The 57,671-nt window shown below is 39.5% G+C and carries 51 protein-coding genes, 2 pseudogenes and 2 riboswitches (1 of these 55 running past the window's edge); of the genes and pseudogenes, 17 read left to right on the top strand and 36 right to left on the bottom strand.

Going from position 1 to position 57,671, the window contains the following annotated elements; all coding sequences use genetic code 11:
* Together QUF78_RS07870 and QUF78_RS07865 are read right to left on the bottom strand one after the other, a co-directional pair.
* Positions 1 to 1,049 carry the 5' portion of an ATP-binding protein gene (locus tag QUF78_RS07870; RefSeq protein WP_289327266.1) on the bottom strand. It extends 283 nt beyond the left edge of the window, so 1,049 of the gene's 1,332 nt are visible here — the first part of the coding sequence; it begins with the start codon at positions 1,047 to 1,049; the stop codon falls past the left edge of the window.
* 202 nt (positions 1,050 to 1,251) lie between these two features.
* Entirely contained in the window at positions 1,252 to 2,604 is a 1,353-nt protein-coding gene (locus tag QUF78_RS07865; RefSeq protein ID WP_289324236.1) for a TrkH family potassium uptake protein, read from the bottom strand.
* 240 nt (positions 2,605 to 2,844) lie between these two features.
* Here QUF78_RS07865 and QUF78_RS07860 point away from each other — a divergent pair, with 240 nt between their 5' ends.
* Positions 2,845 to 3,036, top strand: a complete 192-nt coding sequence (locus QUF78_RS07860; RefSeq protein ID WP_034314196.1) for an alpha/beta-type small acid-soluble spore protein — start codon at positions 2,845 to 2,847, stop codon at positions 3,034 to 3,036.
* A 56-nt stretch (positions 3,037 to 3,092) separates the two neighbouring features.
* Here QUF78_RS07860 and QUF78_RS07855 read toward each other — a convergent pair whose 3' ends face one another.
* The 4 genes from QUF78_RS07855 to QUF78_RS07840 all read right to left on the bottom strand — a co-directional run bounded on the left by QUF78_RS07855 (position 3,093) and on the right by QUF78_RS07840 (position 8,071).
* Positions 3,093 to 4,376: an anti-sigma factor domain-containing protein gene (locus tag QUF78_RS07855; RefSeq protein WP_289324235.1), complete on the bottom strand. Its 1,284-nt coding sequence runs from the start codon at positions 4,374 to 4,376 to the stop codon at positions 3,093 to 3,095.
* Complete coding sequence (gene sigI / locus QUF78_RS07850; protein WP_289324234.1) at positions 4,373 to 5,116, bottom strand: RNA polymerase sigma factor SigI; 744 nt, start codon at positions 5,114 to 5,116, stop codon at positions 4,373 to 4,375. Before sigI ends, QUF78_RS07855 begins: the two co-directional genes overlap by 4 nt.
* A gap of 353 nt (positions 5,117 to 5,469) precedes the next feature.
* On the bottom strand, positions 5,470 to 6,252 hold the full coding sequence (locus QUF78_RS07845; protein WP_289324233.1) for a TerC family protein: 783 nt from the start codon (positions 6,250 to 6,252) through the stop codon (positions 5,470 to 5,472).
* A gap of 259 nt (positions 6,253 to 6,511) precedes the next feature.
* Positions 6,512 to 8,071: an aldehyde dehydrogenase family protein gene (locus QUF78_RS07840; RefSeq protein ID WP_289324232.1), complete on the bottom strand. Its 1,560-nt coding sequence runs from the start codon at positions 8,069 to 8,071 to the stop codon at positions 6,512 to 6,514.
* Between the two features lie 911 nt (positions 8,072 to 8,982).
* On the opposite strand from QUF78_RS07840, the gene QUF78_RS07835 reads away from it, so the two are divergent.
* Complete coding sequence (locus QUF78_RS07835) at positions 8,983 to 10,176, top strand: FtsW/RodA/SpoVE family cell cycle protein (RefSeq protein WP_289324231.1); 1,194 nt, start codon at positions 8,983 to 8,985, stop codon at positions 10,174 to 10,176.
* A gap of 116 nt (positions 10,177 to 10,292) precedes the next feature.
* On the opposite strand, the gene nhaC is transcribed toward QUF78_RS07835, so the two are convergent.
* From nhaC to QUF78_RS07805, 6 genes are all read right to left on the bottom strand, one after another.
* Entirely contained in the window at positions 10,293 to 11,672 is a 1,380-nt protein-coding gene (gene nhaC / locus QUF78_RS07830) for a Na+/H+ antiporter NhaC (RefSeq protein WP_289324230.1), read from the bottom strand.
* Between the two features lie 793 nt (positions 11,673 to 12,465).
* Positions 12,466 to 13,413: an AEC family transporter gene (locus QUF78_RS07825; protein WP_289324229.1), complete on the bottom strand. Its 948-nt coding sequence runs from the start codon at positions 13,411 to 13,413 to the stop codon at positions 12,466 to 12,468.
* 121 nt (positions 13,414 to 13,534) lie between these two features.
* A complete protein-coding gene (locus QUF78_RS07820) occupies positions 13,535 to 15,229 on the bottom strand; it encodes an NAD-dependent malic enzyme (RefSeq protein WP_289324228.1) in 1,695 nt (564 codons plus the stop codon).
* Positions 15,230 to 15,526: 297 nt separating this feature from the next.
* Positions 15,527 to 16,234, bottom strand: a complete 708-nt coding sequence (locus tag QUF78_RS07815; protein ID WP_289324227.1) for a response regulator — start codon at positions 16,232 to 16,234, stop codon at positions 15,527 to 15,529.
* A 1-nt stretch (position 16,235) separates the two neighbouring features.
* Positions 16,236 to 17,831, bottom strand: coding sequence for a DcuS/MalK family sensor histidine kinase (dcuS, locus tag QUF78_RS07810; protein WP_289324226.1), 1,596 nt, complete (start codon positions 17,829 to 17,831; stop codon positions 16,236 to 16,238).
* Between the two features lie 1,201 nt (positions 17,832 to 19,032).
* Complete coding sequence (locus QUF78_RS07805; RefSeq protein ID WP_289324225.1) at positions 19,033 to 20,607, bottom strand: peptide chain release factor 3; 1,575 nt, start codon at positions 20,605 to 20,607, stop codon at positions 19,033 to 19,035.
* Positions 20,608 to 21,518: 911 nt separating this feature from the next.
* Between QUF78_RS07805 and QUF78_RS07800 the strand changes: the two genes are divergently transcribed.
* On the top strand, positions 21,519 to 21,722 hold the full coding sequence (locus tag QUF78_RS07800) for a cold-shock protein (RefSeq protein WP_289324224.1): 204 nt from the start codon (positions 21,519 to 21,521) through the stop codon (positions 21,720 to 21,722).
* Positions 21,723 to 21,822: 100 nt separating this feature from the next.
* Here QUF78_RS07800 and QUF78_RS07795 read toward each other — a convergent pair whose 3' ends face one another.
* The 3 genes from QUF78_RS07795 to QUF78_RS07785 are packed head-to-tail and all read right to left on the bottom strand — an operon-like array spanning position 21,823 to position 25,038.
* A complete protein-coding gene (locus QUF78_RS07795; RefSeq protein WP_289324223.1) occupies positions 21,823 to 23,784 on the bottom strand; it encodes a DUF6449 domain-containing protein in 1,962 nt (653 codons plus the stop codon).
* Positions 23,759 to 24,658 carry an ABC transporter ATP-binding protein gene (locus QUF78_RS07790; RefSeq protein ID WP_289324222.1) on the bottom strand — a complete coding sequence of 300 codons (900 nt, stop codon included), beginning with the start codon at positions 24,656 to 24,658 and terminating at the stop codon, positions 23,759 to 23,761. The genes QUF78_RS07795 and QUF78_RS07790 overlap by 26 nt, the downstream gene beginning before the upstream one ends.
* Positions 24,655 to 25,038, bottom strand: a complete 384-nt coding sequence (locus QUF78_RS07785; protein ID WP_289324221.1) for a GntR family transcriptional regulator — start codon at positions 25,036 to 25,038, stop codon at positions 24,655 to 24,657. The genes QUF78_RS07790 and QUF78_RS07785 overlap by 4 nt, the downstream gene beginning before the upstream one ends.
* A gap of 170 nt (positions 25,039 to 25,208) precedes the next feature.
* Between QUF78_RS07785 and QUF78_RS07780 the strand changes: the two genes are divergently transcribed.
* A complete protein-coding gene (locus QUF78_RS07780; RefSeq protein ID WP_289317352.1) occupies positions 25,209 to 25,625 on the top strand; it encodes an organic hydroperoxide resistance protein in 417 nt (138 codons plus the stop codon).
* A gap of 54 nt (positions 25,626 to 25,679) precedes the next feature.
* Here QUF78_RS07780 and QUF78_RS07775 read toward each other — a convergent pair whose 3' ends face one another.
* On the bottom strand, positions 25,680 to 26,996 hold the full coding sequence (locus QUF78_RS07775) for an MFS transporter (RefSeq protein WP_289324220.1): 1,317 nt from the start codon (positions 26,994 to 26,996) through the stop codon (positions 25,680 to 25,682).
* A gap of 224 nt (positions 26,997 to 27,220) precedes the next feature.
* Here QUF78_RS07775 and QUF78_RS07770 point away from each other — a divergent pair, with 224 nt between their 5' ends.
* From QUF78_RS07770 to yidC, 3 genes are all read left to right on the top strand, one after another.
* Entirely contained in the window at positions 27,221 to 28,042 is an 822-nt protein-coding gene (locus tag QUF78_RS07770; RefSeq protein ID WP_289324219.1) for a glycerophosphodiester phosphodiesterase, read from the top strand.
* A gap of 803 nt (positions 28,043 to 28,845) precedes the next feature.
* On the top strand, positions 28,846 to 29,133 hold the full coding sequence (locus QUF78_RS07765) for a hypothetical protein (protein WP_289324218.1): 288 nt from the start codon (positions 28,846 to 28,848) through the stop codon (positions 29,131 to 29,133).
* A gap of 27 nt (positions 29,134 to 29,160) precedes the next feature.
* Complete coding sequence (gene yidC / locus QUF78_RS07760; protein WP_289324217.1) at positions 29,161 to 29,946, top strand: membrane protein insertase YidC; 786 nt, start codon at positions 29,161 to 29,163, stop codon at positions 29,944 to 29,946.
* 266 nt (positions 29,947 to 30,212) lie between these two features.
* Here the strand turns inward: yidC and cphA are convergent, their stop codons facing one another.
* Complete coding sequence (gene cphA, locus QUF78_RS07755; protein ID WP_289324216.1) at positions 30,213 to 32,834, bottom strand: cyanophycin synthetase; 2,622 nt, start codon at positions 32,832 to 32,834, stop codon at positions 30,213 to 30,215.
* Positions 32,831 to 33,643 (bottom strand): cyanophycinase, encoded by an 813-nt coding sequence (locus QUF78_RS07750; RefSeq protein ID WP_289324215.1) that lies wholly within the window; start codon positions 33,641 to 33,643, stop codon positions 32,831 to 32,833. Before QUF78_RS07750 ends, cphA begins: the two co-directional genes overlap by 4 nt.
* A 183-nt stretch (positions 33,644 to 33,826) precedes the next feature.
* Between QUF78_RS07750 and QUF78_RS07745 the strand changes: the two genes are divergently transcribed.
* Positions 33,827 to 34,249 carry a pyridoxamine 5'-phosphate oxidase family protein gene (locus tag QUF78_RS07745; protein ID WP_289324214.1) on the top strand — a complete coding sequence of 141 codons (423 nt, stop codon included), beginning with the start codon at positions 33,827 to 33,829 and terminating at the stop codon, positions 34,247 to 34,249.
* Between the two features lie 183 nt (positions 34,250 to 34,432).
* Here the strand turns inward: QUF78_RS07745 and QUF78_RS07740 are convergent, their stop codons facing one another.
* From QUF78_RS07740 to QUF78_RS07705, 8 genes are all read right to left on the bottom strand, one after another.
* Positions 34,433 to 35,479 carry a M42 family metallopeptidase gene (locus QUF78_RS07740; protein WP_289324213.1) on the bottom strand — a complete coding sequence of 349 codons (1,047 nt, stop codon included), beginning with the start codon at positions 35,477 to 35,479 and terminating at the stop codon, positions 34,433 to 34,435.
* 83 nt (positions 35,480 to 35,562) lie between these two features.
* Positions 35,563 to 35,709: a hypothetical protein gene (locus QUF78_RS07735; protein WP_289324212.1), complete on the bottom strand. Its 147-nt coding sequence runs from the start codon at positions 35,707 to 35,709 to the stop codon at positions 35,563 to 35,565.
* 31 nt (positions 35,710 to 35,740) lie between these two features.
* Positions 35,741 to 35,929, bottom strand: coding sequence for a hypothetical protein (locus QUF78_RS07730; RefSeq protein ID WP_289324211.1), 189 nt, complete (start codon positions 35,927 to 35,929; stop codon positions 35,741 to 35,743).
* A gap of 112 nt (positions 35,930 to 36,041) precedes the next feature.
* Positions 36,042 to 37,805 (bottom strand): oligopeptide ABC transporter substrate-binding protein, encoded by a 1,764-nt coding sequence (opp4A, locus tag QUF78_RS07725; RefSeq protein ID WP_289324210.1) that lies wholly within the window; start codon positions 37,803 to 37,805, stop codon positions 36,042 to 36,044.
* Positions 37,806 to 37,824: 19 nt separating this feature from the next.
* On the bottom strand, positions 37,825 to 38,724 hold the full coding sequence (locus QUF78_RS07720; RefSeq protein ID WP_370016995.1) for an ABC transporter permease: 900 nt from the start codon (positions 38,722 to 38,724) through the stop codon (positions 37,825 to 37,827).
* A 22-nt stretch (positions 38,725 to 38,746) separates the two neighbouring features.
* Entirely contained in the window at positions 38,747 to 39,712 is a 966-nt protein-coding gene (gene opp4B, locus QUF78_RS07715; RefSeq protein WP_214743605.1) for an oligopeptide ABC transporter permease, read from the bottom strand.
* A 15-nt stretch (positions 39,713 to 39,727) separates the two neighbouring features.
* Positions 39,728 to 40,654 carry an ABC transporter ATP-binding protein gene (locus QUF78_RS07710; RefSeq protein ID WP_289324208.1) on the bottom strand — a complete coding sequence of 309 codons (927 nt, stop codon included), beginning with the start codon at positions 40,652 to 40,654 and terminating at the stop codon, positions 39,728 to 39,730.
* Positions 40,632 to 41,657 (bottom strand): ABC transporter ATP-binding protein, encoded by a 1,026-nt coding sequence (locus tag QUF78_RS07705; protein WP_289324207.1) that lies wholly within the window; start codon positions 41,655 to 41,657, stop codon positions 40,632 to 40,634. The genes QUF78_RS07710 and QUF78_RS07705 overlap by 23 nt, the downstream gene beginning before the upstream one ends.
* Before the next feature lie 494 nt (positions 41,658 to 42,151).
* Between QUF78_RS07705 and QUF78_RS07700 the strand changes: the two genes are divergently transcribed.
* A complete protein-coding gene (locus tag QUF78_RS07700; protein ID WP_289324206.1) occupies positions 42,152 to 42,787 on the top strand; it encodes a Bax inhibitor-1/YccA family protein in 636 nt (211 codons plus the stop codon).
* Between the two features lie 174 nt (positions 42,788 to 42,961).
* On the opposite strand, the pseudogene QUF78_RS07695 reads toward QUF78_RS07700, so the two are convergent.
* The 5 genes and pseudogenes from QUF78_RS07695 to QUF78_RS07675 all read right to left on the bottom strand — a co-directional run.
* A pseudogene (locus QUF78_RS07695) lies at positions 42,962 to 43,631 on the bottom strand (transposase); the annotation flags it as partial.
* Between the two features lie 526 nt (positions 43,632 to 44,157).
* Positions 44,158 to 44,700: an acyl-CoA thioesterase gene (locus tag QUF78_RS07690; RefSeq protein WP_289317369.1), complete on the bottom strand. Its 543-nt coding sequence runs from the start codon at positions 44,698 to 44,700 to the stop codon at positions 44,158 to 44,160.
* 130 nt (positions 44,701 to 44,830) lie between these two features.
* Entirely contained in the window at positions 44,831 to 45,370 is a 540-nt protein-coding gene (locus QUF78_RS07685) for a M15 family metallopeptidase (protein ID WP_370014291.1), read from the bottom strand.
* A 75-nt stretch (positions 45,371 to 45,445) separates the two neighbouring features.
* Positions 45,446 to 45,928, bottom strand: coding sequence for a DinB family protein (locus tag QUF78_RS07680; RefSeq protein WP_289324205.1), 483 nt, complete (start codon positions 45,926 to 45,928; stop codon positions 45,446 to 45,448).
* Between the two features lie 330 nt (positions 45,929 to 46,258).
* Positions 46,259 to 46,960 (bottom strand): DUF459 domain-containing protein, encoded by a 702-nt coding sequence (locus QUF78_RS07675; protein WP_289324204.1) that lies wholly within the window; start codon positions 46,958 to 46,960, stop codon positions 46,259 to 46,261.
* A 215-nt stretch (positions 46,961 to 47,175) separates the two neighbouring features.
* Here QUF78_RS07675 and QUF78_RS07670 point away from each other — a divergent pair, with 215 nt between their 5' ends.
* A complete protein-coding gene (locus tag QUF78_RS07670) occupies positions 47,176 to 47,682 on the top strand; it encodes a GNAT family N-acetyltransferase (RefSeq protein WP_289324203.1) in 507 nt (168 codons plus the stop codon).
* Positions 47,683 to 47,755: 73 nt separating this feature from the next.
* Here QUF78_RS07670 and QUF78_RS07665 read toward each other — a convergent pair whose 3' ends face one another.
* Entirely contained in the window at positions 47,756 to 47,950 is a 195-nt protein-coding gene (locus tag QUF78_RS07665) for an aspartyl-phosphate phosphatase Spo0E family protein (RefSeq protein ID WP_289324202.1), read from the bottom strand.
* Positions 47,951 to 48,210: 260 nt separating this feature from the next.
* Entirely contained in the window at positions 48,211 to 48,399 is a 189-nt protein-coding gene (locus tag QUF78_RS07660; protein ID WP_034314291.1) for a Fur-regulated basic protein FbpA, read from the bottom strand.
* A 177-nt stretch (positions 48,400 to 48,576) separates the two neighbouring features.
* A riboswitch (SAM riboswitch) is annotated at positions 48,577 to 48,681 on the bottom strand.
* Between the two features lie 159 nt (positions 48,682 to 48,840).
* A riboswitch (TPP riboswitch) is annotated at positions 48,841 to 48,945 on the top strand.
* A gap of 96 nt (positions 48,946 to 49,041) precedes the next feature.
* On the opposite strand from QUF78_RS07660, the gene tenA reads away from it, so the two are divergent.
* Genes tenA through thiE form a run of 5 tightly spaced genes read left to right on the top strand, consistent with a single transcriptional unit; the run spans position 49,042 to position 52,468 of the window.
* A complete protein-coding gene (gene tenA, locus QUF78_RS07655; RefSeq protein ID WP_289324201.1) occupies positions 49,042 to 49,731 on the top strand; it encodes a thiaminase II in 690 nt (229 codons plus the stop codon).
* Positions 49,732 to 49,746: 15 nt separating this feature from the next.
* Complete coding sequence (thiW, locus tag QUF78_RS07650) at positions 49,747 to 50,268, top strand: energy coupling factor transporter S component ThiW (RefSeq protein WP_289317375.1); 522 nt, start codon at positions 49,747 to 49,749, stop codon at positions 50,266 to 50,268.
* Positions 50,237 to 51,043, top strand: a complete 807-nt coding sequence (gene thiD / locus QUF78_RS07645; RefSeq protein ID WP_289324200.1) for a bifunctional hydroxymethylpyrimidine kinase/phosphomethylpyrimidine kinase — start codon at positions 50,237 to 50,239, stop codon at positions 51,041 to 51,043. Before thiW ends, thiD begins: the two co-directional genes overlap by 32 nt.
* On the top strand, positions 51,040 to 51,855 hold the full coding sequence (gene thiM / locus QUF78_RS07640; protein ID WP_289324199.1) for a hydroxyethylthiazole kinase: 816 nt from the start codon (positions 51,040 to 51,042) through the stop codon (positions 51,853 to 51,855). The genes thiD and thiM overlap by 4 nt, the downstream gene beginning before the upstream one ends.
* Positions 51,836 to 52,468: a thiamine phosphate synthase gene (gene thiE, locus QUF78_RS07635; protein WP_289324198.1), complete on the top strand. Its 633-nt coding sequence runs from the start codon at positions 51,836 to 51,838 to the stop codon at positions 52,466 to 52,468. Before thiM ends, thiE begins: the two co-directional genes overlap by 20 nt.
* Positions 52,469 to 52,506: 38 nt before the next feature.
* On the opposite strand, the gene QUF78_RS07630 is transcribed toward thiE, so the two are convergent.
* Entirely contained in the window at positions 52,507 to 53,712 is a 1,206-nt protein-coding gene (locus QUF78_RS07630) for an MFS transporter (protein WP_289324197.1), read from the bottom strand.
* A gap of 271 nt (positions 53,713 to 53,983) precedes the next feature.
* On the opposite strand from QUF78_RS07630, the gene QUF78_RS07625 reads away from it, so the two are divergent.
* Together QUF78_RS07625 and QUF78_RS07620 are read left to right on the top strand one after the other, a co-directional pair.
* Positions 53,984 to 55,471 carry an aldehyde dehydrogenase family protein gene (locus tag QUF78_RS07625; protein WP_289317380.1) on the top strand — a complete coding sequence of 496 codons (1,488 nt, stop codon included), beginning with the start codon at positions 53,984 to 53,986 and terminating at the stop codon, positions 55,469 to 55,471.
* 377 nt (positions 55,472 to 55,848) lie between these two features.
* Positions 55,849 to 57,081, top strand: a complete 1,233-nt coding sequence (locus QUF78_RS07620) for an aminopeptidase (RefSeq protein WP_289324196.1) — start codon at positions 55,849 to 55,851, stop codon at positions 57,079 to 57,081.
* A 93-nt stretch (positions 57,082 to 57,174) separates the two neighbouring features.
* On the opposite strand, the pseudogene QUF78_RS07615 reads toward QUF78_RS07620, so the two are convergent.
* Positions 57,175 to 57,367: pseudogene (locus QUF78_RS07615) on the bottom strand (tyrosine-type recombinase/integrase); the annotation flags it as partial.
* 60 nt (positions 57,368 to 57,427) lie between these two features.
* The gene (locus QUF78_RS07610) at positions 57,428 to 57,592 is read right to left on the bottom strand and encodes a hypothetical protein (protein ID WP_289324195.1); all 165 of its coding nucleotides are present in this window, start codon (positions 57,590 to 57,592) and stop codon (positions 57,428 to 57,430) included.
* Positions 57,593 to 57,671 lie beyond the last annotated feature (79 nt).

Below are 57,671 nucleotides of genomic sequence, written 5' to 3'. Positions count from 1 at the left end.
TTTTCATATATGCTCACAAAAATATTTCCGCCATCCGGCATCGATTCTATGGAATTTTTTATCATGTTTATTAGTACTTGCTTGATTTGGTTTTCATCAAAGTAAATGAAAATGGGTTCTGTATCATAATTTTTATGAATTTGAATATTGTTCAATACGGCGTTTGTCTCCAACAGGGTTATGACATGATTGCAGCTTTCCTTTAAATCCTTCTCTAGAAAAACCGCCTCGGCAGGTTTCGACAGCAGCAAGAGTTCATTCAGGACTTGCTCGATTCGATTTATTTCCGAAAAAATAATATCATAGTATTCCTGTTTATCGGCACCGCCATCTTTAATCAATTTTACAAAACCCATTATAGCTGTCATCGGATTCCTGACCTCATGTGCAATCCCTGCCGCCAGTTGGGCGGCCGTTGATAACTTGCTTGATGTGATCGCCAAATGTTCGTTTAGGCTCACGAGCTTCTCTTCCGCATGTTTACGTTCATTAATTTCAGAAATAATGCCTGCCGTCCCTATGAATTTCCCAGCATCATCGTAAATTAGTTTAACGAATGCTTCAACCCAACTTGTCCCTTTTTTCGCATTTAGTTTAATGTCCGCACGAAAATATTTATTTCCTCGATGAAAGGATTCCGCAAAGACCCTTAATACGTCTTGATAAGAAGTGTTATCCATATATTTAGAAAAGTGAAGCCCTAGAGACTCATTCACGGTTGCACCACTCATCGATTTCCATGCTGGGTTTAAATACAACCATTTTCCTTTATCATCCGTTTGGAAAATAACCTCATTGAAGCTATTGACCAATTCTTTAGAGTACTTGGAGAAAATGCGATAGCGTCCTTCGCTATCTTGCAATAAAGCAATCGTTTTCCGTTTATTATCATAGATAGCACCCAAACACCAAGCTATGGATAAAATGGTGATTAAATATATTGCTGCAAAGGCGGAAAACCTCCGTTCTTCATGACCCAGCCATCCTAAATAGGGCAATATCAATATAAAAAAAAGGACAGGGACAATAATCCTTCCAATATATTTCATCACATCTTCCACCTCCTTACCAAAATGATTTAAACTTCATCCGATCGAATTCCAGCAAGCAAGGGGGCAAATTAATCATATACTGTATATAACAATGGTAAAAACCCACTCATAGGTAAATTTCAACATTTTATTCATGATTCCTGCAAACAAGACAAAAAACCTTTCCTCGATGGAAAGGTCACTGTTCAACTTAATTCATTTATCCAATGATGACGCGTTCCTTTGGATAATGGAAATTTTCCGTAACTTCTTTATGGCCTATGATATACAGAAGGGATGTTATCCCGACACGGCCAATAAACATAATGATCATTATGACAATTTTACCGGTATTACTGAGTTCAGGCGTGATTCCCATCGAGAGGCCAACTGAACCAAAAGCCGAACATACTTCAAAAATGATTTGCATCAAAGTAAAATTCTCAGTAATCGATAAAATGAAGACCGCCATTATGCAAAGGAGCGATCCCATGATCATAACTGCAGTTGCCTTTCGAATATCATCGGGATGAATCTCCCGCTTGAACACTTTAATGGAACGCCTTCCCCTCATGAAATTCCATAAAAAGAGAATCATTATTGCCAGGGTTGTTGTCCGGATACCTCCTCCGACTGAGCTAGGGGATGCCCCAATAAACATCAATATGCTCATCAATAAAAGGGTCGGTTCCGAGAAATCGCTCACATTCATTGTTGCTAATCCGCCGCTTCGCGTATTAGAAGACATAAATAAAGAGTAAAAGAACGATTCATGCCAGCTTTTATCTTTAAATAAACCATTCATTTCCAACAGGTAAATCAGGATCGTTCCCCCAATGATAAGGGAAAAGAAAGTGACTGATGTCAGCTTCGTGAACAAAGAAAAATGAAACTTATAAGTACGGGCACGATTGGACAAAAACTCTTTCAGCTCAATCAAGACAGGAAACCCAATGGCTCCAAGGGTAAGCAGGATAATCGTGATGAACTGTACAAAATAATCGTCTTTAAATGGAATCATTGAAATACCGGTAATATCAAAACCAGCATTCGTGGTGGCACTTACGGCTAAAAATAAACCATTTAAAAAGGCTTCTTTCCAGTTTGGAAAATAATCCAGAAAGTAAATGCCTAAAACTAGAGCCCCAATCATTTCAATTACGACAAATATCTGAATGATTTGAATCAATAATTTAACAAGCCCCGAAAGATTCGATTGGTTTTGATCTGTCATGATCAATTGTCTTTCCTTCAAGCCGATTTTCTTACCCAAAATCAACCAGAAAAACGTACCAAGTGTCATTATGCCAATACCGCCAAATTGGAGAACAAACATTAGAATGAAATAGCCTACCTCATTATACACTTCGGGCAAACTAACAACTGTTAGGCCTGTTACACTTACTGCACTTACGGCTGTGAATAAAGCATCCATGAATTCAAATTCTACGCCTGGCTTAAGAGCAACCGGGAGACTCAACAGTACGGTCGAGATACTGACGGCCAAAAAATAATAACCGACGATAAGCTGAGCTGGTGTTAACTTTGATAATATTTTTTTGATAGCAAACATAAAGAGTTTCCTTTCTTACTCCTTTATGATTATGTATGTAGGTGGAACACATAACCATTAATAATCTAGTTTACCCTTTTTTCATTCTTTTTTCCATTCTCTTTTAAAACTGGCTTACTTTCAACAAAAAGGTAGGTTTACCAATAAGTTTGATGCCGCTCATATAAGTAAAACTCCTCATTCTACTTATACTATCATTACAGCGGCAAAAGCCGTTGAAAAAGTAAAGGGGAGATTCAAATGGCTAACAGCAGTAACAACCTTCTTGTTCCTGGAATCGAACAAGCATTAGAACAAATCAAATATGAAATTGCATCAGAGTTTGGTGTACAATTAGGTTCGGATACTTCAGCACGTGCCAATGGTTCAGTTGGCGGCGAAATTACGAAACGTCTTGTACAACAAGCACAATCTCAACTTAAAGGTCAATAATTCCTAACACAATTGAATATCCATGGCTAAGAGTCCAGCTGCGTGCTGGACTCTTTTTACTTATTGCGTTCATTCCCATGTCCATTATTACCCTTATCCCTTTTCGACTTATTCCAATCTTGCTTACCTTGTTTTACTTGTTTTACTTGTTTTACTTGTTTTACTTGCTTTACTTGCTTTACTTGCTTTACTTGCTCTACTTGCTTTACTTGCTTTACTTGCTTTACTTGCTTATTTTTTTTTTCATACTTTACTGGATCGTCATTATTCTTTTCTTTGACCAATGGAACTCTTTTCTTATCGAACTTTTTAACATACTTTTCATTTTTATGCTTGTCCTTTGATTGGTTGTTTTGATTGCGATCAGATTTTATTTTTGGCTCCCTGCTTCTTTCCTTGAAGCCATTTACCTCATTCCGTTTTCCATTTTCAGCTTTACTATCAGTTTGTTCCTTATTTTGGGCAGTTTGTGTTCCCAGGTTTTTCCGTTCAGTTGGTTTGACTTCGTTTGACGGCTTTTGTTTTATTGCATTTGCATTGTTCTCTATTTCCTTTTCGCCATCCGATTTGTTTTCTGTACTCAGCGTTTCGCTCTTCACTTTCGGAATATCAACCTTTTCCTCGACTTTTTTATCCGGTGCAGGTTCCCTCATATTGACCTTTACCTTTTCTTTATCTTCATTCAACTTCTTTTCAACATACTTACCTGTGGATATGCCTTGTTCCCTTGCTTGGTCACGATCGCTTTTTGTTGCCTGAATCACTTTCATCTTTGTTTTAGTAACATTATCCTGCTCAGCTATTTCTTTTATCTCTTCTTTTAAATTCCTATCCAGTTTTTTATTCTTATCCAATAATGTAGTGGAAACGACTATTTGTTTATTTCCTTTCAAATAACCGAGTTGCTTCGTGGTTTCAACGATTCGGACTGTAACAGTCTTAATATCCTTGCCTTTCCAATCCTTCAGCTGACCAATCACAAGCTTGCCGTCTTCATTTAAGCCAGTAAGTTTGAGAACTTCTAAATGATCGTCAAGCTCCAACTCAATGCTTGGATTCACATCTATTGTCATATATGCCGAAACAGACCCAGAGAAATAGGATGGAAGAATCGAAAATAGAATCAGGAAGGTGGAAGCAATGCTTAGCACGGCCTTTTTTTTGAAAGATGAATGAAAATTGGAAAAGGCTAAAGTGAACTTTTGTTTAGCAGGTGAAAAGGTGATTTCCTCACCCACTTCATATGCCCGTTCCTGCCTTTTGGCTTTTAGAAATTCACCCTCGGGGGTCAATAGGGTTACAAATCGCTTATTAACTGAAAGAATAACTCCTTTTTTCATCCATTGATAGCCCCTTTTATATAATCATTCAAGTACAAAAAATCTCCGTTTATTATGATTGCAACAGCAATGATGTACTTTCTGTTCCGTTCAATCGTTTTTCTGCTTACATCCACTTTTCCTTCGAGCTGCTTTACTGGCAGCCGCTTTTTTGCAAACAGGATTTCTTTCAGTTCGTCATCTTCCATTAACAATTTAGCGATCATGATGGCTCCCTTCCTTGCATCCGCATGTTTTGGAGAGTTTTCAACTAAATCCTCAAATGACAGACCAAAATCCTGTAGATGGCTTATATAAAGGTGAATTTCTTCTTTTCTTCTTTCCGATTCCTTTTGCTTCTCGTACTCATTGATGGAATTTTCATTATCGATATATATATGGCTTTGATCATTATCATCATTCAGAGTCAAATCCAATAATACTTCTTTTCGTTTCGACTGGCTTCTTAAATAATCAATAACCCTTCGTCTAACGAGGGTTTCGGCAAATGCCAATAAAGAACGGCCTTTTTCCGGGGAATATTTATCGATTGCCTCATTAAAAGCAATCATTCCAATACTAAATTCATCATCTGATTCGTATATGTAACGTCTGCAAACCGATGAGACGGTCTTCGCAATAAAAGGTTTGAACGACTCTATAGTATCATTACGAAGGCTTATATCGCCTTCTTGAATTTTCAATACGGTTTCTTCTAAAGAACGCTTTTTTTTGAATGCTGTAAACAACAAACCAAGCATTTGCTCACCTCGCTCCTGTTGAACATAAAATACGCATCAACATACTTATCTTAAGCGGAGGGAGTCTAAAAGACAGTACCAAAAGAACTATTTTTGCGATATAAATGAAATCACATAATATATCAACATGATAAAATACTTAGTTTTTTCTCGTTTATTACAGTGCAATTACAGTAAAATATCTTTTTACGGATTTTTTTGCAATCCAATGGGACAATTGTCATTTTTCTAACCGGAATTTAATATTCACATCTTTTAACATATCATTCGTAAACTTACCTGCTCTTTTGAGGGTCACTCCATAAATACATTAAAAAGCAAAAAAAATAGGCGTGACAAGCACGCCTGTTTTTTTAAGCTTCCTGTATTTTTTTCTCTTCTTTCGCTTTTTTTTCTTTTTTGCTTGAAATGATCCATGCACCTGCCGCAATTCCAATCAATACGGTCCAAAAAATCGATTTCCAAAGAGTTGATTCAGGGAAATGATGATCGATGACAGCCAGTGAAGGGTGCGCGAGTGTGTGTACCGCCAATTTCACTCCAACCCAACCCACAATCAAAAATGCTGCCGTTTCGAGTGAAGGACGCTGATGAAGCAACTTCACGAATGCATTTGCTGCAAATCGCATAATGATCAAACCAATCATACCGCCGAGGAACATGACAGCGAATTGCCCTCCGTCTATACCGCCGACTTTCATCCAGCCTGTTGCAGGAAGTGTAACAGCCAGTGCTACGGCAGCCAACATGGAATCGATTGCGAAAGCTATATCAGCCGCTTCAACCTTTACCACGGTCATCCAGAAGCCAGATTGCTTTTTAGGCTTTGTGATTTCCTTCTCACCTTTAACAGCGTATTTTTTGTAAATGTTCTGAAAAGCAATGAAAAGTAAATAAATCGCACCGATTGCTTGAATTTGCCACACGTCGATAAGAAAGGAAATAAGGAATAAACTTGCAAAGCGGAAAACAAAAGCTCCCATCAGACCATAAAACAAGGCTTTTCGCTGTTGTTCTTTTGGTAAATGCTTAACCATGACAGCCATGACAACTGCATTATCCGCAGCAAGTATCCCTTCCAATCCAACCAAGATAAGAAGGACCCAGCCGTATTCCAATAATATTGATGCTTCCATCCATTCAACCTCCAATAGTTTTTATTCCCTCCCTATCGGCAATGGCAAAATAAAAAGACCTCTGCCGTATAGGCAAAGGTCTTGCTGAACATGAAAACATGTCAACAAAGCCGATGAATGTTTCCATTCACGTAATGACGACTTTGTTTTAGGGCGAACCCTAACGCTACTCCCCTTTGAAAAGGAAAATCAGTTATTAAGTATATTGATAGTATACGCGCTCGTTATGAAAATAACAATCTTTTTTTATTATTGGATCTCATTTTCGTTTCCCTTTGGTTAATTTAATCAATTGCAAATATTCTTTGCCAAAACGAATCCAGTTCGGTCTTGCAGAAAAGTAGTTCTGAAACAGCGATAAAAAACTCGTGTATTTCCCCTCATATGGATACCATTGGATTTCTGAATTCTTTTTACCTTTATCGACCATGACCGCTTTTTCATGACAGAAAATCTTCAATCCATGCTCGCCATGATAGCGGCCAATGCCACTTTGTTTGGCACCGCCAAATGGTAAATGATGATTAGCAACAGTAATTAGCACATCATTGATCGTCACCGCTCCTGTTACTAACTGTGACGCAATCCGGCTTGCTTTTTCCCCGTCCATCGTCCAAACGCTCGAATTAAGTCCATATTCACTTTCATTTGCTAGGGCGATCACTTCCTCCTCCGTGTCGAAAGGCATAACGGGCAACACGGGTCCGAACGTTTCTTCTTTCATGATTTTCATGGAATGATCGACTTTGGACAGAATCGTCGGCGGAATGAAATGGGTCTGTCCCCTTTTCCACTCTTTCGGAGGTGTTCCTGTTTCAATTATCGCCCCCTTAGTCAGTGCGTCCTCCAGGTGTCCAGCCACAACATCAACCTGTGCCGGGAAAGTCATTGAACCGATATCATCCTTTAATTGCATTCCCTGCCTCATGGACTTCGTTTTTTCTTTAAGAAGCATTAGGAATTCCTTATAAACAGTACGTTCTACATAAACCCTTTCAACACTCATGCAAACCTGCCCGCTGTTCGTAAAAGCCCCCCAAAGAGCCCCGTTCACTGCCCGTTCCAGGTTAGCATCATGCAAAACGATCATCGGATCCTTCCCGCCAAGCTCCAGAGTCGTTGGGATCAGTTGTCTTGCTGCCACCTCACCAATCATTTTTCCGGTCCTTACAGACCCAGTAAAAAATATATAATCCGGTTTTCGCTCAGTCAACTCTGCACCCAATTCTTTTCCCCCATGGGCAAATTGTATCGTTCCCTCTGGGAAACCTGCTTCAAGAAACAGATTTTCGATGCAAACCCCAACTAATGGAGTTACTTCTGATGGCTTGGCGATGACTGTATTTCCCGCTGCTAGAGCATTAAGAATGGGGACCATCGATAGCTGAAGCGGATAATTCCATGGGGAAATGACGAGAATCGTTCCCCGGGGCATATAATGGACATATGATTTTTTACCAATTAATATGAGTGGAGTGGTTACCTTCTGTCCGGAAAGAGTTTTCACTGCATGTTTCTCGATATGCTTGATTGCATCAATGGTTGGCATGATGTCAGCAACCAGTGCTTCAATTTTCACTTTTCCCGTATCTTTTGAAATGACTTCCGCAATTTCATCCATTTTTTCAACCATCAATAAACGAAGACGTTTTAAATAGTGCAGCCTTTCCTTGATGGGAAGATTCGACCATGCTTTGAACGCATGTCTTGATTTCTTATATATATGAGGTATCGACGTCAATGGCGTTGGATCGATTTCCGCGATCTTCTCACCTGTTGCCGGAGAAAACACTTCCCACTTGTCATGTATTTTTTCCATAACTACTCCCCTCGCTTTTACCTTATTTTTATATGGTATTCATAATCATTTTTATACTTTGAATATTAACCGACCATAGCCGGAATCCCTTCCCTGAAATCAGGACATACCATTCCAGAAGTAAATCCTTTTTGGCTGCAGTCTTGTCAAAACGCCCATTTCAAGTGCAATAATCAAGGGTTTCTTTTTCCACTCCTAAATAGGCCCATAAAGACGTATAGATAAGAGCCCATTGCTTAGTACCATTGTATATGTCTTTTGGTCTTTTCTTATACAGATTCATCAACGAAAAGTTCATAAATTGCACTCGCCGTACAGAAGTGGAATCAGTTAAATGATAGGTTTTCCCTGCACCCTCTTTATATAATGCCAGACACACAGTAGCCTGTATAATATTATTGATCGGAACCAGGTTCACTACCGTTTCTCTCTCCGATGGGATATATGGAAAATAGGGAGGAAGCTTAGGCTATCAATAAAATCAAGGATGAAATGGGGACCATCGAATTTAATCGTTTCCCCTGTTTGGTTCTTAACAATCCCGAGATTATTTCGATAGAATCTCTTCTGCTTTAAAAAGTAGTTATGCTCATGAAATCCATCCCTCTCACCATTGAATAGTAATCTTCTCCACATATCAGCACCGCAAAAATGGAATATATAGTAAAAAGTTTTCTTTATTAAAAGGAGTATTCACGTTTGCTATCGAAGGTAATGTATAGGAATCCGAATTCGGCTATAAGCAAAAAAGAAATCCGGCAGACAAGTTTATCAGGTTTTAGTGTTTAATGTTGGGTAATGGAGGATAAATTCATATTATCGAATAAAAATTATTATCTATATAACCGATTTTCCGTTACTATATAAGAAGGCGATTTTTTCGCGCATACATATTTGAGGTGAGCGCACAAGTGAAAAGAATAATTAAAGCATACGACTTCCCTATTTTCATCGCTGTCGTATTACTCTGTTTGTTTGGTTTAGTCATGATTTACAGTTCGAGTATGATTACTGCTGTTGCTCGATACGGCCAGCCCATGGATTTCTTCTTTGAGAAACAAAAAACGGCCTTTCTCATTTCATTCCTGGCAATGATTGTCACGATGATTCTTCCTTATAAGATGTACAAAAACAAAATGTTCTTGATGTCTATGATGTTTGGAATGGCCGGTATCCTTTTGCTGCTATTTATCTTCGGCCACACAGCAGGAAATGCCACAAGTTGGTTCAAGGTAGGGTCTAAATCGATCCAACCTGCGGAATTTTCCAAATTAGCCATGATCATTTATCTTGCAGCCATTTACGGAAAAAGGCAGGATCGTATCAATAGTATTGATAAAGCCGTCATCCCCCCGATTTTCTTTCTGGTATTCATCTGTTTTTTAATCGGTATACAGCCTGACTATGGAACGGCAGCTGTCATTTTCCTGATTTCAAGTACCATGATCATTTCATCCGGGATGTCCTTTAAGAGTATATTCAAACTCTCTTTGATTACTGCGATATTCGTTGCCATATTTGCATTAGGAGTACTCGTTACAGGAAATTTCTCATCCATTCTCTCTGAAAATAAGGTGTCTCGTTTTACGGGGTTTGCTGATCCTTTTGGAACGGCAGGAGAAAGCGGGTATCAACTCGTGAATTCATTATTCGCAATAGGATCCGGTGGCCTTACTGGAGTGGGACTTGGTGACAGTGTACAAAAATACGGGTACTTGCCTGAATCACATACTGATTTCATCATGTCTGTCATTGCAGAAGAGCTCGGGATATTCGGAGTGGGATTCGTTCTATTGACACTTGGTTTTATCGTCCTAAGGGGATATGTACTTTCAGCAAAATGCAAAGATCCATTTGGAAGTCTTTTATTGATAGGCATCTCATCCATGATCGGCATTCAAGTTGGCATCAACGTTGGCGGAGTGACTGGACTTATCCCAATTACAGGGATCACTCTTCCATTCATCAGTTATGGGGGATCTTCCTTACTGCTACTCATGCTTTCAATGGGCATTTTCCAAAATGTCGTAATGCGAATGAATTTACTTGAACAGAAAGAAAAGGTCGTGTCCATCCCAAAAGATGAGATTGCGTCTTCAAAATAAGCGATCAACTTCTTTACCCCCTGACTTTGCAGTTCATGTCAGGGGGTTTTTCCCTTCTCTCAAGGTTATGGAAGTTCATATAAAAAAACAGGCAGTCGAAACGACCGCCTGTTTTTTCATTTATAATGGATACCTATTTTCGTAAAGCCCGAAATCAAACTAAGCAAAGGGCAAAGTAAGCAAAAGAAGGCAAATGGGGCATATTCAAGGGTTGAAACACCCAATACCTGTGTCAAGAATACACCGCAGACACCCCAAGGAACCAGAGGATTCACAACCGTTCCCGCATCTTCAAGTACCCTCCCAAGCGTTTTTGGCTGTAAGCCTAAATCTTCATATTTCTGCTGAAAGGCTTTCCCAGGCAGTATAACTGACAAATACTGTTCCCCCACTAGGAAATTCACGCTGATTCCTGCAAATACGGTAGCTGAAATCACTTTCGCTACACTCGTCAATGAATCCTGGACCGCATTTAAAATAGAAGGGATGACTCCTAATTCAAACAATAGTCCGCCCATCGCCAATGCCAACAACACCATCGAAACGGAGAACATCATACTTTCAATGCCACCCCGCGATAGGATTGAGTCAAGTTGATCCATTCCACTCTTAAGTACAAAACCGCCATATAAGATATCAGCTACTTTTGCAACGGTCAAACTTGGCGTTTGTATGAAAGCAATGACAGCCGCCGAAACGATTCCTGCTGACAATGTCGGAATCGCCGACACCTTTTTCAAAGCCATGACTAGAACGATGACAAACGGAATCAAACTCAATATGCTAATGTTCGTTTCCATTTCCAAGGCTTTGGTCATGGCTTCAACCTCCTCAACACGAGCCAGTTTGACATTCGGTGAAAGGAAGTAAAAGATGATAAGTGATATTAAAAAACCTGGAATCGTTGTCCACTGCATATTATTAATATGTTCAAATAATGGTACTCCAACCGTTCCCGAAGCAAGGTTGGTCGAGTCGGATAATGGAGACATTTTATCCCCAAGAAATGCACCTGAAATGATTGCACCGGCTGTAATTGCCAACGATAAATCCATCGCCGCCGCCATACCTATGAAAGCAACTCCGATCGTGGCTGATGTTGTAAGTGAACTCCCGATACAGAGCCCAATTAGCGAACACACCAGAAATGTGACCGCATAGAAATATTCACCAGAAATCCAGTCAAACCCATAGTACATGATGGTAGGGATCGTCCCGCTTGCCATCCAGATCGAAATTAGCATTCCAATGAAAAAGAATATATAGATAGCTCCCATACCAGAAACTGCACCTTTGACGATAGCCGCCTCCATAATCGAAAATGGCAGCTTCTTGATCTTTCCATAAACAAATAGAAATAGGATAGCAGCTATTATTGGAATATGGGGGGCCAGTCCATAATGTATGATACCAATTGCAATGATTAAGAAAAGAACTGCCAAAACCCCGATTGCTTCAGGTAAGGAGAGTTTTAGCTTTGCATCTTCAAGACGCATGATGTATTTCCCCGCTTTCATGTTGTGTATTCTCTGAGGTAAGGATCTGACCTTTTCACTCCTCATAATTACTGAAACGCTTTTAAGCACTAAAGTTACTAGCTAAATATAAAGGAGTTTCAGGAGATTGTCAAAGGAATAATAATCTATTTTAGTAGGATTCGATTCTTCATTTCCTTTTTATCACAAAACGAAAACCCATACTTCGCTTCGTATAGGTTCGGCCTAGTATACCCTAAGATATAAATCCTCTTCTTTGCTTAGCCCCCAAAGGCCCTGTCTTTATCCAATACCGATGTCCCTACAACCCTTTCAGTATGTCGCAGTCCCACCTAAATGAACTGCAAACCGTTCCTAATCATCAGATAATTTGGCTTTTTAACTTAGCGATTAATAAAAATTTTTAATGTGTACAAACTACGTCTTGTAAGTAAAAAAATGATTCCTGTACACCGAAGATTTAGACTTTTAAATTCATCAACTGCTGCATTCGAATATGTAATTACAAAAATCCTTTTATTATAATCTTATTTTGATTAATAGCCAATTTTTGCAATTGATACTATTTGCGACGCATTTTCCTGGACTTACACCTTTAATCAAACGCCATGCAAACCCTTTAAACTATCTATCTATTTTATTAATTTACCTTCACCTTTAACATAGCCTTAAATAAAAATGGCCAACATCTCCTCTTTTCAAAAAAAGTATAATGTTATACAATAAGTTTGTTAAGTATTTCACAAACTTTCGTTGAAAAGTATCCATCCAAGAAGGATGGATACTTAGAAGGCTACATTAACAAGGATATATAGATAGGTAATGTAATTAAAGATAGAATGGTACTAATTACAAATGAAGATGCTGTCTCAGTTGATAACGAATCAAATCTAGTTGAAATCATTGCTGCTACAGCAGATCCTGGAAATGATACTAGCAAAATAGCTTTAATTGTATCTGCATGATCAAGGCCAATTAGATGAGCGACCAGCATCATATATAATGGAATAGCCACAACTTTTAAAATGGAAATACCAAAAGCAATTGGCCGTAAGCTAATCTTACGGATACCCACGGTTACACCTACAGCAAATAATGCAACCCCAGATGTCACTGACCCAATTTGATCAAGCGCATTTTTTATGATATCCGGTGCCTGGAACCCTAATAGTGTTAATACAACAGCAAGTAAAGGAATACATGCAAGCGGTTCGCTAAGACCATGCAAAACGATACCCAGAATGTTTGTTTTTTCATCTTTAGATTTACCCAATCTGGATTGTCCGACCGTACCAACTATTGTTGCTAATGGATCCAGAAGGGCATTCACCACAATACCCGTAATCGCAATAGGTATAGCTATCTCTTGCGCCCCAAACAAACTGCCTAATACAGAAATCCCCATAAAAGCAAAGGCTGGCTGAGTTGCGTTTAATGAAAACATAGATGCTGCAGTCAAATCGTATTTAAACACCAAACGAGCCACTATTAAAAGGATAATGTAAAAGCCAATAACACCTATGGTCATAGTTAAGAAAAATGACCATTGATTAATTAAGGTTTGTTTTGAGGTTGTTGTGATCCCAATGAATAAGTGTGCAGGTAAAGCAAATTTTGTAACTAACGTATTAAGCCCTTTGGAGGATTCTGAATTAAAAATTTTAAAATAGCCACCCAAATAACCAATAATAATTGTAAAAAAGATTGGTATTAATGTTAAAAATATATTCCCAATATTCACTAGAGATGCACTTCTCTTTCCAAAAAATTGTCCAATTTAAAAGATTCTACTAAGGCTGACTTATACGGAGATTCCCCTAAAACGGATTCCCTTTCTTTTGTGACAACAATATAAGCTGGCTTTATTTCCCATGAATAGTTTTGTACTCCGGCTTCCACATGGAATCTGTTATTGCTTTTTCAATATCTGTTATATCTGCTTTCGCAATTCCTTCTTCGATGGCTGTCTTTGCCACTTCAATGGCTACAGATTTAGAAACCTCTTGCAATTGTTTGATTGAAGGGAGTAAAGAAGCACCATGCTTACTGCTATCCGATAATCTTGAAACAGCAGATGAGGCTGCTGCAAGCATGCCCTTAGAGATTTTTGTTGCTTTTGCGACAATTGCACCAAGTCCAAGTCCTGGGAAAATATATGCATTATTAGATTGTCCGATTGTATAAATCACCTCATTATAGTCAACATCATCAAACGGGCTTCCTGTCGCTATTAAGGCTTTACCTTGAGTCCACTTTATTAGGTCTTCAGGAACAGCTTCCGCTAAGGGAGTCGGATTTGACATCGGCATAATAATAGGATGTTCCACGTGCTTTGCCATTTCTTTTACAACTTCTTCTGAGAATGCCCCTGTCTGACCAGATGTGCCGATTAAGATGGTTGGTTTAACCTTTTTTATTACCTCTAATAATGGAATGATTCCGACTTCATTCCGATTCCATTCCTCGACTTCTTCAGCTTTCCGGCAATACGACTTTTGGAATTTCAAAACATCTGGAATGTCATCTATCAACAATCCACGATAATCGACGGCCCAAAAGTGACCATATGCCTCTTCTCTGGAAACGCCATCTAGGATCATGGCTTCAACCATTTGATCAGCATTACCGATTCCTGCTGCACCTGGACCAAAAACAACAACCCTTTGTTCCTTTAAAGGAACACCAGTTACTTGTAAGGCAGACATTACGGCGGCTAGTGTTACTGCACCTGTACCTTGTATATCATCATTAAAAGTGAGAATTTTGTCGCCATAATTATCGATTATATTTCGTGCATTTATATTTCCAAAGTCTTCCCAGTGAAGTAATGCATTTGGGAAGAAGGCTTGAGACTTTTTAACAAATAAATCAATGAATTCGGTGTATTCATCACCGCGAACACGCCCAAACCTGTTACCAATATACAGTGGATCACTAATCAGGCTTTCATTGTCTGTCCCAACATCCAGGACAATAGGTAGCACCCTGCTTGGATCAATTCCCGCAGCTGCTGTGTAGACTGCCAATTTGCCAATGGCAATGTTAATTCCACCAACTCCCTGATCCCCGATTCCAAGAATACTTTCAGAATCTGTAACAACGATTAAATCGATATCATCAGATGAAAGGTCCAGGTTTTTAAATGCATCTTCCATTCCCTCCATATTATCAATAGAAAGGTATAGACCTCCTGGACGGTGATATTCTTGGGAGTACTGTTGAATGGCCTCTCCTACAGTAGGTGTGTAAATGATCGGCAGTATTTCACTTAGATGGTCTTTAAGTAGACGGTAAAACAGTACCACATTCCTATTAAATAAATCATATAACATTCCATTCTTCCGAATATTGCTAGGTTGAGTGGAGAATTGTTCATAAGCTCTTTTTACTTGTTCCTCAAGAGTAAGCACCTGGGATGGTAGCAAGCCTACCAATCCTAGTTCATTTCTTTCTTCCTTAGTGAAAGCAACCCCTTTATTAATAAAGGGGTTTGACAGAACACCTTTTCCTCTTAAAGTTGTTTCCAAACCCTTTTTTGTCTTTTCATAAGCTGTCATAGACGTTCCCTCTTCCTAAAGATGTATATTTAAAAATGATCATTACCAGGCAATAGAGTATATTCTTCCCTGGGGAAGTGTAATTACTAAAAGAAAACTGTAAAAAGGAAAATAAATATACAGCACATAAAAACTTAAATATTTCCTCATTACTGCTTATTTGTTCAATCTTGTGAGAAATTTTTTTAATAACTCAATCGCCAGTCTATATCTTAGTAGTCATTTACGGAGGACACTAGCTTATTTAACTAATTTTAGTATTATGTAATTAAAAAAAGTAAGCAGCCATTTGGCTGCTTACAGATAACGTTGAATAATATGGCTCTTGTCATCATTAAACTTGTGTTGGGATACTGGTCGGCCTACCGTTCCATAGATTACCTTAACATCAAGGACACCGATATCCTTCATGAATTTTAAATATTTCCTTACTGATACCCTGGATATACCCGCCACATTTACGACTTCCTCTGTTGAAAAGGGAGCTTTTTTTAATACCAGTATTACATTCCATATAATCTTTAAGGTATCTTGAGCTAATCCTTTCGGTAGTTCCTCTGGTAAGTGAATTTCTTCTTGATGCAAAATTCGATAATCCAATTCTTCTTGATTTAGCATATTTTTATCTTGAATAAAATCTGATTTGTTCCGATATGCTGATAAGGCCGCGTTAAAACGTTCAAATTCAAACGGCTTAATTAAATAATCAACAGCACCTAGTCTTAATGCTTTCTGAATCCTCTCAATGTCCGACGCAGCAGAAATGACAATAACATCTATCTCTTTTTCACTTTCTCGAATTTGTGAGAGTAAATCGAGTCCATTTTTCCCAGGCATGAAAATGTCTAATAGAACTAACCCTATTCTTTGATTTTCCAATACATTCAGAGCTTGATCCACTGAGGAACAGACAGCAGCTAATTCGTAGCCATCGACTTGATTCAAATAGCGCTTATTGAACTCTGCAACCATCGGGTCATCTTCTACGATCATTACCTTAATCATCCTACATCATCCTTGCTTTGTATGGTATATAAACCACAAACGTTGTTTCTTGACCTTCTTTTGAACTAATATTGAGATCTCCGCCTAGCTTATCTAGGCTTGCCTTAACCAAATATAAACCAATCCCCCTGTCCTCTCCTTTTGTTGTATATCCTTTTAGAAGGATATGATTAAGATTGGCATCAGATATTCCCTTTCCAGTATCATGAACTTCAATAGTTAAAATATCATCTGCATAATCAAACTTTAATTCAATTCGTTTAACGGGCCTTTTTTCTACTGCTTCTATAGCATTGTCAATCAAATTTCCTATTATCGTAATTAGCTCATGAGTAATCGCTGCATTTTCTGGTTCTGGCAATTGAAAGTCAGAGGATAATGCCAACTTAGCACCTGCTTCCCTGGCATAACTTAGTTTTCCAATTAAAAAACCGGCTAGTACTGGATCTTTAACGGTTTTGGTAATAAAGCCAATCTCGTTTTCTCTGTGGTCAACAAGATCACTAATATATGCTGCAAGCTGATCATAATAATGCATATGCACCATACCAAGTATTACATGAAGTTTGTTCATGAATTCGTGCGACTGGGCCCTTAACGATTCAGCATATAAGCGGACTCCAGTCAGCTGTTCCGCCAGCAGATGTATTTCTGTTTTATCACGAAATGTAGCCACGGCCCCTACGATTTCATCCTTCACAAATACTGGTACCCTATTCACTAGTAAGACACTATCTTTTAAATCCTGCTCTTTATCTAATTCGACTTTTCCGGTCTCTAGGATTCTATCCAGGTTTGAGTCAGGCATATAACTAGTTACCTTTTTACCCGTTGGATTTTCATTAATACCCGCGTTTTTAAATATCTTTAAAGCTGCTTTGTTTACGAGAGTAATGGTTGAACTCTGATCTACCGCTATGATTCCCTCCCGAACTGATTGTAAAATGGCATTTCGCTCTTTTAAAACCTTCGCAATAACAAAAGGTTCCAGCCCAAATAATATTTTCTTTATATACCTTGCCAACAGTATTGCACCGGCAATTCCGGTTAATATTCCAAAAACTGTTCCTACATAAATATTAAAACGGCTTTTTAAAACAGCATCATTAACTTTTTGAAGAGAAATACCGACCACCACGGCTCCAATTTGATTATCCTCTGAATCATAAACAGGGGTGAAAGAACGCAAAGATCTGCCTAAAGTTCCTTTGGAAATAGAAATGTGCTCTCTACCTCTTAATACATCTTTCTCATCCCCTCCAACAAATTTTTTTCCTATTTTACTTGGATTGGGGTGAGTTTTCCGGATTCCATTATTATCGATTATTACTACAAATTCTACATCTGTCGATTTTTTTATCCTATTGGTAAATTGCTGAACTTCCTGATTGTTCTCATTTCCACTTAACGCTTCAATTACAAGCGGCGTTTGTGCTGCCATACGTGCTACATTTACTGCTTTTTCAGTCTGGCTCTTTTCTATAGTATCCGCAACTGTTTGGCTAATAAGAATATCTGTAATGAATAATGAAAGGGCTACTACCCCACACACCAGTATCATAATAGTAAACTGTAGACTCCATTTCCCTTTTTTCACTTCTACACACCTCTTTGGTCTAAAAACTCTATTCTTTAAGGAAGATACTTTTATGTTAAGTATGTTCATTTTGCTTACATCACACAATTCTTCGGTACTTTATCAAGTTCCAAAAAGCCAGCCAAGTGATTTAAATCATTGTGTTGAGATATATATAACCTAACCATTTGCCAATGGTATCCTTAAAAATACTGATTCATCTATAATATTTTCCAAATATTAAAACAGGCTATACCTTCGTAGGCTTGGATATAAATATTCAAAATCTTACTAGCACCGTCATTAATCTCCTTTCATATATTAACCCCTACATACCTCGGTAGTTCAATATAAGTTATTTTGCTATACTCCTCCTGCACCACGGTTAAAGCCGCAAGTTTTCTATAAGTATTATTCAGTTCATAAGAAGTTTAGCGGAATATCCCAGCAATTCTTACAATGCTCAAAGTTACTACGATTTTCTTATTTAACCTTTCCAATTAGTTACTATTTAATTTTCAAAAATACAGCTGTCTAACATCTTATATCTCCCTGTTTCCGTTTATCTAAAATCCACATGTTTAAAACAGGGGGTAATGATTAAAATACCCGCATTTTCAACAGATTTCAAATCAACAAAGTATTAAGAAAGTACTCAAGGCTTAGACTTAGTCATCAATAGTGTAAAATGGCCTTAACATAGATAAGATTATTTAATTACTAGAGATATGTTAATGATTATGAAATAAGGTTCAGTAATCGTAGACATCAGTGCGGATGTAGACGGGGCAATTGAAACCTATAAATCGAAAATACATGCAAATCCTACATATGTATTTATAACATCAGACTTTATTGTTTATATTACTTTTATCTGGAATCTGTTATTTTTGATTACAAAAAAAAGCTTGCAGATTTAGACCCTAAAAGGGACCTTATTCTACAAGCTGAACAACCTCCACTATCCGAAGTTTTTCAGTTAAACTATTGATTAAAATGATATACATCCCAAATGTCAGGGGTTTCTGATCCATTGTACCAAGCTGATACTCCGCCTAATTGATTTTGTTTTAACAGGTTTAGTAGAAGCCCGATTGATTTTTTATCTTCAATCCAAACTTGATGCTTTTTCCCATTAGAAGAATATTCCACATAGTTTTGAAAGGTCTTTTCATGCTCCAGATAATGAAAAAAGCCCGTGTATATAACACGGGCTTCTCCATTATTTCAAATCCATTGGATTATATAATTCCACGTCAGGATTTTTATCTTGGAACCAACGTAGTGCAAACTCATTTTCAAATAAGAATGCATATTTATCAAACCGGTCTTTAACAAGAATGCTTCTTGAGCTATGAAGATTTTCATCAAGCTTTTCATCTTCAGCCCAGCGTGTGATCTTACTGCCCATGCGCTCCATCACGACTTCAACATTGTATTCATTCCTCATTCGATGCTCGAATACTTCAAATTGAAGTTGCCCAACCGCACCAAGCAGATATTCTTCCATCCGAACCGTTTTGAAGAGCTGAATTGCTCCTTCTTGTACGAGTTGGTTTATTCCTTTATGGAAATGTTTCTGTTTCATGACGTTTTTAGCTGTTACCCTCATGAATAATTCCGGTGTAAACTGAGGCAGCCTTTCAAACTGAAACATGTCTTTGCTTGTTGTAATCGTATCGCCAATTTGGTAGTTCCCGGTATCATATAAACCGATGATATCTCCGCTTACGGCTTCGTTTACGGTGTTGCGATCATCAGCCATGAATTGAGTAGAAGAAGAAAGGTTGATTGGTTTTCCTGTCCTGCTCAAGTTGACGCTCATTCCACGCTCGAATTTACCGGAGCAGATGCGAAGGAAAGCGATCCGATCACGGTGTTTTGGGTTCATATTCGCCTGGATCTTGAAAATGAATCCAGAAAAATCATTACTGACAGGACTCATTTCACCTGATGTTGTCATCCGTGCTTGTGGAGCTGGTGCAAACTTCAGATAAGCATCCAAAAACGTCTGAACACCAAATGTCGTTAAAGCACTTCCAAAAAATACGGGACTAAGTTTTCCATTCGCAATGTTTTCTTCGGAGAATTGGTTACCCGCTTCCGTCAAAAGCATTATTTCTTCCAAAGTTTGCTCATATAACTGGGAATCCTTAAGTTTATGATCCACTTCGAGTTCACCTTCGTCATTCAACGGAAGGAAACGCTCATCCCCTTCAGTTTTAAACTGTTCAATTCGATTATTGAACCTATCGTAAATGCCCACGAAGTCTTTTCCCATTCCAATCGGCCAGTTCATCGGGTATGTTTCAATACCTAATACCTCTTCAAGTTCGGCAAGCAATTCGAGCGGCATTTTACCTTGTCGGTCCATTTTATTGATAAAAGTGAAAATCGGGATACCCCTCATCCGGCATACTTTGAATAATTTAACCGTCTGGTCCTCGATCCCTTTTGCCGAATCGATGATCATCACGGCGCTATCAACAGCCATCAGTGTACGATATGTGTCTTCACTGAAGTCTTGGTGACCTGGTGTATCGAGAATATTAACACGGAAATCATCATAATCAAATTGCATGACCGAAGATGTAACGGAAATTCCCCGTTGCTTTTCAATCTCCATCCAGTCACTGGTTGCATACTTCCCTGTTTTTCTAGCTTTAACTGTTCCGGCATCACGGATCGCGCCACCAAACAGCAATAATTTTTCTGTCAAAGTCGTTTTCCCGGCATCCGGGTGAGAGATGATTGCGAAGGTCCGTCGGGATTGAACCTCGTCTTTTAATGTAGTCATAAAATTTTCCTTTCATTATTGGAGTCATCAATAAAAAAATTTATAGGAGATTTATTGTATTTTTTTTACATTGGAATGGCAACCTTTCTTTGTATGCAAGATCCTGATCATACACAATATATGTAAGAAGGAATATATCATAAGGCTTAAGCCTTGGCTACTCGGCATTCATTTCAATCAACCTTACTATTTTAACACGATATGAAGGAAAGATGTAGAGGTGAATGAATCACCATAAGAGGATTTATACAGATAGCAAAACAAAAGACGCTTAATCAGCGCCCCTTATCCTAATTCATATGGTCATCGTTCATTTTTTTCATTGTTTACCAAACTTATCTTGCTGTTTTCATCGCTTTTTTGCTTTTCCAGCGTTTCTTTACTTCCTTGAATATGATGGGAGCAGCAAAAATAAGGGCCCTTTTTAATAATTTCTTCATTTACATCAGTCCTTTCTTTCTTATCCTATACCCGATTATTTTCGTGAAAAACTTTAATGCCAATTGTTTTTGTAATTTGAAACATAAGGGAAATCAAGACTTTTAACCTCTTGGACTTGGAAACCCCCGTCAAATTTCAATCCAGGAAAATCCTTTCCAGCATTACCGTTATACTTCCCCTCATAAAACATCCCTAATATTATTTTTCCCAAATGAAAATGTATAAATCACTTCCATTTGTTTTATCCTTTATAAAGGTGGGTATATACTAAAAAACTGGGAATTGCCTCAGAGGATAGATTTAGAAAAGGGTGAATATATCCTATAGGCATTCACACATTATCAAGCATCTTCATATGATTATTTAAACTTGAATGAATGATGGTGTTTGATAATGTGTGAAATTGATTTTTCCATCCAAGGGAATTCATCACCATTAATATTTTTAAAATTTTTAGGAGGATTCATCGAATGACAGTAACAGGTAAAGTAAAATGGTTCAATAGCGACAAAGGATTTGGATTCATCGAGGTACCAAACGAAGAGGATGTATTCGTACATTTTTCCGCCATTCAAGGAGAGGGGTTCAAAAGCCTTGATGAAGGTCAAGAGGTTGAATTTGAGATTGAAGAAGGAAACCGCGGACCTCAAGCTAAAAACGTCGTAAAACTCTAAAGTATAGAAACATAAACATAAGTCATATGCATTGAAAAAGGATGCTCCCCATATTGGGGGGCGTCCTTTATATTTCATTCATATAAGTTTACCTGGCTTCTCATTCATTAAAATGATCCAAAATGAAGCCGGGTATATGTTCGCCAGAAAAACTCTTGATGTCCACATCCCTGCTATCTTTATAATAAAAGGCAGCTGAATACTCTCCACCCCAACCGATTTGGGCATTATCAATAGCCGTTTCGATTTCCGAAACCGTGTTAATTTTCAAGCGGTTTTGCTGCTGTTCAATCTGTTGTGCAAGTTCACTCTCTGAATTCGAATTATAAATTTCCGGATTGGTCTTCGCAACCAAAATATATGAGATATCATCAGCCATTAACCGCGCTTCTTCTGCTTGCCCGGTATTTTCCATCCATTTTGAAAACTGAGTATAAGAAGAGTCCCATTTCATATAAATGATTTTGTTATTATTCAAATGAATGTCAATGGAGGCATAATCACCAAAAGAAGTTATCATTTGGGCGAACGACTGATTATTCAGGTCCTCAGACAGTGCCCGCACGGCTGCTTCCAGCTGGTGACCATCCGTGATCGTTACGGATTTGTCCACTTGTCCGCTCGCCGTTATCCTGATTTTAGAAACGTCTTTGGCGGAAACATTCAATAACTCATTAACCGTTTTTTTATATTCACTCGACTCATGAATTTTCGCCAATAGCGGCAGGTAAGAGTCGTAGTTTTGCAAATAATACTCTCTTGCTAACCGTTTTCCATTCTTGAGTTCATATATCAGAAATACGGATTGTCCGTCATTCAATTCACCAACGGAAACATTTTTTCCCTTTTCGATAATTTGCTGATGCAATAACCTGATTGCGTCTATATTTTCCTTCTCTTTAAGATAAGTGGATGCGTTATCTGACGTACCATCCTCAAAAAATATGGGTGAATTGCCAATATATATTTGGCTAATCATCTTTTCATCAGGTACCTTGCCCTTATACTGAATGGGGTCTATTTTTAAAATGAGGGCCAGTATAATAATAACCACCATAAATGCTACATAACCTTTCAGGTTGACCCGTATCCGCCAAGTCTTTTGCAGGACGATTTCCCCTAAATAAAATCCAAGCAAAGAACCGACGATATAACCGAAGAAAATCCACCCAGGTTTTCCTGTCGTTTCGCTAAAATAAAGCCCTGTAAACAACATCATGCATATTGTCAGGCCGAATTTAAATAATGGCTTAATCTTCGGAAAAACGAATGCCTGCGATACATGTTCCAGCTTTCTCCTCTCATAGAGAAAAAGAGAACAAAACAGAAAAAGAACGGTCAAAATACTGTAGATTAATGTATCAACCGAGAAAAGGGTGATTTTCTCCATCTCCGTTGCAGCTAATAAGGGTGAAATGCCATTCATATTGGCACTTAGATAATAATCTGAAGAAAATCCAGCTACCAAAAACTTCAGATTGGCTGCAAACAATATAAACAACCCCACCGGCAAAACAAGAATAATATAGGTGAGCAGACCTTGCAAGGCTGATAATCCTGTCACCATTCCAATTAAAACGGCAACAGAAAAGATCAAAACTTCCAAAATAAAAGTAATCCCCATCCAGGACCAAATATCCGAGATCGTATAAAGCCTTTCTATATCTATTGCCGAGTGGAATAATATCATTATTGAACCTGTAAATAAAATAGGCAAACCAATGAAGCCTATCCCCGTCCCTATCATATGAAAATAGATGTTGCGTCTAGTAATCGGTAAACTATGAATAAAATCTGAAGCTTGTTTCATCTGTAAAAACCGAAACAGGAAGATGGCAAGTAATACTGGAATGACGATGACCAAAACAAATTGAATCATCTGCTGACTGGAAAAAAGGTTTTCGAATTCCACATATTTATTATTCTCATTCAAAATAATCGTTAACATTTCCAGAGGCAGTGCAAATATGAGGCCGACGAAATATAGGAAACCAATCCAGCCAGTGCTTCTGAAAATATAGACAATCAGTTCTTTATTAAACCAGGTTATTCTGGATGACATAACCTATATCCCCCATTTCATAAATGAATATCTCCTCTAGGGTAAGGGGGAGAATATCGAATATTTCTGGCTGAAATTGATTAAAGTGCGATTTAATCTTGGATTCTTTACCTTTAACAATGCAAACGATCACGCTGCCGCGTCGTTCCTTGTTAAGAATTTGAATTCCGTGGTATAAACCGTGGGGAATTTTATGTTTAAAGGCAATTTGCACTTTGTGTACATCCGCTTTTAAGTCGTCCAAATCCTTATGGATAACAAGCTCCCCATTATGTAGGATCCCTACATGATCGGCTAAATCTTCAATTTCCCGCAGATTATGGGAGGATATTAAAATCGTCATATCCCTTTCTGAGACATCCTGAATCAATAACTGTTTCACATTCTTACGCATGACCGGATCTAACCCATCAAAAGGTTCATCGAGGATGAGAACTTCCGGCATCGTCGAGAGTGCGAGCCAAAAAGCAACCTGCCTCTGCATACCCTTTGATAGTTTATGTATTTTATATTGGAAGGGTATCGGGAATACCTCCTGTAATTGGTTGAAACGTTCTTGATTCCAATCACTATAAATATGGCTATAAAAACCTGCCATTTGCATGATCGTATAGTTAGCCAGGAAATAAGGTGTATCAGGGAGGAAGAAACAACGATTTTTCACATCACGGTTTTCAAACACATATGATCGATCAATAAGAACTTCACCGGCATCCTGTATCAGATTGCCTGAAAGCATTTTTAATAGAGTCGTTTTCCCCGCCCCATTGGAACCTAACAACCCGAATATGGAGCCTTTTTGTATGACCAAGGTGACGTCCTTGATTGCTTCTTTTCCTTCATATAACTTACTCACCTGTTTTATTTCAATCATGAATCTCCCCCCTTTGCCAATGGACTGATTTCTTTTACTAATCTATAAATTTCATGTTTTTCGATTCCGATATACAGAGCTTCAGCGAGAACCTTTGCAAGCTCGTGTCTGATCTTTTCTACTTTTAATGAATTTTTCAAAGATTTAGGAGGTGCCACGAAATTCCCTTTGCCTGGTAAAGTATATATATAACCGTCAGCTTCAAGCTGCTTGTATGCATTTTGGATTGTATTTGGATTGACCGTCAATTCCTGATTCAATATTCGAATGGATGGGAGCTGATTATGTTCCTGTAAAACTTCATTGATCATTAGTTCCTTAAACTTATCCATCAATTGCTCATATATCGGCTTTCCACTTTGTACATCCAACTCAAACATCATCAACCCTCCTAGAACAATGGGTGTATTACACTTCCTAATACAGTTTATTATAAAACAATTTCTTCCAATTTAAAACAATAGCCTCCATAAACTCCCTATCATTTTGTTTAATAAGACTTATAGTAGGGAACTAATGATAGTAAGAATAAACAAAGGAGTTGTTTTCATTGAAACCATTATATACAGCAGCAGTTACCGTACACGGTGGTCGTGAAGGACATGTAAAGTCAGAGGACGGAATTTTGGATTTCGATGTGAGGTCACCGAAGGAATTAGGTGGTTCGGGTGAGCGCGCTACAAACCCTGAACAGTTATTTGCAGCCGGTTATGCGGCTTGTTTTGACAGTGCCTTGAATCTTGTTCTGCAAAAAGAAAAGAAAAAAGTCGATACATCCGTGACAGCAAATGTCACGATCGGTAAAGATGAGGAAGACGGCGGCTTTAAATTGGCTGTAAGGTTGGATGTTTCGATTCCTGACCTAAGCAGGGAAGAAGCCGAAGACTTTGCCAAAAAAGCTCACATGACCTGCCCCTATTCAAAAGCAACTCGCGGGAATGTCGACGTCACCTTGATTTTGGTATAAAGATTATGAAAGGGAATGGACCCGGCAGCGAAGCTTTGGTCCATTCCCTTTTCCTTATTTCACTTCTTCCAAACCCTTCATTTTCAAAAGAAAACCCAGACCTATTACGGCCATGATAATCAGTGACCCTAATGCCATCCGGCTCGCCAATGTACCGAGATCATGGAAAACCAACGTAATCGTTCCATATAAAAGCGGACCGATTATTGAAGAGACTTTTCCAGAGAATGCAAATAGTCCAAAAAATTGTCCCCTCTTCTCCTCCGGGGTCAATTCAATGATATATGTCCGTGATGTCACCCACATCGAACCCAGCGAAATGCCGAACATACTCCCTGCAACCCAGAACCAAAGAGCGGTTTGTGCGAAGACCGCTATAAATAAAGCGACCAAGAGCAGAATTCCCACATATGTCACAGCTAGCCGCGGTCCCTTCGACTGAGTGATGTATCCAAACAGAAACGAACCGGCAATACTCGATACTGTAGATACCAAGTAAAGCAAAATGAAACCGCTTGAGGAAAATCCGACAACAGTCTTGGCATATACGGCCATCATGCCAATAGTGGTCGCAATTGCATCGTTTAAAAAGAAATAAGCAATCATGAATGTAAAAACCAATCGATAGGATTGCATCTCTTTAAATGTTGCTTTAATTTCCTTATAACCAGATAAAAAAGGTTGTTTGGCTTTTTGCTGTTTTGGAGTCTCTTTTAAAAAAAAGAATAAGGGAAGGGAAAAAACCAGAAATAAAATGGCCGTGGGCATAAAGGCTTCATGTGAACTACCTTTACTTATGAAAGGATAGATTGACAGTCCCACCAACGTTCCAAGGTATCCTACGGCCACTCCAAATCCTGATATAAGCGGCAATTGCTGTTTCGTACCTAAATCACTCATCATCGTATCATAGAAAACAAGACTTGAATGATAGAAAAACTTAGCTATCACAAATAAAAGAATGACGATCACTAAGGAAATTGGAATCCCCAGAAACTTTCCATCGAATGATACCCCCCCAAACACCCCCATTAAAAATGTACTTGCAACAGATATGAGCGTGAATATCATAATGTATTTTTTCATTTTTCCCGTTCGATCAATCATGACCCCGAACAGCGGGGAAAACAAAACAAGAAACAAACTGGCAATCGCATTTGCGTACGAGATGAAGGTACTGGCAATCTGATCAAGAACAGCATTTTCCCCAATCTGTTCCTGGAGGAAGAATGGAAAGAAAATCGTATTGATATTAGAGGAAAAAATCGTATTGGCAAAATCGTAAAAAGCCCATGAGAGAATGGGCAAGGAAAAATATAAACCAAAATTACCCTTCCATTTTTTAGACTTCGGTTTCACCTGCAATTCCATCTGCTTTCCCCCCTTATTGATACTTAAATTATATGTATTCCATACCTTTCCAATAAATCCTTTTATGTCTGAATAATCTCATTGTGTAAAACATGATTTTTTCCTACCTAACATGTAAAATTATGAAATGAGGCTGTCAAATTGCAAATTTCTTTTATTTTCTTTAAGTTTGGGTAAATGATATCGAAGAATTTTAATTACTGTGTCTAAAAGGAGTGTGAAAGGTGATCGCATTTTTTCTTATTTTCTTGGTAACCATCCTTGTCTTGTTCGTTCTCTACTCTAAAAGAACAAAGAGTGATTTCCCTGAAAGCTTCATAAAGCAGCATTCCCCCCTTAAAATTGGACATCGCGGTGCATCTGGATATTGCCCCGAGAATACAATGGCATCTTATATCAAAGCAATTGAATTGGGAGCTGATTTCCTGGAAGTGGATATCCATCTTAGTAAAGATGAAGTACTTGTGGTTCATCATGATCCCACCCTGGATCGAACCACAAGCGGCAAAGGGAACCTCCGTGATTACACGGCTGCCGAATTAAAGGAATTGGATGCAGGAAGCTGGTATCATACTCGGTATAAAAACGAAAGGATTCCTTTACTAAGTGAGGTATTGGAGAATTTCGGGTCAGAAGTTGGAATCTTAATCGAAATAAAACATCCATCTTCTTATCCCGGGATTGAAAAGAAACTTGCAGAAGAATTAGGGAAATTCCAAGAATATTCAACAGGTAATAATAGGATAATGGTTCATTCGTTCGATATGGAATCCATGAAAAGGTTTCATCAACTAATGCCGGACATACAAGTGGGCGTTTTGATAAAACGGCGCATTAATGACCAAAAATTAAAAGAGATTGCAGAGTTTGCATCATTTTTGAATCCAAAGCAAACGATTTTAAATACGAAGCTGCAAATGCGAATCCAAGAGCACGGGATGAAAGTATATACATGGACTGTCAACAATAAAAAACAAATGCGCATGTTTGAAAAGATGAAGTTAGATGGTATCATTTCCGATTTTCCTGATTATTTTTTGGATTGAAACTTTAAATGAAAAAAAACATTGAAATGATTGTATCTCATGCGCGTCCGTTCCATAATAGGCCCATCGCTGTTGACTTCGTCTCCATCGATAACCTGCCACGGAATTATAGCCGAAATAAGTGGGGTAAAACCAAAATGAACGGCCATTTTTAAGCGAAACATACGTATTTTGGTATAAGCACCCTTTCATTGATCCAGCGTCAATTGCCTTATACATTCCATCGTGAAGTTGTGGAATAAATAAAGGCGGAGCTATATGAGGCGGGCCTCCTCCTTGCGGCGGCCGTGGCGGCGGCTCGCCCCCACCGTAGGACGGACCAGGCGGGCCGGGCGGAGTCCTTAATCCATTATCTGATTTTCAAAAGGAAATGGCGCTGCCGAGTAATCATTTTCAATGTAACGGGGATGTGCATTTTGATATAAATTATTTTCAGTACCGTTATGGTAGTTCTGTTGATCAAATGAATCCTACGGTTTCATACCTTTTCAGCTCATAATTGAACTTCCTTTTATCCGTATGTAGACGAATGACCATGTGTGTAATCTTCGCTCAAATTACATCTCTGGATTCTAAAAGGACCTTTAACGTCAAATTAACACTCCGGAAAAAATTCCCTGTTTGTTTTTTTGAAAATACCCCTATATTTTTTAGCTTCTTCCACTAGAATTTGATATAGTGTTCTTAATGATTTAAACTCAGTAAGATCAATAGTCATTCAAGGCCTTAAATCGTTACTTGCTTTATTACTTGGAGGCTAACCGAACTAAATTTTCTTATCTTAGAAAAAACGAGGGATTCCTATGTGGGAATTATTATTAGAATTCGATTATCAGACCGTTCGCCATGCGGTATGGGCAGGTTACTTATTTACCTTTGTCTTTCCACTGGCTGCTTTTTATTTCTTAAATAAAAAGCAATCGCTCTTGAACGATAAATATCAAGCTTCCGTTCATTCAGATAAAAGTAAATCCCCTGTTCATGCAGGCAGCAGTTTTGATTGGCGTGGTGCACAGCGCTTTTTCACATTTATCCGGCAAAAGGACTCACCCGATGATTCCGATGAGCCAAGCCTCCTTCTCGTTGTTTAACCACTAACAATTCGAGGAGGAATCATTTTGAAGAAGAAAAACATGTTTCTATTTACCGTCCTATTTCTAGCAACGACCCTTTTGACAGGGTGCTCTGCAGCAACGAGCGGCCCATTTCATACTGCATTGGTTAACCCCATGACAAAAATGCTTGAATTTAATGCTGATTTATTTAATGGTAACTATGGTTTAAGCATCATCATGATGACATTTTTAATCCGTCTAGTTTTGCTTCCGCTGACTGCCAAGCAATATAAAACACAGCTCAGCATGAAAACGAAGATGAATGGGCTGAAACCGGAAATGACAGCAATCCAGCAGAAAATTAAAGAGACGAAAGATCCAGCTAAACAAAAGGCCCTTCAACAGGAAATGATGCAGCTTTACCAAAAACACGGAGTCAATCCTCTAAATATGGGATGCCTGCCGCTTTTGATTCAAATGCCGATTCTAATGGGTTTTTATTATGCGATTCAAGGTTCCCATGAAATCGCGACCCATAGTTTCCTTTGGTACAGCCTTGGCCAGCCGAATATTGCCATGGCGATTATCGCTGGCGTCATTTATTACTTCCAATCGGTCATTTCCATGAGACAAATGCCGGAAGAACAGCAGAAGCAAATGAAGCTGATGAGCCTGCTCTCACCAGTAATGATTTTATTCATTTCTTTCTCCGCTCCTGCTGCATTGCCACTGTATTGGTCAATCGGAGGTTTATTCATGATTGTTCAATCCATCGTGCTTCAAAAAGTATATAAAAAAGACCATGCCAATGTCCCTACTGTGACTGAAACGGTTATGAAAAAAAGCTAATCCAACTATAAACTGTACCCTATAGAGCAGACACTTAAAAAAAGTCTGCCTATAGGATACTATTTTGTATATCAAATGAGTAAAAAGGTTTTAACAGAAAAAGAGATTGAAGTACTTTCAAATAATCCTTACGTGAAACCCGTGGGACTTAAAGAAATCACTTATATGGACGATTTCAATCAAATTTCCATTTAAATATTCAGTTACCAAGTGATTCAGAAGGAAAAGACAAAAAAGTGCATTCCGCAGGGCGGAATGCACTTTTTTTATTTCTTTGGCAATGGATTTGTTGAAACCTTTTCGAAAAACCGCTCTACATATTCGAAATCCGTGTAAAAGAACAATAATAGGTCACCCGGTTGTGATGCTTCCCAGGCTTTTACGAATGCATCCAATTCATTAGGTTCGATGAATGTTCGATCTTTATGTAACCCTGCTTCTACGGCAGCTTCCTGAAGCAGCCCGGCTACTTCGAAAGGCTCCCTTCCCCGCAAATCTTCGTCTTCTTTAATGATGAACAAATCAGAATTCATGGCCGCCATTTTGGAGAGCCTGATAAGCTCTTCATCAATACGGTCCCCCGGTCCGGCCAAAACAGTAATTAGACGATTTTTATTATAGGCACTGACCGTTTCGAATATGGCCTTTAATCCTGCTTCATTATGGGCATAGTCGATGATGATCGTTCGCTCTTTCAACTTTTTTAAATTGAAACGCCCTTTAGACAAATTGGTATCAGGCATAAATGTGACAGCCTTTCTCCTTAGTTCTTCCATGGAGATCCCTTGTGTTTCGGCTGCGGCTAACGCCTGAAGTAAGTTGGCGATATTATGACGTGCCATGCCGTTAATCGTTATTGGTATCATGGAGCAATCCATAAATTGATGGATGACACCATCAGAGGAATGACAGATCATGCCTTGTTCATTGACGTACCAAACTTTACAACCACCATTTATCGCTGCCTTCACGTGAGGCTGGGTGGCATCTGTAGAGGTATAAATGACCTCCCCATCTGTATAAGCGTTCATGGCAGCTACATTCGGATCATCTGCATTCAGTACACAATAGCCTGTTTTCAGTACAACTTCTGCTACCAGCCTCTTTAATTTTATCAGATCATCCAATGTATCGATTCCATCACGGCCAAGGTGATCTTCACTCACATTAGTAATGATCCCCACATCACATTTACGAAAAGCCAGACCTTCACGCAGAATGCCTCCCCGGGCCGTTTCCAAAACGGCTACATCAACTTCAGGATGGCCCAACACCATTCTTGCACTGACCGGGCCACTGCAGTCACCTTGATCCAATACCTCATCGCCGATATATACTCCATCAGAATTCGTCATACCTACCTTAGTTTTTTCATTAGTAAGAAAATAATGAACCAATCGGGTGGTTGTCGTCTTTCCATTTGTTCCGGTCACTGCGATGATCGGTATAGCTGCCTCTTCCCGAGTCGGAAATAAATAATCGACAATGGCTTTGCCTACATCCCTTTTTTCCCCTTCACTCGGATAATGATGCATTCGAATTCCCGGTGCAGCATTCACTTCAATAATTGCAGTCCGTGAATGTTCGATCGGTTTTGATATATCCTCACAGATAAAATCTATTCCGGCTATATCCAAACCAATCGCTTTCGCGGCAGCAACCGCCATATTCCTAATGCTTGGATGGACCTGGTCCGTTACATCGATTGCCTTTCCACCAGTCGAAAGATTTGCATTGCCGACAACTTGAACCAATTCCCCTTGGTTCGGAATGGTATTCAGCGTCCGGTTCGATTTTTCCAAGTAACACGTAACGGTATGTGTAAGCGGAATTCTTGACATCGGCTTTTCATGACCTTCCCCCCGCAATGCATGACGATTTTCCTTTTCTATCAAATTGCGTATTGTTTCCTTACCGTTTCCAATAATATAGGGAGGAAGCCTCAAACTAGCGGCTATAAGTTCTCCATTGACTATCAGTAACCGATAATCATGTCCTTCAATATGCCGTTCGACAATGTACTTCTCCACATGCGACTCCAAACAATTGATGACATTGAATAGTTCATCCTTATTTTTGATATGGGTGATGACACCCTGCCCTTGTCTCCCATTATACGGTTTTATGACCAATGGGAAACCCAGCTTGTCCGCCGAGGTAAAGATATCTTCAATGGAATGGGCAACTTCACCTTCAGGTATAGGAAGGCCACACCCTCTTAATATTAATTTGGTCATTGATTTATCACATGAATTCTCAACTGCAATATTCGATGTCTGGCTAGAAATTGTCGCCTGGACATACTTCTGCCTTGAACCCGTTCCTAAACGTAGTAAACTTTCATCACCCATTCGCTCGACAGGGATATTTTTTGCTTGTGCAGCCTTAAAAATGGCTTCGGTACTTGGCCCCAGTTTATTTCTATAATATAACTGCTCTATTTGTTTTACATAAGATTGTACATTTATAAGTTTTTCACCATTCAGGATGGCTTCCACGATATCTTTCGCTGCTAAAAAAGCTTGAAGACCCGAGTGAGGCTCCTGATAGTCAAAGGTAACATAATAAAAACCCTTCTTTTCCATCATTATCGTTTTTCCACGAATGGCTTCGATGCCGGCCAAGTTTTGAAGTTCAATCGTCATATGCTCCAATATATGTCCCATCCATGTTCCTTTTCTCAGCCTTTCGGCGAAACCGCCTCGATACCCTTTTGAACATGAATGGCTTCCCAAGTTCGGGAGCGCCTTTAACAATTTTTCATTGAATCCAGGTATTGAATCAGATGGTTTCTGTTCCAGTTCCCCTATATCCAATTCAATGCAAATCGTCGGTGTATAAGCAAAATAATTAGGTCCTTTTAAATAACGGACTCGATTGATTATCATTGTTGGATCCCCTTTTTCATCAACAATTTCCTGGTAAGCAGGTCAAAACGGTATCCCCTGGTTAGTGCATGAAGGTTAAATCCCGAAAGAGTCAACTCTTCACTACCATTATCAGAAGATGTGATATTGATATAATCACTATTGCTGCCATCAAGAACCAATACTTGATGTTGGCCTAAGACTTCAAAATGACCGTCTTTGACTAAAATTGCTGTATTTTCATCAATTCCAATACCCATAATTTCTTTATTCCCTGCTATCGCACTTAACAGTCGGTCAAAGCGGCCACGCTGGGAAAAGTGTTGATCAATTATCAGGCCGTCAAGGAAGCCGAAACCCATCCCGATCTCAACCTTTAACTTATTATCATTCAGCATCGTGTCGGCAGCAACGATCATATGCTTACCTAAAATGGAAGCTCCAGCACTTGTCCCTGCTATCACCATTCCATTATGCCAGGCTTTAGAAAGGGCATTGTGGAATTTGGATTTTCCAATCAACTCAGACAATCGGCTTTGGTTTCCTCCAGAAATGAAGATGGCAGAAAAAGAGGTCAGCTGTTCACAAATCGCCGGATCGTCTGCATCCTGCCTTGAATCCAGCTTGATCACTTCCACCCTGTCCACGCCTAAATCTCTGAAAATCTTGATATACTCCGTACTCACTTCTTCAGGAATTTCACTCGCTGTAGGCAATATTCCTATTCCGCCATCTGAACGGATTGCAAGCTGGACAAATTTATTTAATACTTCACCTTCAAGGCATTTATCCTCTGCCCCGCCAATGATAAGTAATTCACCACAATTCATTCCTCATACTCACCTTTACAAATGGATTAAGATCATGAAATTGCTCTATACAGAACACATAATGACTAGTATGGCAACTTGTCCTATTCTTCATTCATAAAAATGGCAAACTGTAGAATTTTGTTTAACTTAATGAAAAGAGAGGAAAAGTAATAGAGTAAATAATAAAAGGAGTGTGCAAAGATGAGCCAAAACCAATTAAAAGAAAAAGTATTGAACATCATCCGTGATCATAAAATAGGAGTTTTATCATCTGTAGAAAATAACAAACCACATTCACGCTATATGACATTTTTCAACGAAGAATTAACTTTATTCACACCAACGAGTGCAAATACGGAAAAAATCGATGAAATCGAAAAGAATCCTAATGTCCATATACTGATTGGCTATGAAAATGAAGGCTTAGGCGATTCATACTTAGAAATCTCAGGAACCTCGAAAATTAACGATTCACAGGAACAGAAGGATAAATTATGGAATGAGTCTTTTAAAGATTGGTTTGACGGTCCGAAAGATCCAAATTATTTAATCCTTGAAATTAAGCCCGAGAGCATCCGATTGATGAACAACAATGGTGAACCTCCACAAGAATTATCATTATAAATGAATTATTATTTGGCATTCACGAGTAAATGTGCAAAACTCACGAGTATTTGACCGAAACTCACGAGTGAAATGGCAAAATTTACGAGTATTTGACCGAAACTCACGAGTAAATTAAAGTTTGTTATAAAAGTCAGTTAAAAACCCGCACTCCAATGACATGAGTGCGGGCTTTTTTCACGATTACACCAATTCTGATTGGATATAATGCAAAATGAGATTGGCTGTATGCTTTAAAGAAGTGACGTGTGTCCTCTCGAAGGCATGGGAAGCATCAATCCCCGGTCCGATCAGACCATGTACGACATCATATCCTGCCCGGATTGCAGCTGAAGCGTCCGATCCATAATACGGATAAATATCGACGCGATAGTCAACAGCATTCTCTTGGGCAAGTGTGACCAGATGCTGACGTAATTTATAATGATACGGACCCGAGGAGTCTTTAGCGCAAATGGAAACGCTGAATTCATCCGTCGTTTGTCCACTACCGATCGCGCCCATATCGACAGCTAGATATTCGACTGTTTTATCTGGGATATTGGAATTGCCTCCATAGCCGATTTCTTCATTGTTGGAAATCAGGAAATGGGTCGTATATGCCAATTTAATCTTACCTGCGGAAATGAGGTCAATGATATGAAGGAGGATGCCAACGCTAGCCTTATCATCCAAATGCCTTGATTTTAAAAAGCCTGTATCCGTCAATTCCACTCTAGGTTCAAAGGAAACAAAATCTCCAACAGATATACCGATGGCCACCGTTTCCGCTTTATTTTTCACGATAGCATCTATACGGACTTCAATTGTCTCATCATCGCGCTTGGCATCCCCGGCATTTTTATATACATGGACAGAGGTCTGATTGATTAAAATGGTGCCGGTGATAATGGTCCCATCAGCTGTATGGATTTTACAATACTCCCCTTCCACTGAGTTCCAGCGGAAACCGCCGATCATCGTCAATTTAAGGCGGCCATTCGCCTTGATTTCCTTCACCATGGCTCCCAGGGTATCGACATGGGCAGTCAGCAATCGATGTTTGCCATCATCTTCGCCTTTTAATGAAGCAAGTAGTGCACCTTTATTCGTGATCTTGTAAGGAACCTTCCTCTTCTCCAGGAATTCGGCCGCATATTTAATGGCTTGCTCCGTAAAGCCGGATGGGCTGGGTATTGATACCAATTCTTTTATGTAAGATACTATTTCCTTTTCTTCGATAACACTCATACATATCGCTCCTTTCTTCTTTCTCCATTATATCTTCTCGTGGAAACTTTTAACATATTAAAAGACCGTCAAAAGACGGTCCTTTAATCGATTTGGCTCATATGGGCCAGGACAGGCAAGATGGCCATAATTAATGTTGAAATGCCATATAACGCTAAATTCTCCATATGCACTTTTCTTTTCCACTTATCGCGCCATACTTTGTATCTGCTCATATCTTCGTTCCTCATAAAAAAACCTCCTTCATGATGAAAGTTCAACTTACTTTATCTGTCTTTGTTTGTTGGACATTTCCTTCATATATTCCAAGAAGGCAATTCTCTTTTCGTCTGGATAGGCTACAATGTCTGCAATGATTTCCTCTTCAAGAGGTTTCAGTAAACGGCCAACCGATTCAGTAAACAATATTTCTAACTCTCTCTTTGTTTCATTAGGATTTCTCACTTCCATCAACATCACCCTTCCAATTACTTACTATTATGTATTTAACCTTAATACACACCTTTGAAACGTAAAAAAATCGGCCGCCCATACAGGCAGCCGATTGGATTCATCAATTAAATTATTTAGTTACACCCACATTATGCCACTGATATTGGCGGCCTGCAAGGAAATCATAACCCGTAACTCGTTCATTCACTCCAGCCAACTGATAACGGAATAATGTCGGAATGACTGGTACCTCCTCATGGATCAATTCTTGCCACTCATTGTAGGTATCGATCCTATATTGATCATCGAAGGCCTCCTCTGAAATCCCTTTAGCAAGAAGCTCATCATTTTTTTCATTCACCCAGCGAGTATAGTTAAATTCTGCAGATCTGGACCATAAGCCTGATGGATCCGGATCGGAAGCGACTCCCCATGCAGCTTGATAAATATCAACTTTGTCATTATCCTTTTTCAGTAGATCATAGAATGAATTGAACTCATGCAGCCTTCCATCCTGCAATTCAACATCCAATCCGACTTGTTCCCATTGTTGGATATAATACCTTGCAAGAGGTTCGGAAACATCGGAGCCACTCATGGAAGCAAAGTTGATCTTGAACTCTTTTCCATCCGCATCTTCACGAATGCCATCCTTATTCGTATCTACGAATCCTGCTTCATCCAAAAGTTTTTTAGCTTTTTCAGGATCATATTCATATGCTTTTACATCTTTATTGTTATATTTAAAGTTTGGTGTAATGACCGAGTTGGCAGGGAAGCGGAGGCCCTTGTACATTTTTTCGCCAACTTCTTCATTATTGATTGCATATGCCATCGCCTGACGAAGTCGTTTGTCTCCAAATTTTGGATTCTCATCCATAACATTTTCTTCTTTTTCCTTATCATAATGACCGAAATTGAAACCAATATAGGTATAAGCCAATTCAACTTTCCCCAACAATTCGACATTATCCAATTCCTTGGCCTGGTCATATTGCTCAGCCAGGACCTCTGCTACATCGAGGTCACCATTTTCAAGTGACTTAACGACAATAGACGGATTCACGACTTTCAATGTGACACTGTCCAATTTAGGTGCACCACGGTAATAATCTTTATTCGCTTCGAATTCGACGGCTTCCCCTTGGACGATTTTCTTCACTTTAAATGGTCCAAAACCAATCGGATTTTTACGGATTTTATCTGAAGATTCCAACTCGGCAATTGGAACATCTTTTAAGTATTCTTTATGGAGCGGGTATGTCCATAATCCAGTCGTGACGGAAGGGTTCGCTTTCTTGAAAGTGAAAGTGATTTTCTTGTCGTCCACTTTAATGCCTGAAATGCTATCCGCTTTCCCTTCATGATACTCTTCCATACCCTCGATTAAAGCCATTTGTTCATCATAACGTACACCTTTGTATTCTTTGCTTCCCATGACAAGGTATGCATATTCTAAATCCGCACCTGTCACAGGCTTGCCATCTTGCCATTTCACATTATCCTTAATCGTCAGAGTGACCGTTTTATGATCGTCTGAAATTTCATAGGAAGCGGCACCTTCATTCGTGTATACATAGTTTTCGTCTGTATCCAATAAATCCTCATCAAAGAATGTGATTACTTGGTTATCAGGGTCGCCTTGATAGAAAACTTTGTTCAAAATCCCTTCAAAGGGGGTATCCGATACCAATCCATATGTCAAATGACCGCCTTCAATCGGCTCTCCTTGATTTGTCGTCTTTGTCGGGAATTTAGAGGTATCGACCTGTTCGACATCTTTCCCTTTTTTCTCTTTCGTTGACGATTTCTCCGTATCGTTCGAACATGCAGCAAGCAGTAGAGACGAAATGGCCAATGCACTTAATACCTTACTGTAGCTTTTGATTTTCATATCATACACTCCCCTTTTTTTATGCTCTTCTTTGTCTTGCATCGGCGGCGCGCTTTAACGCTTGACCAACGAAATTTATACTCAGCATCAACACTAAAATCATGAGTGATGCGGGTACCCATATCCACCACTTGTTTTCCAGAACATCTGGATTTCGAGCATAACTGATGAGCGTCCCGAGACTCGGTGAGCTCTCCGGAAGACCGAACCCTAAGAAAGTCAAACTGGATTCTAGGCCAATATTGCCTGCAAGGTTCAAAATGAAGTTAACGATGATCAGTGAACTGACATTGGGCAGAAGCTGAAAAAGGATGATCTTCCAATGTGGCGTCCCAAGTGTCTGAGAGGCATGGATATAATCCAGCTCACGCTCTGACAAAGCCTTTGAACGAATCAGCCTTGCTTTTCCAGTCCATAAAAACATCGTCATGATTAAAATGAAAACATATACATTGAAGATCGGAACTATCGTGACTACAACGATGATGAGCATCAATTGCGGCAGGGAAATCACGAAATCGATAACACGCATGATCACATTATCCGTTGCCCCTCCAAAGTAGCCAGCAAGTAGCCCTAATGATAAACCGATGATAGCCGTGAATAATGTAATGAATAAACTGATCGTGAATGAATTTCTGGTACCTATTATCAGTTGCCCGAATACATCCCGGCCACCATAATCAGTTCCAAGCCAATAGTCTGAAGATGGTTCCATATAAATGGAGAGGAAATCGACCTTGGCTATTTCCTTGGCATCCATGAAGAGCGACGCCCCGTAAACGAAAAGCAATATGGCTGCTAATATAATCAATGAGCCCATTGCAAGCTTGTCTTTTTTGATTTCCTCCCAGATGATTTTAATTCCTGAAGGGCTCACATCTTTCACTTGTATGTTCTTTCCGGTTTCCACTTTCATTTCCATACGATTCACCCCGCTCCTATTCTATCCGTATGCGCGGATCGACCGCACTAAGTATGATGTCCGAAAGAAGAGTGCCAAGCAGAGTGGCAAATCCCGTCATCATGACGATAGCCGTGACAACGCTGAAATCCCGCAGACTGACTGAACTAAGGAAAAGCTGACCTAGTCCCGGATAACTGAAAATGGTCTCGATTATGACCGCGCCGCCGATCAATCCAGTAATTTCATAACCTAAGAATGCCGCTATCGGTAAAAAGGAATTCCTAAGGATATGCCGTGAATATACTTTTGATTCAGGCACTCCCTTCGAACGCGCAGTCCTTACGAAATCCTTGATTTTATTATCGATGATTTCATTTCGCAAATATTGGATCGTGCTTGTTGTTGCAATTAAAGCTGTACTTAAAGCTGGTAAAATCAAATGATTGATCTTACTTACAACATAGGCGAATGTTCCTTCATCCACTTTGGAATCGACACTGCCACCAGACGGGAACCAATCCAAGGCAAATCCGAAAACGAATAACATGATTAAAGCAAAAATGAAAATCGGTGTGCCAAACCCTACATAGCTATAACCCGTAACGGTTTTATCCACCCAGGTATCGTTATACCTTCCGCTAAGTATGCCTAATGGAATTGCAAGCATATATGTAAAGATCAGAGTGACCAACGCCAGGAACACCGTGTTCCAAAGCCTGTCTTCGATAACATCCATGACGGGCGTTTTATGTGTATAGGAAATACCGAAATCCCCCTGTACAGCATTGGATGCCCACCTTAAATATTGTTGGTACCAAGGGTCATTCAAACCCAGTTCCTCCCTTATCCTATCAAGCTCGGCTGGATTGGCCCTAGGGTTGATTTCCTGGCCTGACAAAGCATCTCCCGGCATTGCTTTTGCCATCATGAATACGATGATGCTCAATAAAAACAGCTGCGGGATCATTACTAATAAACGTCTAAGGATAAACTTCCACATATTCTTTCCACCTCCTTATTGTAATGCGACTCTATGCGTCGGTGAGATCGGCTTCAAATCGTAAGCACGTCCATTCTCATCGAAATATCTTGAGTAGGTTGACTCATATTCTGAGGTGAGTTTTTTTCTTAGCTGCACTTTATCCTCGCGAACTTCCGGCTCTAAATCTGGAATGGCAGCAATCAGGCGTTTCGTGTATATATGTTGGGGATTTTCATAGATTTCCTCACTTTTACCTTCCTCTACCAATCTACCGCGATACATAACGCCCATCCGGTCACACATATGCCGGATTACACCTAAATCATGCCCGACAAATAAATAAGTCAAATTGAATTCCTGTTGGAGATCCTGAAGGAAATTCAATACCTGAGCCTGAACGGAAACATCCAGGGCTGATACCGGTTCATCGGCAATGATCAGTTTAGGTTTCAATGTCAAAGATCTGGCAATCCCAATCCGTTGGCGCTGCCCACCTGAAAATTCATGTGGATACTTGTGGATTGATTCCGGACTGAGTCCGACTTTGTCCAAGAAGTCCTGAACGATTTTCTTTTCCTCTGCAGGGGATAACCGTTCGAAATTCCTCAGCGGTTCGGCAATGATGTCCAGTACCCTCTTCTTGGGATTCAATGATGAATACGGGTCTTGGAAAATCATTTGGATATCTTTTCTGAATGGTTTAATCTCTTTTCTACTTAAAGATGCTAAATCCCTGCCTTCAAACAGGATTTGTCCGGAAGTCACATCATTCAGCTTGACAACTGCCTTGCCTGTCGTGGACTTACCGCTTCCGGATTCCCCGACCAAACCATATGTTTCCCCTTGCTGCAACTCAAAGGAAACACCGTCCACGGCCCTTACGTGATCGACCACCCTTCGGAAAAAACCGCCCCTAATTGGAAAATGCACTTTTAAATTATCTACTTTGAGTAATGTCATGGGTCGATGCATCTCCTTCAGCTTGAAAATAAAATTCTTTATAGCAGGTACACCTTACAAAATGATCGTTGCCCACATCGTGAAGTCGGGGCGACTCTTCATGTGCATGTTTTGGTATCCAAGGAATCCTATCTTGGAAACGACATCCTATCCTATCCATTTTCGCAATTGATGGAACGATTCCCTCAATAACATGCAAACGGTTTTTCTCGTTTGCAGCCGAAGGAATCGAATTTAATAACGACCTCGTATATGGATGCAGCGGATTGTTGAATATCGTTTTGACGCTTCCCGTTTCCACCACCTGACCTGCATACATGACAACGATCCTATCAGTAACCTCTGCTACGACGCTCAGATCATGTGTAATTAAGATGATTCCCATTTTTGTCCTGCCTTGGATATCTTTCAGCAGATCAAGTATTTGCGCTTGAATCGTAACATCCAGTGCCGTGGTGGGTTCATCGGCAATGACCAGTGCAGGGTTACAAGCAATGGCAATCGATATCATCGCCCTTTGCCGCATTCCACCCGAGAGCTCATGCGGATATTGCTTGTACGTCCGTTCAGGATAAGGAATTCCTACTTGTGTCAAAAGTTCGATCGTCCTGTTCTTTTTTTCCTCACTGGAAAGTTCAGTATGGTAATCAAGATTCTCCTCGATCTGTTTTCCTATGGTCATGAGCGGGTTCAACGCCGTTAGAGGTTCCTGGAATATCATACCCAATTCCTTACCCCGGACTTTATTCATTTGCATATCATTCAACTTTAGTAGATTTTTGCCTTTATAATTAATGTTTCCTTGGGATTTCGTTCTCTGCTTATTATGTAATTGCATGATAGATAAAGCCAATGCACTCTTTCCACAACCTGATTCTCCAACAACTGCTACAATTTCATTTTCATTCACCGTAAACGAAACATCATCCACTGCTGCATGATATTTGTTACCGATTCGAAATGAGGTAGTTAGGTTCTCTATTTGCAAAATAGCTTTCTTCATCCTTGCTCCCCCTAAACTATTTTTTCGGGAAAATAATTAATCTTCTGATAATTATTTAAAATTTTAATCAATTTTTTACAATTATACAATAGTTTTATTGCAAAATAATCACATTTATTTCATATTTTATAACTTTAGGAATAATTTTCTGCAATAAAAAATCATTTCCTTTATAACTGTTATACAGTAAAGTTTTGAAGTCCTATTAATTGCATAGAACCAATATTTTTTTATTTATTATTTCGAAATAACTATTTTTATAGATCATACCTCTAAATTTAACTTGTCTTTGTACGTATCGCAGAATGATTCTGGTTAGTAATATTTTAATATTTCAGAAAAATTAGTCTATTTTTAAGAATATCATAAAAAATGTAATTATTTCATATATATTTCAATACTTTCAAAAAAACACCTAATTTTTATCAAATGCAATGAAACCTTTTTAAAACAGATTCGTAGAAAATGGTAGAAAAAAATGATGAGGTGATTGAATGTATTCACAAACTGTACAAACATATTTGCCATCCGTCATGCGGACGTTCGCTTTATCTCTTGCTGTTTCCGTTATAGGGATGGCTCTCGGCACTTTTGTTCCGCCATTCTTGTTCATTCCCTTAGCGATACTTGAGTTTGCCATGTTGATTGGAGCTTTCATCATGCGGAAGAAAAAAGCTATCGGTTACACATTCTTGTATAGTTTCACATTTATTTCAGGAATTACGACCTATCCGATCATTGCACACTACCTTGCCGCTGCAGGGGCAAATGTGGTGATCTTAGCCGGTGTGACGACGACAGTTGTATTTGGAGGACTGGCGATTTATGCTTCAACCACCAAAAGGGACCTTTCTTTCTTGGGAGGAATGTTATTTGCGGCCTTGCTTGCTTTAGTGGCCATTAGCATTTTCAACATTTTTTCTCCATTAAGTTCTACAGCCATGCTGGTCTTTTCATTTATTGGGATTTTAGTTTTCAGTGGTTATATTTTATATGATTTCAATCGAATGAAGCATTACGGGGTTACAGCGGAAGAAGTACCGCTAATGGCCTTGAATCTGTATCTAGATTTCATTAACCTTTTCATTAACATCTTACGTTTCTTTGGTATATTGGCAAGCGATGACTAAAAAGCGCGTATGATCAAACCAACAAGGTATCTTAAGAAATGACGCTTGGACTGATCCGAGCGTCTCAGTTTGTAAACAAAAAGGTTTCGGAATGGTCTCATTCCAAAACCTTTTTTGATTTTTTATTGGATTTGAAGCAGTTATAGAGAATTGTGACCTCTCCTAGGTCATTATTCAGGACATTTCTGACCCTCGCCAAGTCCAGTTGGCCATCTTCTTTACATTCTCATGGCAAAGTAAGCATCGCCTGCACCGACAATTTTTAAATCCCCCTTTAAGTAGTCCAACGCATAACGTGCCTTTCTTTTGCCTTTACGTTTCGCATAAATATGTTTTCCTTACCATTCTTGCAAAATATGGCGTGTGACCACTTTCTAGTGGTCTTTAATTTCTGTACACTCTGATAAAAATGAACAATTCGCACAAATGGATTGGATGATTTGTACTCACAATAGCCCTCTTGTTGTGTACTTTAAAATCTCGTCCGATGAGCAGAGATAACAATAAAATGTTTGTCGTACACATAGTCATGTTTATGGAAGAACCCTTCTTTTGTTCGAGGACGTGTATAGGATAAGGCTGGTGTTTTGTAAGCTGCATCTGCGGCAACAGCTTCTGGTTTTCAACTCTCTCAATAAGCTCTAAGATATGACTAACATGCATATTTCCGGATGTTACTCTCGTCCTGCAACACAAATCCATTGCGGTTTGCTGCCGCATGGAACGAATAGGCAAACTGTTTTGTTCGTTCAACTTTCACATAGTGGCCACTCTCAGGATCAGTTGAACTTTCTTTAATCACCTTGGTTTATTCCTTGATAAATTTAACTGGTGGAAAAGGCTCATAACTGGATCAATACTTGGGCGTCCTACCTCTGAATACATATCATTCACCAAGTCATACATTCGATGGCACCAGTTGATCTAAAGTAATCATTTCAAGTTGATCTCGCTGAATAGAATCATGTTTATTAAGTCTCCTTAAGACCTAGAGTTTTAATCCTTCTATTTTAAAACAAAAAAGACTGTAGGCAAAAAGAGTTCTATCTTTCTGTTAAAACAAAGTTGGTTGGAACGGAATGTTCGAGGCTCCTGCGGGGAAAGCAAGTGCCTGGAGAGGAAATCACATGTTACAAACTCAATTATTATCGAATTTGTCTACAGTCTGAGGCGCTTGGACTTATTCAAGCGTCCAAGTGTCTTTTCACGTATTTGCCCATACACCGTTATTTCCTGTAAAAAGATAATTCAGGGATGTATTCAAAAATGGATGCTATTTTTCAGAACCATGCCATTGAATAAAAGACCAAATCACGAATTTGGTCTCAATGCTTCATTAATAAGTAAGAACTGCTTAAGGCTTTCGTATCTTATTTATATAATCCTGGATTTGATTGATCAGTCCATGGCAGTTTCACACCGAAGGTACTTGCAATGAATTGTGTATCTTCTCTTCTTTTTTTCCTTATTTGGGCCCGTTGTTTTGCCGATTCATTTAAATTCATTTCCATCTCTGTTTCAGGAACCAAACGCGGAACCGGTATTGGTTTACCTTCTTCATTAATGGCAACAAAGGTCAAAAATGAAATGACGCATAAATTCCGATCTCCTGTAACTAAATCCTCTGCAATCACCTTTACGATGATTTCCATTGATGTTCTGCCCGTATAGGTCACGAAGCTTTCCAGGCAAACTGCATTTCCTTCGTGAATAGGGTGCAGGAAATCGACAGAATCGGTTGATGCCGTAACGACGTTGCTTCGAGCATGACGCATGGCGGATATAGCCGCTACATCATCAATGTATGCCATTAATTTGCCTCCGAACATCGTACCAATGTTATTTGTATCCGGCGGGAGGACAAGGCTTGTTTTTATGACCAAAGAATCCCGGCAATGTTTTATTTCTTCCATGGTGACTGCACTCCTTTATGTCTGATTTCTCACTAGTCCACTTTATCGAATTATTACCTGTAAATCAATTCACATGCTTATTTTCCTGCTTTTAGTCAAAATTATTCGGTTAAAATAAAGCGCCCCACTCTCACTGCCCTTTTGGCTGCTTGCCTTGTTGCAGCTCACGCAGGCTCAAACCAAATGTCATTTGTAAATGAGGATAATCCTTAAACCCTGTCCAATCCCCGCCCCAATCAAAACCTAACCCTTTAGCGATGGTTACGACTTCCATCCAATCCGACTTTCCATTATCGTTGCCGTCATAACCCATATCCCAAATGGCCTCACCTTGTTTGTTTAGGAGGGCAAAATCTATCGCCAAACCGAAATTATGAAGAGACTCCCCACCTTTTGCATTCGTTACGATGTTCCCCGTGCTTAAACGGCCTTTTTCATAGAGTTCATTTTGCTCGGCTAAAGAACGGAACCCTGCCGTAATGATTACCGGGATGCCTTTGTCATTGGCCAATTGAATGAGCTCGTCTTTTTTGTCGGCGACGATCGGATTCAGCTCGTCTGTCAGTTTGATTTCATCTAAATCAGGCGGAAGCATATACTTGAACAAGAGCCCCAACAACAATCCGAAAAAGCCCAATATCAGACATGTCCTTACCCAAGTGGCTTTCACTGAAAAACCCTTCCTTTACTATAACTGTCTGAATGTCAAAAACTCAACCAAAGACGGATGAGTTTTTTTCTTCTATTATAACTTTGATTTCAATTCTTCTATTTGCATTAAATGCCGTTTTTCATGGAGTCCCACGAACGGGACCCATTGCTTCAAGCTTAATTCTTTAAACAAAGGGTGGGGAAAAGACTTTTGTTCCAGATCATTTTCTTTTGCATGATCAACGACTCTTATAAAAGCTTTGCGAGATTCGGACAACTTATCCTTAACCTCATTCAAAGTTTGAAATGATTCTGACGGAATGACAAATGGCGGGGCCTGAACCTTCACTTCACGATTTAATGTAAGCTCGATCGGTTTATTAACAGCCGGAGTGCTATCGTCGCTTTTCAATTTATCGGCAATACTCTTTGTTATGGCCCGTTCCATTAAATATAAATGATCCAACACCTGAATGATGCTCCATCGTCCTGCTTCAGGATGCGCGTTCAGCTGTTCATCCGATAGTCCGTTGACCGCATTTAAAAGTTCTTCCCTGATTTTTTCATTATCATTCATCCTTAGCATCTCCTCTTATAAGCCTGGCTAATCTCCTATAATTATTCCATGACCTATATGAATGTGTAAAATAATAATACTTTTTGACAGAAACGAACCAATTAAAAGTTGTCTATTTTTTGAACAGCTCTATGATAGTCATAAAGGTAAAATTCACCTAATATAAAGGACTATCAAAATTCATCAAGGGTATTCTAAATAGGAGTGATCGCCATCATTGGAGGATACTCCATTCAGCCACAAAAGCAGATACAAGCACCCCAGATCTTTGCAGTTCTCTTCCCAACTAAAGGCCATATCAAATTCCTAGCGACTTATGCATTTTTGCTTTCATTTGAAATCATAACTTTCCAGAACCCGATTCGTAATGAGTTGATACCCTTTTTCATTCGGATGTATCTTATCACTGAAATACTCTGTTTTCTTTTTATTTTCAAAAAGATCATTTGTAGGAATGAATACCATCCTATCATCCTTTTCCGCTATTCCCTTTATTGCTTGGTTATAATCTAGAATGTGTTTTTCAAGTTTTTCATTGTCTTTAATTGGGTTATATAGCCCTACTACCAGTATATCCGCTTTATCGTTTGCCTTTATCAGTGTTGATATAATCTTATCCAGATGGTTGATATACTCCCGTTTACCATCATCGATTTTTCGGTCACTTATTTTCTCCAAGTTCCCGCCGTTACTATTGATCAAGTCATTCGTTCCAATATAAACGATGAAAGTATCGGCTTTATCAAGTTTCGTTTTAATGCGGTAATCGTCAAGCTGCTTCATTACCCCATCCGTTTCCTGACCTTTTATACCGTAATTCCAAAAACTCACTTTTTGTTCCGATTCCGGATTATTCAATTCATCCTCCAGACCGTCTACATATCCTTCCCCGTCCTTATCCCCTTTTCCATAGGTTAACGAATCTCCAAAAGCCATCACCCTTTGTACATCTTTCGCTTCCGAGGCTTGAAACTTATATGCAGCGAAACAAATTATTAGTACAATAATTAATAAACCTGCTATTTTTTTCATTTGCTTCTCCTTTTGTCTATTTACTATGAAGTATTTAATCTTTTAAATACCCAAAAATCTGTAGTCCTAACATATAAAATGAATTGTCAGATAAAGAGCAAAGAGTGTATGATAGTATAAAACTTTCAATGGATTGGGTTTCATTCACCGTCCCTTAATAAAAAAGCGGCGATACCCTTTATTCTGGAGATAGAAAATAGATAGGAGTTTAAATCATGGAAGAGCACATAGAGTTTAGAGAGGCAGAACTATCGGACTTACCCAGGATCGTTGAAATATATAATTCGACAATTGCTTCAAGAATGGTCACGGCAGATACGGAACCTATATCCGTACAATCGAGGGTTAAATGGTTTGAGGAACATGATTCAGAAAGTCGACCGCTATTTATCATTACTATAGAAGGGGAAACTGCTGGATGGATGAGCTTTCAATCGTTCTATGGGAGGCCGGCCTATAATTCCACGGCTGAAATCAGCATTTATATTGATGATTATTTCCGGGGAAAAGGAATCGGACAAATTTCGATTCAAAAGGCAATTGAAGTGAGCCCAAAATTAGGGGTGAAGACTCTATTAGGTTTCATTTTTGCCCACAATGCCCCAAGCCTGAAGCTCTTTTCCAAATTCGGGTTTGAAAAATGGGCACATTTACCTCAAGTTGCCGAGCTGGATGGCATTGAACGGGATTTGATCATTCTTGGTAAACGTGTCGATATTTAAATATATTTATTTAAAAGCTATTGCCTTGTGTAGTAGCTTTTTTCTCTGATTAAAAGAGGACGAAATGGTGAATTTAAAAATACCTATATACTTTCTGGAGGGAAAAATATTCAGATTCTCTTTTATTTGTCAACGCATTTAACAGCGCATCCAATTCTTGACTTGCTTGAACAGTTAGAAGACTTGTAAAACCATAAATTGCTGCCAATTTGATCATTTCCTCTCTCTTTTCTTCTACTTTTTCTATAGTTACCTTCCGGCAAATCATATAAACACCTCCCAATATTTCAATATTTTTACACTTTCATCATAATGAAACTCGTAGTTAAAATCAACCATTTTACAGAAATTAAATGTGTTATTTCATAGGTTAAATGTGACAAAAAGCCTATTTTAGTCTCTAATTATGTATATTTTGTGACATCCACTATATAAACTTAAATAAAAAAAGCATCCACAAGTGTGATACATTGCGAATGCTTACTTCATATCCCTATCCCAAGAACCCAAAATATAGTCTATCGCTTACTATGTCATCCATTCCGAAGGAGACTCGTTATTAGGTCTATTTATAACAATCTTATATTCATCTTCAAGTACTTTTAACGGGGCATCATAAAGGTGCCTTTCATCAGAGGTTTTGTATACTCCATTGGCCAATAACTCTTCAATAAGCTTTGCCTTCCTCTGTTCAATCCTCTTAAATAATTCCGCCATGTAAATGGCTCCTTTCCTAGTCATCATAGAGCCTGCTTCTAGTTGAGCTAAACTGTATTAACTGGTTTGATTTTCACCAAATTATATATACCTTTTTTATTATGTCACTAAACGTTATTCCGCAAAAATAAAAGCCTCTTCTAATTCAAGAAGAGGCTGACAGTGTCCGTACGGCTCTTCTTATCTTCCAAGCATATGCTTGTTGGATTTAGCACAGTTCCCAAAATGGGTCTGCTGCCGAGGTTTCTTTGGGCCAAGTCCCTCCACCTCTCTGGATAAGAATTCAATATATAATTGATGTAGACATGATTTTATCTCAATAATCATCAAATGTCAATTACCTGGATCTCCCTTTTTTCCCGTGGCATAAAGGATTACCTCTTTCAAATACGGGTTGCATTTTCTTGTCTTTCTGATATGATGTCAGTAATTACATACAATTCGCACCACTAGGGGAGTCTTTTTTAAGACTGAGATGGAATTAGTTCCGGACCCTTTGAACCTGAACCGGCTCATACCGGCGGAGGGAAGTGGATGATATCGTCCATTTACAGACTTTATCCATCTACCCCGTTCCGTATTCAGGAGCGGGTTTTTTTTATTGGGTGTATACAGGGGGATCCATTTTAAGGAGGATGAACAATGGAGAATACTAAATTAGAAACATTCAGTGATAGACTTCATGGACGGGCAAAAGAGATTTGGAAAAGGAACCATTCACATCCCTTTGTCCAGGCAATTGGAAACGGCACACTTCCTGAAAAGAAATTTGCCTATTACCTGAAGCAGGACTATATCTATCTCATGGATTATTCCAAGCTCTTTGCTTTAGGTGTCATCAAAGCTCATAATATCGAAACCATGGCAAAGTTTGCGAGTATTTTAAATGAAACCCTTCAAGTTGAAATGGATATCCATCGGCATTATGCTGCGGAATTCGGAATCAGCTCCAAGGAATTGGAAGATACAGAACCCACACCAACCACTCTAGCCTATACGGGTTACATGCTAAATGCAGCTCAGCATGGCACTTTGGCAGACCTGATAGCCTGTCTCCTGCCATGTGCTTGGGATTATTATGAGATTGGTTTGCTATTGAAAGAACAAAATGGTGATGCATTGGAAAACAATCGCTACTCTGATTGGATAAGGTCATATTCATCTCCTGAATTCGGTGAAGCACACAAGTGGCTGATTGCTTTGTTGGAAGAATTAACAGAAGGCATGCCCGAAAAGGAACTTCTTAGATTAGAAAAGCACTTTTTGGTGACTTCCCGATATGAATATTTATTCTGGGATATGGTTCAAAATGAGCAGGATTGGCCACTGTAGGTCGTTGATATGATGATGAATCCAATCAAGAAATTGACATTGACCGCCATGATTACGGCTATAACGACTTTAACCAGTTCATTTATTTTCATCCCTGCCGGATTTGCGAAAGTCTTTCCTATTCAACATCTGGCAAATGTCCTGACAGCCGTATTATTGGGACCTGCTTATGCGGTAACACAAGCTTTTTTAGTTTCCATCATTAGAAACATGTCTGGTACCGGTTCAATTTTCGCCTTTCCTGGCAGCATGATCGGTGCACTTTTGGCTGCCGTCGTATATCGAAAAACACAAAGCTTAAAATTCGCTTGTTTAGGGGAAGTGATCGGGACCGGCATTTTCGGTTCCCTAGCCTGTTATCCACTTGCAATCCTCCTATTGGGAGAAAAAGCTGCTCTTTTTGGTTTTTTACCAGCTTTTATGCTTAGTTCATTCGCAGGTGCGATTTTAGCTTTCATATTACTTAAAATACTTCTAAAAAATAATTATATGAAGGGGTTTTTTTATGAAAACAGCATTAACCATCGCAGGCTCTGATTCAGGGGGCGGTGCTGGAATACAAGCGGATTTAAAAACATTTTCTGCACATGGGGTCTTTGGAATGTCAGCAATCACAGCCGTAACCGCACAAAATACAATGGAAGTGCGTTCAATTCAGGCCATCGATACAGCTATCATTTCTGATCAAATTGCAGCCATCTTTGAAGATATTCGTGTCAATGCAGTAAAAATAGGTATGCTTGGATCTAAAGAAATAGTGGAAACAGTTGCTGCGTCCCTTAAAACATTCTTACCTGACATCGTTATCCTTGATCCTGTCATGATTTCCAAAAGCGGCCACCATTTGCTGGACGAAAAAGCCGTCTCTGCCTTAAAAACGGAATTGCTTCCGCTTGCAACACTTGCAACCCCAAATGTACCAGAAGCGGAAGTTCTTACTGGCTTGTCGATTCGAACGAAACAAGATTTTTACAGGGCATGCATATCCATACAAGAACTGGGCCCTAAAGCCGTTTTACTTAAAGGGGGCCATGCAGCGGGAAATCCAAATGATCTCTTTTATGATGGGACTGACTTCCACTGGATAAAGGGAGAACGCATTCATACAAAAAACACACATGGTACAGGCTGTACCCTGTCATCCGCCATTACATCCAACCTGGCAAATGGACTGACATTGCTGGAGTCGATCGAACAGGCCAAGACCTATATTTCTGAAGCCATTCGTAATAGCTTTTCAATCGGTAAGGGTCATGGACCTGTCCATCATTTTCATTCATTTTCAAAAAAAGAACGGAGTGAATTAATATGAAGGTTTCTGCAGCCGATTTATTCGTGAAGGTAAGAGAAAGAAAACCACTCGTTCACCAAATCACCAACTTTGTTACGGTTAACGACTGTGCAAATGCCACCCTTGCCATCGGTGGTTCGCCTGTTATGACATCGAGCCCAAGAGAAGTGGCGGATATGGTCAAATTAGCCGATGCATTGGTCCTTAATTTCGGTACGATTGATGATAAAGCCTTGGAAGCAATGGAGATTGCCGGTAAGACGGCAAATGCCCTGGATATCCCGGTCATTTTGGACCCGGTGGGAGTAGGTGCCACCGCCTATCGGACAGAGCAAGTCACAGAACTCCTACGTAAGGTTAATTTCCAAATCATTCGCGGAAATGCGAGTGAGATCCATCGATTGATGGGTGGGGATATCGTTACACGGGGGGTGGATTCGGGGGAACTTGCTATTAGCAATGCTGAGCTGGCTGCACAAGCGGCAAATAAATTGAATAGTGTCGTCGTAGTCAGCGGAGCGAAGGATGCTGTTAGTGATGGAAAACATACGTCCATAATCGACAACGGGAACCTCCTTTTAACAAATGTTACAGGTACCGGATGCATGGCCACTGCTCTTATCGGTACCTTTTCCGGAGTCACGGACGATTTCTATGCTGCTGCAGTTGCCGGTATCTCTACCATGAGCATTTCAGGGGAACTGGCTGCTGCAAAACTTCAAGAAGATGAAGGAACAGGCACGTTTCGTGTGAGATTAATCGATGCCATATCAAGAATGAATAAGGAAACCTGGATGCATGAGGTGAAAATAAATGAAGAAATCCAAAATTGATTTAAGTTTATACTTAGTTACGGAAGAGTCCATAGCAATAGAAGTTTTGACCAAAATCATTACAGAATCGGTTTCAGGAGGAGTCTCGATCGTACAACTTAGAGAAAAAAACAATTCCTCCCTTTCCTTTTATAAAAAAGCTTCTGCATTAAAACAGTTATTGAACGAGCTATCCATTCCCCTTATCATTAACGACCGGGTAGATATAGCACTTGCTGTTGCAGCTGACGGAATTCATATTGGGCAAGATGACCTTCCACTGCCTGTCATCAAACAAATGGTTCCTGACGATATGATTATCGGGGTATCAGTCTCCACTCTTGAAGAAGCAATCGAAGCCGAACGAAATGGAGCAGATTATATCGGAGTCGGTTCCGTTTTCCCTACGAAGACCAAACAAGATGCAACGCTAATGGCAATTGAAGATCTGGAGGAAATTTGCCGCAGCGTTTCGATTCCAGCCGTTGCCATCGGGGGTATAACTGCCGATAACATATCCTCTCTTTCTGATAGCGGGCTATCCGGTACGGCAGTCGTTTCAGCCATCATGAATGCTGATAGTCCGAAGACTGCCTCCGAATTCCTCTTAAAAATAATAAAAGAATTTAAATGACGAAATGAGGGGACTGAATTCAGTCCCCTCCCTTTTGTTTATGTCAAAACGGTATTCTTAGTTTCCTTCCCAAAAGCTACAGCAACGGCCCCCACTAGAATAGCAATTGTAAATATGGTGAAAATCGTTGAAATCGGAGTATCGGCAGCAACTAAATACCCTACAAGCAATGGACCCAGGACACCGCCAATCCTGCCGATGCCAGCAGCTAAACCAGCACCTGTGCCACGAACTGCAGTTGGATACTGCTCAGGTGTATACGCATAAAGCGCACCCCATGCCCCTAGGTTGAAGAAAGATAGGAACATTCCAGAAACTATCAGTGGTGCCAACCCCTCTGCCGATCCAAAGAAAAAGGCACTGATGGCCGTTCCGATTAAGTATGTGATCAAAACGAATTTACGTCCCATCTTCTCTATCAGCCATGCAGCTGAAAAATAGCCTGGAAGCTGTGCAAGCGTCATGATCAAAACATATTCAAAACTTTGAATCATACTGAATCCTTTTAGGACCATCACACTTGGCAGCCATAAAAACATCCCATAATAAGAAAAGACCACGGAAAACCACAGAATCCATAGCACAAGGGTCTGGCGGGAGTATTCCTTTTTCCAGACACTTTTCATATTGCTTAATACAGATGGTCTCTGCTTTTTTTCAAGCTCCGTATACTTCGGTGAATCCGGCAGTTTCAAGCGCAGATACAGTGCATATAAAGCGGGAACGGCGCTCAATAACAATGCAACCCGCCAACCATAAGCAGGAATGATGAAATAGGAAATGAGTGCTGCCAATATCCAGCCAACCGCCCAAAAACTTTCAAGAAGAACGACCACCCTTCCCCTTTTACTAGCTTCAACACTTTCAGAGACCAATGTCGAGGCAACAGGAAGTTCTCCTCCGAGTCCCATTCCAATCAAAAATCGCAATATCAAGAACAAGCTGAGTGTACTGACTGCTGCAGACACGCCACTTGCAATTGAAAACAATAATAAAGTAATGATAAAGACATTCTTCCGTCCGACCTTGTCAGCCATTGCACCAAAGAAAACGGCTCCAACAGCCATCCCTATAGAGTTTATGCTCCCAATCCAGCCAACCTGTTCACTGGTTAAGTTCCATTCTTGTTTCAAAGCAACAATAATGAAAGAAAGCATACCGACATCAAGTGCATCGAACATCCATCCAAGACCTGCAACACCAAGTAATCTACGCTGCGATATCGTTTTCGCATTATTTCCCATATATTCCTCCTGATGAACTTTAGACCTTCTAGTTATTTTATCCTTATTCATTTTAACTATTAACTTTCATTTTTGCTATAGTAATTACACATGTCATGACAAAAAAACACTTCATTTTTAAAATGATAAAGAAATCTTGGATATTCTGTCGAATGTTATAGATTGAATATTCCCTTTTTTTCACTTATCATAAAAATTGGCATAAATCATAGCGTTATCAATAAGTCATCATGTTTTGCCCAAGTTAATCATTTTATTCAGGAGGGTAATTATGACAAATCTAACGTTAGAAGTAAGTGGAAAGCTACAAAAATTTTTAACAGGACCAAAAAAGCTCTATATTAATGGTCAGTTTGTGGAAAGTGCTTCAAAAAAAACCTTCTCCACTCCTAATCCTGCTACAGGACAAAAACTTGCCGATGTTTATGAAGCTGATAAAGAAGATATCGACTTAGCCGTCAAAGCTGCACGCAAAGCATTCGATGAAGGTCCTTGGTCAAGGATGAGCGCGGCTGCACGCAGTAGGCTTATGTATAAACTTGCCGATTTAATGGAAGAAAATAAAACTGAACTTGCTCAATTGGAAACGTTGGATAATGGAAAACCAATCAGTGAAACTACCAATGCCGACATTCCTTTAGCTATAGAACATATGAGATATTTTGCTGGCTGGTCCACCAAGATTGTTGGACAGACCATTCCGGTAAGCGGAAATTACTTTAACTACACAAAACATGAGGCTGTTGGTGTTGTCGGCCAAATCATCCCATGGAACTTTCCGCTTCTTATGGCAATGTGGAAACTGGGAGCGGCACTTGCTACAGGTTGTACGGTCATATTAAAGCCTGCTGAGCAAACACCGCTTTCCGCGCTTTACCTGGCTGAATTATTGGCTGAAGCCGGTTTCCCTGATGGGGTCGTCAATATCGTTCCCGGTTTTGGTGAAACCGCTGGACAAGCACTTGTCGACCATCCTCAAGTAAATAAAATTGCATTTACAGGTTCGACCGAAGTTGGAAAATTGATCATGCGCTCCGCTTCATATTCATTGAAACGGGTCACATTGGAACTTGGAGGGAAATCGCCAAACATCATCCTACCTGATGCAGATTTCTCAAAAGCCATCCCTGGAGCTTTGAATGGGGTCATGTTTAACCAAGGGCAGGTATGCTGTGCCGGTTCAAGGGTTTATATTCAAAAGAAACATTATGATAATGTTGTTGCAGATATGGCCAGCCATGCAAAAAACATAAAACAAGGGGCAGGATTAGATCCAAGTACACAAATTGGACCGCTTGTTTCCCAGGAGCAGCAAAATCGGGTAATGGGCTATATTGAAAAAGGGAAAAACGAGGGTGCGGAAGTTCTTGTCGGCGGAAATAAACCGGGTGAACAAGGTTACTTTGTTTCTCCTACTATATTCGCTGGTGTCGAAGAGGATATGACGATAGCTAAAGAAGAGATTTTCGGGCCGGTTATTGCGGCAATGCCTTTCGAGGATTTAGATGATGTCATCAACCGTGCAAATGCCAGTGAATATGGATTGGCAGCCGGCTTATGGACAAGCGATATAGCCAATGCCCATTATGTTGCAGGAAAACTCCGTGCCGGAACAGTGTGGGTGAACTGTTATAACGCGTTCGACGCAGCTTCCCCATTCGGCGGCTACAAACAATCCGGAATCGGACGTGAAATGGGATCTTATGCACTTGACAACTATTCAGAAGTAAAAAGCGTCTGGATCAATTTGGGTAAGTGATTTTTGACTATTAAGAAAGAGGGTCTCAAAGAGGCCCTCTTTCTTTCAGTACATTGATTCACTGAAGCGAATTATTAAATTATTCAAACCTTTTAATAATCTTTCCTTCTTTAGTTTTGGTAAAATGCAAGATAGACAAAATAGCTGCTGGAGCTTGAGCTGACTTATGTGTGCACACGAGTGTGATTGTGATTGTTGGTGTTGATGCTAAAGCGGATGAATCAAAACCGATGCAGATTGAATTCAGCTGCTTCCCGGTTGAACTCCTTATTGAATTTACTATAAAGTTTTTCCACACAACGATGTAAAAAGTTTCTTTTTTATAGAACAATAAGTACAATTATGAATGTAGAAAATGGAAAAGGAGTTTTGAAATGATGAGTGATTTTCAATCGAATTTAGAAAAATATGCAGAACTTGCCGTTAAAGTCGGCGTTAATATCCAACAAGATCAAACCCTGGTCGTTAATACTACATTAGAGGGCGCTGACCTTGTCCGTCTCATTGTAAAGAAAGCATATGAGAACGGTGCGCGTAATGTCATCGTTAATTGGAATGACGATATCATTTCACGTACCAAATATGAACTGGCTCCAGATGAGGTGTTCCACGAATATCCAAAGTGGCGTGCAGAAGAAACGATCGAACTTGCAGAAAACGGAGCTGCCTATCTATCCGTCATCTCCTCAAGCCCTGACTTATTGAAAGGTGTAAAACCTGAAAGGATAGCCAACTTCCAAAAGGCATCCGGAACTGCATTGAAGAAGTGGCGTCAGTATATGCAATCCGATAAAGTAAGCTGGTCCATAGTCGCCGTCCCTTCAAAGGCTTGGGCTGATAAAGTATTCCCTGAAGAGGCAGAAGGAAAACGCGTTGATATGCTATGGGAAGCCATTTTCAAGGCAGTTCGTGTTGATGTTAAGGACCCTGTGGAGGCCTGGAAAAAACACGATGATACCCTGCATGAAAAGGTTGATTATTTAAATGATAAGCATTACCAAAAATTGCATTACACGGCTCCTGGAACCGACTTGACAATCGAGTTGCCTGACAAGCACCTTTGGGTCGGAGCAGGAAGCGTTAACGTACAGGGTCATGAATTCATGGCTAACATGCCAACTGAAGAAGTATTTACTGTTCCATTGAAAACAGGTGTTAACGGTACGGTTTCCAGTACGAAACCCCTTAGTTATGGCGGCAACATCATTAATAATTTTTCAGTGACCTTTAAGGAAGGACGAATCATTGAAGTAAAAGCTGAAGAAGGGGAAGAAATTCTAAAACAATTGGTGGAAACGGATGAAGGATCACACTATCTTGGTGAAGTTGCACTTGTTCCATTCAACTCACCGATTTCCCAATCGAATGTTTTATTCTTCAATACATTATTCGATGAAAATGCGTCAAACCATCTTGCAATCGGCAGCTCCTATGCTTTCTGTATTGAAGGCGGAAAAAACATGAGTCCAGAAGAGCTTGAAGAAAATGGATTGAATGAAAGCCTTACACATGTCGATTTCATGATTGGATCCGAGAAAATGAACATCGATGGCATCAAACAGGACGGCACTTCAGAACCTGTCTTCCGTAATGGGGATTGGGCTTTTTAATTAAAGCTTTGATCTAGAGGGGTTTTGAAGGTCTAAAACCTTGAGGGATCACAGAATTGGTCACATATCTTTAACTTTAAACAATTTATCAAGTTAATAAGCCACGTGTTCCTGCATACTAGGAAGCACGTGGCTATACTTGTCTAGGGGAAATTTGAATGGATGTATGTCCAACCCTCTCCGAAAAGACCTTTACATTCACATTTTGTTTGATTAGCATCGTGACATGTGTATGTCTTTAATCATGAAAAAAGATTGTAGGTAATCCTAGCTTTATTGCGAAATTGTCTGCGACACCTGTATTCCTGTTAGTAACTCAGCTGCTTCCAGCCCGGAGAGAAGAGAACTATTTGGTCATTTCAGCTTCATGAAAGGCACAGAGTTTGCTATCTTCAAATCTTCTTTCAGGTCGATCAAAAAAAGTCCCTCCAAATAATAAATTTCCAGCGACAACCTTGCTCTGAATATATACCTTTAAAATACATGCTTCGTTCATATATTGTTCACTCATTTTACTTGTAGTTCATTGAGGAAATTCATTGGCAGATTCAAAAATGTAAACAGTAGGATTCCTTCGAGGTTGTTGAGGT

This window comes from Peribacillus sp. ACCC06369 (assembly GCF_030348945.1).
Lineage (GTDB): Bacteria > Bacillota > Bacilli > Bacillales > DSM-1321 > Peribacillus.
This window is presented reverse-complemented; position numbering and strand designations above follow the sequence as displayed.

Excerpts from the sequence above, each read along its gene's own strand:
- QUF78_RS07865 (WP_289324236.1), bottom strand. The coding sequence starts at position 2,604 with ATGTTTGCTATCAAAAAAATATTATCAAAGTTAACACCAGCTCAGCTT.
- QUF78_RS07860 (WP_034314196.1), top strand. The coding sequence starts at position 2,845 with ATGGCTAACAGCAGTAACAACCTTCTTGTTCCTGGAATCGAACAAGCA.
- QUF78_RS07855 (WP_289324235.1), bottom strand. The coding sequence starts at position 4,376 with ATGAAAAAAGGAGTTATTCTTTCAGTTAATAAGCGATTTGTAACCCTA.
- sigI (WP_289324234.1), bottom strand. The coding sequence starts at position 5,116 with ATGCTTGGTTTGTTGTTTACAGCATTCAAAAAAAAGCGTTCTTTAGAA.
- QUF78_RS07845 (WP_289324233.1), bottom strand. The coding sequence starts at position 6,252 with ATGGAAGCATCAATATTATTGGAATACGGCTGGGTCCTTCTTATCTTG.
- QUF78_RS07840 (WP_289324232.1), bottom strand. The coding sequence starts at position 8,071 with ATGGAAAAAATACATGACAAGTGGGAAGTGTTTTCTCCGGCAACAGGT.
- nhaC (WP_289324230.1), bottom strand. The coding sequence starts at position 11,672 with ATGCGTCTTGAAGATGCAAAGCTAAAACTCTCCTTACCTGAAGCAATC.
- QUF78_RS07820 (WP_289324228.1), bottom strand. The coding sequence starts at position 15,229 with ATGACAGCTTATGAAAAGACAAAAAAGGGTTTGGAAACAACTTTAAGA.
- QUF78_RS07815 (WP_289324227.1), bottom strand. The coding sequence starts at position 16,234 with ATGATTAAGGTAATGATCGTAGAAGATGACCCGATGGTTGCAGAGTTC.
- QUF78_RS07805 (WP_289324225.1), bottom strand. The coding sequence starts at position 20,607 with ATGACTACATTAAAAGACGAGGTTCAATCCCGACGGACCTTCGCAATC.
- QUF78_RS07800 (WP_289324224.1), top strand. The coding sequence starts at position 21,519 with ATGACAGTAACAGGTAAAGTAAAATGGTTCAATAGCGACAAAGGATTT.
- QUF78_RS07795 (WP_289324223.1), bottom strand. The coding sequence starts at position 23,784 with ATGTCATCCAGAATAACCTGGTTTAATAAAGAACTGATTGTCTATATT.
- QUF78_RS07790 (WP_289324222.1), bottom strand. The coding sequence starts at position 24,658 with ATGATTGAAATAAAACAGGTGAGTAAGTTATATGAAGGAAAAGAAGCA.
- QUF78_RS07785 (WP_289324221.1), bottom strand. The coding sequence starts at position 25,038 with ATGTTTGAGTTGGATGTACAAAGTGGAAAGCCGATATATGAGCAATTG.
- QUF78_RS07775 (WP_289324220.1), bottom strand. The coding sequence starts at position 26,996 with ATGGAATTGCAGGTGAAACCGAAGTCTAAAAAATGGAAGGGTAATTTT.
- QUF78_RS07765 (WP_289324218.1), top strand. The coding sequence starts at position 28,846 with ATGTGGGAATTATTATTAGAATTCGATTATCAGACCGTTCGCCATGCG.
- cphA (WP_289324216.1), bottom strand. The coding sequence starts at position 32,834 with ATGATAATCAATCGAGTCCGTTATTTAAAAGGACCTAATTATTTTGCT.
- QUF78_RS07750 (WP_289324215.1), bottom strand. The coding sequence starts at position 33,643 with ATGAATTGTGGTGAATTACTTATCATTGGCGGGGCAGAGGATAAATGC.
- QUF78_RS07745 (WP_289324214.1), top strand. The coding sequence starts at position 33,827 with ATGAGCCAAAACCAATTAAAAGAAAAAGTATTGAACATCATCCGTGAT.
- QUF78_RS07740 (WP_289324213.1), bottom strand. The coding sequence starts at position 35,479 with ATGAGTGTTATCGAAGAAAAGGAAATAGTATCTTACATAAAAGAATTG.
- QUF78_RS07735 (WP_289324212.1), bottom strand. The coding sequence starts at position 35,709 with ATGAGGAACGAAGATATGAGCAGATACAAAGTATGGCGCGATAAGTGG.
- QUF78_RS07730 (WP_289324211.1), bottom strand. The coding sequence starts at position 35,929 with ATGGAAGTGAGAAATCCTAATGAAACAAAGAGAGAGTTAGAAATATTG.
- opp4A (WP_289324210.1), bottom strand. The coding sequence starts at position 37,805 with ATGAAAATCAAAAGCTACAGTAAGGTATTAAGTGCATTGGCCATTTCG.
- QUF78_RS07720 (WP_370016995.1), bottom strand. The coding sequence starts at position 38,724 with ATGAAAGTGGAAACCGGAAAGAACATACAAGTGAAAGATGTGAGCCCT.
- opp4B (WP_214743605.1), bottom strand. The coding sequence starts at position 39,712 with ATGTGGAAGTTTATCCTTAGACGTTTATTAGTAATGATCCCGCAGCTG.
- QUF78_RS07710 (WP_289324208.1), bottom strand. The coding sequence starts at position 40,654 with ATGACATTACTCAAAGTAGATAATTTAAAAGTGCATTTTCCAATTAGG.
- QUF78_RS07705 (WP_289324207.1), bottom strand. The coding sequence starts at position 41,657 with ATGAAGAAAGCTATTTTGCAAATAGAGAACCTAACTACCTCATTTCGA.
- QUF78_RS07700 (WP_289324206.1), top strand. The coding sequence starts at position 42,152 with ATGTATTCACAAACTGTACAAACATATTTGCCATCCGTCATGCGGACG.
- QUF78_RS07690 (WP_289317369.1), bottom strand. The coding sequence starts at position 44,700 with ATGGAAGAAATAAAACATTGCCGGGATTCTTTGGTCATAAAAACAAGC.
- QUF78_RS07680 (WP_289324205.1), bottom strand. The coding sequence starts at position 45,928 with ATGAATGATAATGAAAAAATCAGGGAAGAACTTTTAAATGCGGTCAAC.
- QUF78_RS07675 (WP_289324204.1), bottom strand. The coding sequence starts at position 46,960 with ATGAAAAAAATAGCAGGTTTATTAATTATTGTACTAATAATTTGTTTC.
- QUF78_RS07670 (WP_289324203.1), top strand. The coding sequence starts at position 47,176 with ATGGAAGAGCACATAGAGTTTAGAGAGGCAGAACTATCGGACTTACCC.
- QUF78_RS07665 (WP_289324202.1), bottom strand. The coding sequence starts at position 47,950 with ATGATTTGCCGGAAGGTAACTATAGAAAAAGTAGAAGAAAAGAGAGAG.
- QUF78_RS07660 (WP_034314291.1), bottom strand. The coding sequence starts at position 48,399 with ATGGCGGAATTATTTAAGAGGATTGAACAGAGGAAGGCAAAGCTTATT.
- tenA (WP_289324201.1), top strand. The coding sequence starts at position 49,042 with ATGGAGAATACTAAATTAGAAACATTCAGTGATAGACTTCATGGACGG.
- thiW (WP_289317375.1), top strand. The coding sequence starts at position 49,747 with ATGAATCCAATCAAGAAATTGACATTGACCGCCATGATTACGGCTATA.
- thiD (WP_289324200.1), top strand. The coding sequence starts at position 50,237 with ATGAAAACAGCATTAACCATCGCAGGCTCTGATTCAGGGGGCGGTGCT.
- thiM (WP_289324199.1), top strand. The coding sequence starts at position 51,040 with ATGAAGGTTTCTGCAGCCGATTTATTCGTGAAGGTAAGAGAAAGAAAA.
- thiE (WP_289324198.1), top strand. The coding sequence starts at position 51,836 with ATGAAGAAATCCAAAATTGATTTAAGTTTATACTTAGTTACGGAAGAG.
- QUF78_RS07630 (WP_289324197.1), bottom strand. The coding sequence starts at position 53,712 with ATGGGAAATAATGCGAAAACGATATCGCAGCGTAGATTACTTGGTGTT.
- QUF78_RS07625 (WP_289317380.1), top strand. The coding sequence starts at position 53,984 with ATGACAAATCTAACGTTAGAAGTAAGTGGAAAGCTACAAAAATTTTTA.
- QUF78_RS07620 (WP_289324196.1), top strand. The coding sequence starts at position 55,849 with ATGAGTGATTTTCAATCGAATTTAGAAAAATATGCAGAACTTGCCGTT.
- QUF78_RS07610 (WP_289324195.1), bottom strand. The coding sequence starts at position 57,592 with ATGAGTGAACAATATATGAACGAAGCATGTATTTTAAAGGTATATATT.